The sequence below is a fragment of the Labrenzia sp. THAF35 genome, from assembly GCF_009363595.1.
In the GTDB taxonomy this organism is placed as follows: domain Bacteria; phylum Pseudomonadota; class Alphaproteobacteria; order Rhizobiales; family Stappiaceae; genus Roseibium; species Roseibium algicola.
Map to the genome: position 1 here is coordinate 3989139 of NZ_CP045380.1, position 55032 is coordinate 4044170.

General features: G+C 58.1%; 63 protein-coding genes, 1 pseudogene and 1 riboswitch (2 of these 65 running past the window's edge). Of the genes and pseudogenes, 51 read left to right on the forward strand and 13 right to left on the reverse strand.

Annotation, left to right across the window (positions count from 1 at the left end):
• The 36 genes from rpoC to FIU93_RS18400 all read left to right on the forward strand — a co-directional run.
• A protein-coding gene (gene rpoC / locus FIU93_RS18225) for a DNA-directed RNA polymerase subunit beta' (RefSeq protein WP_055654721.1) crosses the window boundary here: on the forward strand, window positions 1-844 show its 3' end. 3356 nt of this gene lie to the left of the window's left edge; the window shows 844 of its 4200 coding nt (coding positions 3357-4200); the start codon falls outside the window, past its left edge; it ends in the stop codon at window positions 842-844.
• A 78-nt stretch (window positions 845-922) separates the two neighbouring features.
• Window positions 923-1216: a regulator gene (locus FIU93_RS18230; RefSeq protein WP_152506389.1), complete on the forward strand. Its 294-nt coding sequence runs from the start codon at window positions 923-925 to the stop codon at window positions 1214-1216.
• A gap of 676 nt (window positions 1217-1892) precedes the next feature.
• Window positions 1893-2264, forward strand: a complete 372-nt coding sequence (gene rpsL / locus FIU93_RS18235; protein WP_006936459.1) for a 30S ribosomal protein S12 — start codon at window positions 1893-1895, stop codon at window positions 2262-2264.
• 12 nt (window positions 2265-2276) lie between these two features.
• Window positions 2277-2747, forward strand: coding sequence for a 30S ribosomal protein S7 (gene rpsG, locus FIU93_RS18240; protein WP_023001588.1), 471 nt, complete (start codon window positions 2277-2279; stop codon window positions 2745-2747).
• Window positions 2748-2772: 25 nt separating this feature from the next.
• A complete protein-coding gene (gene fusA, locus FIU93_RS18245; RefSeq protein WP_023001589.1) occupies window positions 2773-4848 on the forward strand; it encodes an elongation factor G in 2076 nt (691 codons plus the stop codon).
• 47 nt (window positions 4849-4895) lie between these two features.
• Window positions 4896-6086 carry an elongation factor Tu gene (gene tuf / locus FIU93_RS18250; protein WP_006936456.1) on the forward strand — a complete coding sequence of 397 codons (1191 nt, stop codon included), beginning with the start codon at window positions 4896-4898 and terminating at the stop codon, window positions 6084-6086.
• A gap of 73 nt (window positions 6087-6159) precedes the next feature.
• On the forward strand, window positions 6160-6468 hold the full coding sequence (rpsJ, locus tag FIU93_RS18255; RefSeq protein ID WP_006936455.1) for a 30S ribosomal protein S10: 309 nt from the start codon (window positions 6160-6162) through the stop codon (window positions 6466-6468).
• Window positions 6469-6491: 23 nt separating this feature from the next.
• On the forward strand, window positions 6492-7202 hold the full coding sequence (gene rplC, locus FIU93_RS18260; protein WP_031268311.1) for a 50S ribosomal protein L3: 711 nt from the start codon (window positions 6492-6494) through the stop codon (window positions 7200-7202).
• Entirely contained in the window at window positions 7202-7822 is a 621-nt protein-coding gene (gene rplD / locus FIU93_RS18265; protein ID WP_055654717.1) for a 50S ribosomal protein L4, read from the forward strand. Before rplC ends, rplD begins: the two co-directional genes overlap by 1 nt.
• Window positions 7819-8112, forward strand: a complete 294-nt coding sequence (locus FIU93_RS18270; protein ID WP_006936452.1) for a 50S ribosomal protein L23 — start codon at window positions 7819-7821, stop codon at window positions 8110-8112. Before rplD ends, FIU93_RS18270 begins: the two co-directional genes overlap by 4 nt.
• Window positions 8113-8130: 18 nt before the next feature.
• Complete coding sequence (rplB, locus tag FIU93_RS18275) at window positions 8131-8961, forward strand: 50S ribosomal protein L2 (RefSeq protein WP_055654715.1); 831 nt, start codon at window positions 8131-8133, stop codon at window positions 8959-8961.
• Window positions 8962-8973: 12 nt separating this feature from the next.
• Entirely contained in the window at window positions 8974-9252 is a 279-nt protein-coding gene (gene rpsS, locus FIU93_RS18280) for a 30S ribosomal protein S19 (protein WP_022998243.1), read from the forward strand.
• Window positions 9253-9254: 2 nt separating this feature from the next.
• Window positions 9255-9635, forward strand: coding sequence for a 50S ribosomal protein L22 (gene rplV / locus FIU93_RS18285; protein WP_006936449.1), 381 nt, complete (start codon window positions 9255-9257; stop codon window positions 9633-9635).
• On the forward strand, window positions 9635-10363 hold the full coding sequence (gene rpsC / locus FIU93_RS18290; RefSeq protein ID WP_006936448.1) for a 30S ribosomal protein S3: 729 nt from the start codon (window positions 9635-9637) through the stop codon (window positions 10361-10363). Before rplV ends, rpsC begins: the two co-directional genes overlap by 1 nt.
• 47 nt (window positions 10364-10410) lie before the next feature.
• Window positions 10411-10824 (forward strand): 50S ribosomal protein L16, encoded by a 414-nt coding sequence (gene rplP, locus FIU93_RS18295; protein WP_022998244.1) that lies wholly within the window; start codon window positions 10411-10413, stop codon window positions 10822-10824.
• Window positions 10825-10845: 21 nt separating this feature from the next.
• Window positions 10846-11046, forward strand: a complete 201-nt coding sequence (gene rpmC, locus FIU93_RS18300) for a 50S ribosomal protein L29 (RefSeq protein ID WP_006936445.1) — start codon at window positions 10846-10848, stop codon at window positions 11044-11046.
• A gap of 10 nt (window positions 11047-11056) precedes the next feature.
• Window positions 11057-11287: a 30S ribosomal protein S17 gene (gene rpsQ, locus FIU93_RS18305; protein WP_022998245.1), complete on the forward strand. Its 231-nt coding sequence runs from the start codon at window positions 11057-11059 to the stop codon at window positions 11285-11287.
• A 69-nt stretch (window positions 11288-11356) separates the two neighbouring features.
• The gene (rplN, locus tag FIU93_RS18310) at window positions 11357-11725 is read left to right on the forward strand and encodes a 50S ribosomal protein L14 (RefSeq protein WP_006936443.1); all 369 of its coding nucleotides are present in this window, start codon (window positions 11357-11359) and stop codon (window positions 11723-11725) included.
• Window positions 11725-12042 (forward strand): 50S ribosomal protein L24, encoded by a 318-nt coding sequence (gene rplX / locus FIU93_RS18315; protein WP_006936441.1) that lies wholly within the window; start codon window positions 11725-11727, stop codon window positions 12040-12042. The genes rplN and rplX overlap by 1 nt, the downstream gene beginning before the upstream one ends.
• Window positions 12035-12592: a 50S ribosomal protein L5 gene (gene rplE / locus FIU93_RS18320; protein WP_022998246.1), complete on the forward strand. Its 558-nt coding sequence runs from the start codon at window positions 12035-12037 to the stop codon at window positions 12590-12592. The genes rplX and rplE overlap by 8 nt, the downstream gene beginning before the upstream one ends.
• Window positions 12593-12613: 21 nt before the next feature.
• The gene (gene rpsN / locus FIU93_RS18325) at window positions 12614-12919 is read left to right on the forward strand and encodes a 30S ribosomal protein S14 (protein WP_006936439.1); all 306 of its coding nucleotides are present in this window, start codon (window positions 12614-12616) and stop codon (window positions 12917-12919) included.
• Between the two features lie 12 nt (window positions 12920-12931).
• Window positions 12932-13330: a 30S ribosomal protein S8 gene (gene rpsH / locus FIU93_RS18330; protein ID WP_006936438.1), complete on the forward strand. Its 399-nt coding sequence runs from the start codon at window positions 12932-12934 to the stop codon at window positions 13328-13330.
• A 41-nt stretch (window positions 13331-13371) separates the two neighbouring features.
• A complete protein-coding gene (gene rplF / locus FIU93_RS18335) occupies window positions 13372-13905 on the forward strand; it encodes a 50S ribosomal protein L6 (RefSeq protein WP_022998247.1) in 534 nt (177 codons plus the stop codon).
• 12 nt (window positions 13906-13917) lie between these two features.
• Complete coding sequence (gene rplR, locus FIU93_RS18340) at window positions 13918-14280, forward strand: 50S ribosomal protein L18 (RefSeq protein WP_022998248.1); 363 nt, start codon at window positions 13918-13920, stop codon at window positions 14278-14280.
• A gap of 41 nt (window positions 14281-14321) precedes the next feature.
• On the forward strand, window positions 14322-14888 hold the full coding sequence (gene rpsE / locus FIU93_RS18345; RefSeq protein ID WP_006936434.1) for a 30S ribosomal protein S5: 567 nt from the start codon (window positions 14322-14324) through the stop codon (window positions 14886-14888).
• A 41-nt stretch (window positions 14889-14929) separates the two neighbouring features.
• Window positions 14930-15127 (forward strand): 50S ribosomal protein L30, encoded by a 198-nt coding sequence (gene rpmD / locus FIU93_RS18350; RefSeq protein WP_006936433.1) that lies wholly within the window; start codon window positions 14930-14932, stop codon window positions 15125-15127.
• A 23-nt stretch (window positions 15128-15150) separates the two neighbouring features.
• Complete coding sequence (gene rplO / locus FIU93_RS18355) at window positions 15151-15618, forward strand: 50S ribosomal protein L15 (RefSeq protein ID WP_022998249.1); 468 nt, start codon at window positions 15151-15153, stop codon at window positions 15616-15618.
• A 47-nt stretch (window positions 15619-15665) separates the two neighbouring features.
• Window positions 15666-16997: a preprotein translocase subunit SecY gene (secY, locus tag FIU93_RS18360; protein WP_022998250.1), complete on the forward strand. Its 1332-nt coding sequence runs from the start codon at window positions 15666-15668 to the stop codon at window positions 16995-16997.
• Window positions 16994-17590 (forward strand): adenylate kinase, encoded by a 597-nt coding sequence (locus tag FIU93_RS18365; protein WP_022998251.1) that lies wholly within the window; start codon window positions 16994-16996, stop codon window positions 17588-17590. The genes secY and FIU93_RS18365 overlap by 4 nt, the downstream gene beginning before the upstream one ends.
• 179 nt (window positions 17591-17769) lie before the next feature.
• A complete protein-coding gene (rpsM, locus tag FIU93_RS18370; RefSeq protein ID WP_031268319.1) occupies window positions 17770-18138 on the forward strand; it encodes a 30S ribosomal protein S13 in 369 nt (122 codons plus the stop codon).
• Window positions 18139-18209: 71 nt separating this feature from the next.
• Complete coding sequence (gene rpsK / locus FIU93_RS18375) at window positions 18210-18599, forward strand: 30S ribosomal protein S11 (protein WP_006936427.1); 390 nt, start codon at window positions 18210-18212, stop codon at window positions 18597-18599.
• 90 nt (window positions 18600-18689) lie between these two features.
• Window positions 18690-19712, forward strand: a complete 1023-nt coding sequence (locus FIU93_RS18380) for a DNA-directed RNA polymerase subunit alpha (RefSeq protein WP_006936426.1) — start codon at window positions 18690-18692, stop codon at window positions 19710-19712.
• An 81-nt stretch (window positions 19713-19793) separates the two neighbouring features.
• Window positions 19794-20219, forward strand: coding sequence for a 50S ribosomal protein L17 (gene rplQ / locus FIU93_RS18385; RefSeq protein WP_055654713.1), 426 nt, complete (start codon window positions 19794-19796; stop codon window positions 20217-20219).
• Window positions 20220-20478: 259 nt separating this feature from the next.
• Window positions 20479-22581, forward strand: coding sequence for a methyl-accepting chemotaxis protein (locus FIU93_RS18390; RefSeq protein ID WP_022998252.1), 2103 nt, complete (start codon window positions 20479-20481; stop codon window positions 22579-22581).
• Window positions 22582-22708: 127 nt separating this feature from the next.
• Window positions 22709-24160, forward strand: a complete 1452-nt coding sequence (locus FIU93_RS18395; RefSeq protein WP_152506390.1) for a DegQ family serine endoprotease — start codon at window positions 22709-22711, stop codon at window positions 24158-24160.
• Window positions 24161-24231: 71 nt separating this feature from the next.
• Window positions 24232-25473 carry a replication-associated recombination protein A gene (locus tag FIU93_RS18400; protein ID WP_208984281.1) on the forward strand — a complete coding sequence of 414 codons (1242 nt, stop codon included), beginning with the start codon at window positions 24232-24234 and terminating at the stop codon, window positions 25471-25473.
• A gap of 18 nt (window positions 25474-25491) precedes the next feature.
• Here the strand turns inward: FIU93_RS18400 and FIU93_RS18405 are convergent.
• Window positions 25492-26325 (reverse strand): annotated as a pseudogene (locus FIU93_RS18405) (adenylate/guanylate cyclase domain-containing protein); the annotation flags it as partial.
• A 476-nt stretch (window positions 26326-26801) separates the two neighbouring features.
• On the opposite strand from FIU93_RS18405, the gene FIU93_RS18410 reads away from it, so the two are divergent.
• The 6 genes from FIU93_RS18410 (at window position 26802) to FIU93_RS18435 (ending at window position 33336) form a co-directional block, all read left to right on the forward strand.
• Complete coding sequence (locus FIU93_RS18410; RefSeq protein WP_077292686.1) at window positions 26802-29195, forward strand: patatin-like protein; 2394 nt, start codon at window positions 26802-26804, stop codon at window positions 29193-29195.
• A gap of 102 nt (window positions 29196-29297) precedes the next feature.
• The gene (locus tag FIU93_RS18415; protein WP_055654709.1) at window positions 29298-30083 is read left to right on the forward strand and encodes a sterol desaturase family protein; all 786 of its coding nucleotides are present in this window, start codon (window positions 29298-29300) and stop codon (window positions 30081-30083) included.
• Window positions 30080-30862 (forward strand): sterol desaturase family protein, encoded by a 783-nt coding sequence (locus FIU93_RS18420; protein ID WP_209009645.1) that lies wholly within the window; start codon window positions 30080-30082, stop codon window positions 30860-30862. The genes FIU93_RS18415 and FIU93_RS18420 overlap by 4 nt, the downstream gene beginning before the upstream one ends.
• 56 nt (window positions 30863-30918) lie before the next feature.
• Entirely contained in the window at window positions 30919-31707 is a 789-nt protein-coding gene (locus FIU93_RS18425) for a sterol desaturase family protein (protein ID WP_022998259.1), read from the forward strand.
• 102 nt (window positions 31708-31809) lie between these two features.
• Window positions 31810-32193, forward strand: coding sequence for a fluoride efflux transporter CrcB (crcB, locus tag FIU93_RS18430; RefSeq protein ID WP_152506392.1), 384 nt, complete (start codon window positions 31810-31812; stop codon window positions 32191-32193).
• A gap of 123 nt (window positions 32194-32316) precedes the next feature.
• Window positions 32317-33336: an RluA family pseudouridine synthase gene (locus tag FIU93_RS18435; RefSeq protein ID WP_035909367.1), complete on the forward strand. Its 1020-nt coding sequence runs from the start codon at window positions 32317-32319 to the stop codon at window positions 33334-33336.
• Window positions 33337-33362: 26 nt separating this feature from the next.
• Here FIU93_RS18435 and FIU93_RS18440 read toward each other — a convergent pair whose 3' ends face one another.
• From FIU93_RS18440 to FIU93_RS18445, 3 genes are all read right to left on the reverse strand, one after another.
• Window positions 33363-33869, reverse strand: coding sequence for an ATP-binding protein (locus FIU93_RS18440; protein WP_152506393.1), 507 nt, complete (start codon window positions 33867-33869; stop codon window positions 33363-33365).
• Between the two features lie 47 nt (window positions 33870-33916).
• Window positions 33917-34087, reverse strand: a complete 171-nt coding sequence (locus FIU93_RS31450) for a hypothetical protein (protein ID WP_022998263.1) — start codon at window positions 34085-34087, stop codon at window positions 33917-33919.
• Between the two features lie 162 nt (window positions 34088-34249).
• Window positions 34250-35539 carry a DUF2778 domain-containing protein gene (locus FIU93_RS18445; protein ID WP_152506394.1) on the reverse strand — a complete coding sequence of 430 codons (1290 nt, stop codon included), beginning with the start codon at window positions 35537-35539 and terminating at the stop codon, window positions 34250-34252.
• Between the two features lie 401 nt (window positions 35540-35940).
• On the opposite strand from FIU93_RS18445, the gene FIU93_RS18450 reads away from it, so the two are divergent.
• Window positions 35941-36621, forward strand: a complete 681-nt coding sequence (locus FIU93_RS18450) for an HAD-IA family hydrolase (protein ID WP_152506395.1) — start codon at window positions 35941-35943, stop codon at window positions 36619-36621.
• Complete coding sequence (locus FIU93_RS18455; RefSeq protein WP_022998266.1) at window positions 36621-37394, forward strand: ATP12 family protein; 774 nt, start codon at window positions 36621-36623, stop codon at window positions 37392-37394. Before FIU93_RS18450 ends, FIU93_RS18455 begins: the two co-directional genes overlap by 1 nt.
• Before the next feature lie 36 nt (window positions 37395-37430).
• Here FIU93_RS18455 and mgtE read toward each other — a convergent pair whose 3' ends face one another.
• The 6 genes from mgtE to FIU93_RS18485 form a co-directional block, all read right to left on the reverse strand.
• Window positions 37431-38855, reverse strand: a complete 1425-nt coding sequence (mgtE, locus tag FIU93_RS18460; RefSeq protein ID WP_152506396.1) for a magnesium transporter — start codon at window positions 38853-38855, stop codon at window positions 37431-37433.
• A gap of 77 nt (window positions 38856-38932) precedes the next feature.
• Complete coding sequence (locus FIU93_RS18465) at window positions 38933-39664, reverse strand: proteasome-type protease (protein ID WP_022998268.1); 732 nt, start codon at window positions 39662-39664, stop codon at window positions 38933-38935.
• A gap of 132 nt (window positions 39665-39796) precedes the next feature.
• Window positions 39797-40615: a transglutaminase family protein gene (locus FIU93_RS18470; RefSeq protein ID WP_022998269.1), complete on the reverse strand. Its 819-nt coding sequence runs from the start codon at window positions 40613-40615 to the stop codon at window positions 39797-39799.
• Window positions 40616-40643: 28 nt separating this feature from the next.
• Entirely contained in the window at window positions 40644-41594 is a 951-nt protein-coding gene (locus FIU93_RS18475; RefSeq protein ID WP_022998270.1) for an alpha-E domain-containing protein, read from the reverse strand.
• A 9-nt stretch (window positions 41595-41603) separates the two neighbouring features.
• Window positions 41604-43028 carry a circularly permuted type 2 ATP-grasp protein gene (locus FIU93_RS18480; protein WP_031268326.1) on the reverse strand — a complete coding sequence of 475 codons (1425 nt, stop codon included), beginning with the start codon at window positions 43026-43028 and terminating at the stop codon, window positions 41604-41606.
• A 468-nt stretch (window positions 43029-43496) separates the two neighbouring features.
• Complete coding sequence (locus FIU93_RS18485; protein WP_022998272.1) at window positions 43497-44447, reverse strand: OmpA family protein; 951 nt, start codon at window positions 44445-44447, stop codon at window positions 43497-43499.
• Between the two features lie 308 nt (window positions 44448-44755).
• Here FIU93_RS18485 and FIU93_RS18490 point away from each other — a divergent pair, with 308 nt between their 5' ends.
• The gene (locus FIU93_RS18490; RefSeq protein WP_055654686.1) at window positions 44756-46288 is read left to right on the forward strand and encodes an acyl-CoA carboxylase subunit beta; all 1533 of its coding nucleotides are present in this window, start codon (window positions 44756-44758) and stop codon (window positions 46286-46288) included.
• Window positions 46289-46405: 117 nt separating this feature from the next.
• Here the strand turns inward: FIU93_RS18490 and FIU93_RS18495 are convergent, their stop codons facing one another.
• The 3 genes from FIU93_RS18495 to FIU93_RS18505 all read right to left on the reverse strand — a co-directional run bounded on the left by FIU93_RS18495 (window position 46406) and on the right by FIU93_RS18505 (window position 47947).
• The gene (locus tag FIU93_RS18495; protein WP_022998274.1) at window positions 46406-46717 is read right to left on the reverse strand and encodes a hypothetical protein; all 312 of its coding nucleotides are present in this window, start codon (window positions 46715-46717) and stop codon (window positions 46406-46408) included.
• A gap of 163 nt (window positions 46718-46880) precedes the next feature.
• Window positions 46881-47351 carry a hypothetical protein gene (locus FIU93_RS18500; RefSeq protein ID WP_152506397.1) on the reverse strand — a complete coding sequence of 157 codons (471 nt, stop codon included), beginning with the start codon at window positions 47349-47351 and terminating at the stop codon, window positions 46881-46883.
• Window positions 47352-47470: 119 nt separating this feature from the next.
• Complete coding sequence (locus FIU93_RS18505; protein WP_022998276.1) at window positions 47471-47947, reverse strand: hypothetical protein; 477 nt, start codon at window positions 47945-47947, stop codon at window positions 47471-47473.
• Between the two features lie 224 nt (window positions 47948-48171).
• Here FIU93_RS18505 and FIU93_RS18510 point away from each other — a divergent pair, with 224 nt between their 5' ends.
• The 6 genes from FIU93_RS18510 to FIU93_RS18535 form a co-directional block, all read left to right on the forward strand.
• On the forward strand, window positions 48172-50184 hold the full coding sequence (locus tag FIU93_RS18510; protein WP_152506398.1) for an acetyl/propionyl/methylcrotonyl-CoA carboxylase subunit alpha: 2013 nt from the start codon (window positions 48172-48174) through the stop codon (window positions 50182-50184).
• Window positions 50185-50300: 116 nt separating this feature from the next.
• Complete coding sequence (locus FIU93_RS18515; protein ID WP_152506399.1) at window positions 50301-50954, forward strand: HAD family hydrolase; 654 nt, start codon at window positions 50301-50303, stop codon at window positions 50952-50954.
• Between the two features lie 110 nt (window positions 50955-51064).
• The gene (locus FIU93_RS18520; RefSeq protein ID WP_209010160.1) at window positions 51065-52357 is read left to right on the forward strand and encodes a diguanylate cyclase; all 1293 of its coding nucleotides are present in this window, start codon (window positions 51065-51067) and stop codon (window positions 52355-52357) included.
• 77 nt (window positions 52358-52434) lie between these two features.
• A riboswitch (FMN riboswitch) is annotated at window positions 52435-52608 on the forward strand.
• An 86-nt stretch (window positions 52609-52694) separates the two neighbouring features.
• Window positions 52695-53585 carry a DMT family transporter gene (locus FIU93_RS18525; RefSeq protein WP_152506400.1) on the forward strand — a complete coding sequence of 297 codons (891 nt, stop codon included), beginning with the start codon at window positions 52695-52697 and terminating at the stop codon, window positions 53583-53585.
• 73 nt (window positions 53586-53658) lie between these two features.
• Window positions 53659-53946 carry an acylphosphatase gene (locus FIU93_RS18530; protein WP_022998281.1) on the forward strand — a complete coding sequence of 96 codons (288 nt, stop codon included), beginning with the start codon at window positions 53659-53661 and terminating at the stop codon, window positions 53944-53946.
• Window positions 53947-54090: 144 nt separating this feature from the next.
• Window positions 54091-55032: the 5' portion of an NAD-dependent epimerase/dehydratase family protein gene (locus FIU93_RS18535; RefSeq protein ID WP_055654679.1), read on the forward strand. It continues 279 nt past the right edge of the window; the window shows 942 of its 1221 coding nt (coding positions 1-942); its start codon is at window positions 54091-54093; its stop codon lies off the right edge, out of view.

The window sequence follows — 55032 nt, forward strand, 5'->3', positions numbered from 1 at the left end:
GCTGGAAAGCGCCAAGACCAAGGACATCACCGGTGGTCTGCCGCGTGTTGCGGAACTGTTCGAGGCTCGCCGTCCGAAGGATCATGCGATCATCGCCGAAATCGATGGTACGATCCGCTTCGGTCGCGATTACAAGAACAAGCGTCGCGTCATCATCGAGCCGGCGGAAGAAGGTGTCGAGCCCGTCGAATACCTTATCCCGAAGGGCAAGCACTTCCATCTTCAGGAAGGCGATGCCATTGAAAAGGGTGAGTACATCCTCGACGGCAACCCGGCTCCGCACGACATCCTGGCAGTTAAAGGCGTAGAGGCCCTTGCGGCTTACCTCGTCAACGAGATCCAGGAAGTCTACCGCCTGCAGGGCGTGACCATCAACGACAAGCACATTGAAGTGATTGTCCGCCAGATGCTGCAGAAGGTCGAGATCACCGATCCGGGCGATACGGAGTTCTTCTCCGGCGAACAGATCGACAAGATCGACTTCGAGGAAGCCAACCGCCGGGCGATCGACAATGCACGCGATCCTGCCAAGGGGGTGCCGGTTCTGCTCGGCATCACCAAGGCATCGCTGCAGACGCGCTCGTTCTTCTCCGCCGCCTCCTTCCAGGAGACGACCCGCGTCCTTACCGATGCGGCTGTCAACGGCAAGACCGACCCGCTGGTCGGCCTCAAGGAGAACGTCATCGTCGGTCGCCTGATCCCGGCCGGTACCGGTGGGGTGATGAAGCGGATTCGTCAGATCGCGACGCATCGCGACGACCTGATCCAGGAAGCTCAACGTCAGCAGTCTTCGGACAGTGCAGCGGAAGGCCTTCTGGAAGATATGACCGGTGCAGCCGAGTAATCGGTTTCCCGTCGAACTGTCGAAAGGCCGCCCTCGGGCGGCCTTTCTTGTATAATGAGGCAAAAGAGGCCTGATGATATGAACGACAATGAACTTGAACTGGAACCGGTGGTCTACATCGTCATTGGCAGGGTCTGGGAAAACGAAGACGCTTCGCCGGATGACGCCATCACCATTCACGCGCTGCTGACAGCGCCGGATGACGACGACGCGGTTCGCAAGACACTTGAATCTCTCTCTGCTCAGGGTTTTGCGGAAGCCGAGCTCGACCAGATCGGCGTGATGGATGGCGAACCGGATGATCCGGTTTACGAAGGGGCTTACCAGGATGCGCTTGCCGGAAACGTTGCGATCGTGACTTTCACGGCCTGAGGAGGCTGGAAGAACACTCGCTCGCAAATACCTGCCGTGCATCAGGCGCATATCGGCGGGTGAGGGGCTATGGCCGGCGAATCCGGAATGCGCTTGTGGCGGGTCCGTCTGGAATCGGTCCCATGAATCAAGGGCCTGCGTTGCCCGATGACCTGGCAAACACCACCGATCTGACCTGATTTGAGTCATTCCGGTTAGACTTGATTCAGAATTCCGCCGGAATGCGGAATCTGCCAGCGAAATAAAATTACCGAAAAGGCGCTGAAAACTATCGTTTGGCGCTGTTAAGTAGCGGAAATCGTGTCGGAAATTCAGATGGCGAAACAGTAACCCGCACAAACGCTGTTTTTTCGACAAAGCACTTGACGCAATGGGTGCATATGAGTAGTTTCCGCGCATCCCAAGGGCAGGCGGTAAGTGCGAACCCGTCCAGCGCCACCAAGGCGCAGGACCCAGTCCTCTTAAACGCTGCCGGGTTATATAGGCGAATACGCGTCGATTGCATGACCGCGGGGTAACTCGTGGTCCTCTGGTTTTTCGCAGCGCCGGCCGCTCTTCATTGAGCGCGCGGGCGCGATTTTGCATGTCTTCACGGCTCAAACCGAGGAGGGGTCAAGGTCAGCGGGGGACTGCAGTTGCATACGAATTTTTGGATGGACAAGGTAAAGGGCAAAGAATGCCGACCATCAACCAGTTGATCCGCAAGCCGCGGAAAGATCCGCCGAAGCGGAACAAGGTGCCGGCCATGGAGGCCTGCCCCCAGAAGCGTGGTGTTTGCACCCGCGTTTACACGACGACGCCGAAGAAGCCGAACTCGGCTCTGCGTAAGGTGGCGAAAATCCGCCTGACCAACGGCTTCGAAGTCATTGGCTACATCCCGGGTGAAGGTCACAACCTTCAGGAACACTCGGTGGTTATGATCCGCGGCGGTCGCGTAAAGGACTTGCCGGGTGTGCGCTACCACATCATCCGTGGTGTGCTCGATACCCAGGGCGTCAAGGATCGTAAGCAGCGCCGTTCGAAGTACGGCGCGAAGCGGCCGAAGTAAGGAGCACATCAGATGTCCCGTCGTCACCGCGCTGAAAAACGCGAAATTAACCCGGATCCGAAGTTCGGGGATATCGTCGTAACGAAGTTCATGAACTCCATCATGTACGACGGTAAGAAGTCGACTGCCGAGCGCATCGTTTACGGTGCTTTCGACGTCGTCGAAAACAAGACCCGCGAGAACCCGATCGAAGTGTTCCACGCTGCTCTTGAGAACGTTATGCCGCAAGTGGAAGTTCGCTCCCGCCGTGTTGGTGGTGCGACCTACCAGGTCCCGGTCGAGGTTCGTACCGACCGCCGTCAGGCGCTGGCTATTCGCTGGCTGATCACTGCGGCTCGCAATCGTAACGAAACCACGATGGTTGACCGTCTTTCCGGCGAGCTGCTCGACGCAGCAAACAACCGTGGTACCGCAGTCAAGAAGCGCGAAGACACGCACCGGATGGCAGACGCCAACCGCGCATTCTCGCACTATCGCTGGTAATTTGTGACTTCGAAGGGCTGACGCAATGGCGCGCACGCATAAAATCGAGGACTACCGCAACTTCGGCATCATGGCTCACATCGATGCTGGAAAGACCACTACGACTGAGCGGATCCTCTTCTACACTGGTAAGAGCCACAAGATCGGCGAAGTTCATGACGGCGCAGCCACCATGGACTGGATGGAGCAGGAGCAGGAGCGTGGCATCACGATCACCTCTGCTGCAACCACCGCTTTCTGGAAAGAAAAGCGCCTGAACATCATCGACACCCCGGGCCACGTTGACTTCACCATTGAAGTTGAACGTTCCCTGCGCGTGCTCGACGGTGCCGTCGCCCTTCTGGATGCAAACGCTGGCGTTGAGCCGCAGACTGAAACTGTTTGGCGCCAGGCCGACAAGTATCATGTCCCGCGGATGATCTTCGTCAACAAGATGGACAAGCTGGGCGCCGATTTCGATCGCTGCGTCAAGATGATCAAGGAACGCCTCGGCGCAACTCCGCTGGTCATGCAGCTTCCGGTTGGCGCTGAAAGCGAATTCGCCGGCTGTATCGACCTTCTGGAAATGAAGGCTCTGATCTGGCAGTCCGAAAACCTTGGCGCTGCCTGGGACGTTGTCGACATTCCGGCCGATCTCGTTGATCGCGCTCAGGAAGCTCGCGATGCTCTGATCGAGACTGTTGTCGAAGTCGACGAAGCTGTCATGGAAGCTTATCTGGAAGGCGAAGAGCCCTCCATCGAGACGCTCAAGAAGCTTATCCGCAAGGGTACGATCAGCACCGAATTCGTGCCGGTCTTCTGCGGTTCCGCGTTCAAGAACAAAGGCGTTCAGCCGCTTCTCGACGCAGTTGTCGACTACCTGCCGAGCCCGGTTGAAGTTCCGGACATCAAGGGTATCGACCCGAAGACCGAAAGCGAAATCGTTCGCAAGTCTTCCGATGAAGAACCGCTCGGCCTGCTGGCGTTCAAGATCGCCAACGACCCGTTCGTTGGTTCCCTGACGTTCTGCCGCATCTATTCCGGCGTTCTGAACAAGGGCGTGTCCCTGCTGAACACCGTGAAAGACAAGCGTGAGCGCGTCGGCCGGATGATGCAGATGCACTCCAACTCCCGCGAAGACATCGATGTAGCCTATGCAGGCGATATCGTTGCTATCGCTGGTCTGAAGGACACCACGACTGGCGACACCCTGTGTGATCCGCTGAAGCCGGTGATCCTGGAGCGCATGGAATTCCCGGAGCCGGTCATCGAGATCGCTGTCGAGCCGAAGACCAAGGGCGACCAGGAAAAGATGGGCCTCGCGCTCAACCGCCTGGCTGCTGAAGATCCGTCCTTCCGCGTCAAAACCGACGAAGAATCCGGTCAGACCATCATCGCCGGCATGGGCGAGCTGCACCTGGACATCATCGTCGACCGCATGAAGCGTGAGTTCAAGGTCGAGGCCAACATCGGTGCGCCGCAGGTGGCTTACCGCGAAACCATCACCAAGGTTTCTGAAGTGGATTACACCCACAAGAAGCAGTCTGGTGGTTCCGGTCAGTTCGCTCGCGTCAAGCTTGTCATCGAGCCGGCCGAGCCGAACGAAGGCTATGTCTTCGAAAGCAAGATCGTCGGCGGGTCCATTCCGAAGGAATACATCCCGGGCGTTACCAAAGGTATCGAAAGCGTCATGTCTTCCGGTCCGCTGGCAGGCTTCCCGATGCTCGATATCAAGGCAACCCTGATCGATGGTGCCTACCACGACGTTGACTCCTCGGTTCTCGCCTTCGAAATCGCCGGCCGTGCCGGTTTCCGCGAAGGTATTGCCAAGGCCGGCCCGAAACTGCTCGAGCCGATCATGAAGGTCGAGGTTGTTACACCGGAAGACTACATGGGTGACGTGATTGGTGACCTGAACTCCCGCCGCGGCCAGATCGCCGGCACGGAGAACCGGGGCGTCGTTACTGTCATCACCGCAATGGTCCCGCTGGCCAACATGTTTGGCTACGTGAACAACCTGCGTTCCATGTCTCAGGGCCGCGCACAGTACTCGATGGTGTTCGATCACTACGAGCAGGTGCCGCAGGCTGTCGCCGAAGAGGTTCAGGCGAAATACGCCTGAGCCCATCCTCTTAACGTCAAGAAGAACTAGAGAAACGGAGTAATCCGATGGCGAAAGAAAAATTTGAGCGCAACAAGCCGCACGTTAACATTGGCACGATTGGCCACGTTGACCACGGCAAGACGACGCTGACCGCAGCAATCACCATGACGCTGGCTGAAACCGGCGGTGCGACTGCAAAAGCTTACGACGAAATCGACGGCGCGCCTGAAGAAAAGGCTCGCGGCATCACCATCTCCACGGCCCACGTTGAGTATGAGACGGAAAACCGTCACTACGCACACGTCGACTGCCCTGGTCACGCCGACTACGTGAAGAACATGATCACCGGTGCAGCGCAGATGGACGGCGCGATCCTGGTCTGTTCTGCCGCTGACGGCCCGATGCCGCAGACCCGTGAACACATCCTCCTGGCTCGCCAGGTCGGTGTTCCGGCTCTGGTCGTGTTCATGAACAAGGTTGACCAGGTCGACGACGAAGAGCTTCTCGAGCTCGTCGAAATGGAAATCCGCGAACTGCTGTCTTCCTACGAATTCCCGGGCGACGACATTCCGATCGTCAAGGGTTCTGCACTGGCAGCCGTTGAAAACCGCGATCCGGCCATTGGCCGCGATGCGATCCGTGAGCTGATGGCTCAGGTCGACGCGTACATCCCGACCCCGGAGCGTCCGAAGGACCTTCCGTTCCTGATGCCGATCGAAGACGTCTTCTCGATCTCCGGCCGTGGTACGGTTGTGACCGGTCGTGTTGAGCGCGGCATCGTGAAGGTTGGCGAAGAAGTCGAAATCGTCGGCATCAAGGACACGCAGAAGACCACCGTCACCGGCGTTGAAATGTTCCGCAAGCTGCTGGACAGCGGCGAAGCAGGCGACAACATCGGCGCGCTGATCCGCGGTATCGCTCGTGAAGACGTTGAGCGCGGCCAGGTTCTTTGCAAGCCGGGTACTGTTACCCCGCACACGAAGTTCAAGGCCGAGGCTTACATCCTCACCAAGGAAGAAGGTGGTCGTCACACCCCGTTCTTCACCAACTACCGCCCGCAGTTCTACTTCCGTACGACGGACGTGACCGGTGTGGTGTCCCTGCCGGAAGGCACGGAAATGGTGATGCCGGGCGACAACGTCTCCGTCGAGGTTGAGCTGATCGTGCCGATCGCCATGGAAGAAGGCCTGCGCTTCGCTATCCGCGAAGGTGGCCGTACCGTCGGCGCTGGCGTCGTCGCATCCATCATCGAATAATCGACAGCCGGGCCTGCCGGTGACTTTCAAGTGAAACGCGGGCAGGCCCGCAGTCTTATTGGGAACAACAACAATGAACGGTCAGAATATCCGGATCCGCCTGAAGGCGTTTGACCACCGTATTCTCGACGCCTCCACCAAGGAGATCGTCAATACGGCCAAGCGGACCGGTGCTCAGGTACGGGGTCCCGTGCCGCTGCCGACGCGGATCGAGAAGTACACGGTGCTTCGCGGGCCGCATATCGATAAGAAAAGCCGCGATCAGTTCGAGATGCGTACGCATAAACGCCTTCTCGATATCGTTGATCCGACGCCCCAGACGGTGGACGCGCTCATGAAGCTCGACCTCGCCGCTGGTGTCGACGTCGAGATCAAGCTCTAAGCCGGGTCGAAGGGGACACATCCATGCGTTCTGGAGTGATCGCTCAGAAAGTGGGCATGACCCGCATCTATAACGATGCAGGCGAGCATGTTCCGGTCACCGTTCTGCGGCTGGAAAATTGCCAGGTGGTTGCCCACCGCACTGACGAAAAAAATGGTTACACTGCGCTGCAGCTCGGTGCAGGTACCCGTAAAGTAAAGAATACGCCGAAGGCACTGCGTGGCCACTTTGCTGTTGCAAAGGTTGAGCCGAAGCGGACCGTGGCCGAATTCCGCGTTTCCGCGGAAAACCTGATCGACGTTGGCGCGGAACTGACCGCTGACCACTACGTCGAAGGCCAGTTTGTCGACGTGACCGGCACTTCTATCGGTAAGGGTTTTGCCGGTGCCATGAAGCGTCACAACTTCGGTGGTGGCCGTGCATCGCACGGTAACTCGATCTCGCACCGTTCGCACGGTTCTACCGGTCAGTGTCAGGACCCGGGCCGCGTGTTCAAGGGCAAGAAAATGGCCGGTCACATGGGTGATGCCCGCGTGACCACGCAGAACCTGAAGGTTGTGCGCACTGATGTTGAGCGTGGCCTGATCATGGTCGAGGGCTCTGTTCCGGGCGCCAAGGGCGGCTGGATCCTGGTCCGCGACGCGATCAAAAAGGCGCTGCCGGAAAACGTTCCGGTTCCGGGTGCTTTCAAAGCAACCGAAGCGACTGCGGCCGCCGGGAAGGAGAGTGAGTGATGGAACTCCAGGTCAAGACCCTCGAAGGTGGGGCGGCCGGTTCGATCACGGTGTCTGACGAGATCTTCGGTCTCGAGCCGCGCACCGATTTGATCCACCGTGTGGTGCGTTGGCAGCTGGCCAAGCGCCAGGCAGGTACCCACAAGGCACTGGGCCGTTCGGAAGTTTCCGGCACGACGAAGAAATTCGTCCGTCAGAAAGGTTCCGGCGGTGCACGTCACGGCAACAAGAAGGCCCCGCAGTTCCGCGGTGGTGGTAAGGCATTCGGCCCGATCGTTCGCGATCACAGCCATGACCTGCCGAAGAAGGTTCGCGCCCTCGGCCTGAAGCATGCTCTGTCGGCGAAAGCCAAGACAGACAGCATCGTTATTGTCGAAGACGCGAAGGCAGCCGAAGCAAAGACCAAGGCACTCAAGGCACAGCTGACCAAGCTCGGCCTGACCAGCGCCCTGATCATTGACGGCGCCGAGGTCGATGCAAACTTCGCTCTGGCATCCCGCAACATTCCGCATCTGGATGTGCTGCCGGTTCAGGGCATCAACGTTTACGACATCCTGCGTGCCAACACCCTGGTGTTGACGAAGGCTGCGGTGTCCGCACTTGAGGAGCGCTTTAAATGAGCAAACTTCCTCACTACGACAAAATCGTCGGCCCGGTAATCACCGAAAAGTCGACGATGGCTTCCGAAGAGAACAAGGTTGTCTTCAAAGTTGCTAACGATGCAACGAAGCCGGAAATCAAGGCCGCAGTCGAAGCGCTGTTCGGTGTAAAGGTCACGGCAGTGAACACCTTGGTCCGCAAGGGCAAGGTCAAGCGCTTCCGCGGTCGCATCGGCCGTCAGTCCGACTACAAGAAGGCCGTCGTTACGCTGCAGGAAGGTCACGCAATCGACGTGACCACCGGGCTCTAAGACGGGGACTTAAGAAAAATGGCACTTAAGACATTCAACCCGACGTCCCCAGGCCGCCGTCAGCTGGTTCAAGTTGATCGCTCTGGTCTGTGGAAAGGCAAGCCGGTCAAGACCCTGACCGAAGGCCTGTCCAAGTCCGGTGGCCGCAACAACGCCGGCCGCCTGACGTCTCCGAACCGCGGTGGCGGTCACAAGCGGTCTTACCGTCTTGTCGACTTCAAGCGCCGTAAATGGGACGTTCCGGCAACGGTCGAGCGCCTTGAATACGATCCGAACCGGACCGCATTCATTGCACTCATCCGTTACGAAGACGGTGAACTGAGCTACATCCTGGCGCCGCAGCGCCTGGCTGCTGGCGATACCGTCATCGCCGGTGAATCCGTCGACGTGAAACCGGGCAATGCCGCGCCGCTGGCTCGCATTCCGGTTGGTACGATCGTGCACAATGTCGAGCTGAAGCCGGGCAAAGGCGCCCAGATCGCTCGTTCGGCAGGTGCGTTCGTTCAGATCGTCGGCCGCGACCAGGGCTACACCACGCTGCGCCTGATGTCTGGCGAGCAGCGCCGTGTGCTCGGAACCTGCATGGCTTCCATTGGCGCCGTGTCCAACCCGGACCACGCCAACGTTAACCTGGGTAAAGCAGGCCGTTCCCGCTGGCTTGGCATTCGTCCGCATACTCGCGGTGTTGCCATGAACCCGATCGACCACCCGCACGGTGGTGGTGAAGGCAGGACCTCCGGCGGTCGTCATCCGGTTACTCCTTGGGGTAAACCGACCAAAGGTAAGCGTACGCGGCGCAATAAGCAGACTGATAAGTTTATCGTCCGCAGCCGTCACGCGAAGAAGTAAAGGGCAAGGATCGTGGCACGTTCGATCTGGAAAGGTCCGTTTGTCGACGGGTATCTGCTGAAGAAAGCGGACAAGGTCCGTGAGTCCGGCCGGAACGAGGTCATCAAGACCTGGAGCCGCCGCTCTACCATCCTGCCGCAGTTCGTCGGTTTGACCTTCGGCGTCTATAACGGTCAAAAGCACGTTCCGGTGCTGGTGTCTGAGGAAATGATCGGTCACAAGTTCGGTGAGTTCTCGCCGAGCCGGACCTATTATGGACACGGCGCCGACAAGAAGGCGAAGAGGAAGTAACGATGGGCAAGCCGAAGCGTGAGCGGACGCTCGCTGACAATGAGGCCCGGGCAATGACCCGCATGCTGCGCGTTTCCCCGCGCAAGCTGAACCTCGTTGCGGCTTCGATCCGTGGCAAAAAAGTCGGTTCCGCGATCGCGGACCTGACATTCTCCCGCAAGCGCATTGCGCAGGACGTCAAGAAAACCTTGATGTCGGCCATTGCCAACGCGGAAAACAACCATGACCTGGACATCGACAACCTGGTGGTTGCTGAAGCACATGTCGGCAAGGCATTTGTGATCAAGCGGTTCCAGGCCCGTGCACGCGGTCGTGTTGGCCGGATCGAGAAGCCGTTCTCGAACCTGACCATCGTCGTGCGCGAAGTTGAGGAGACTGCCTGATGGGACATAAGACAAACCCGATCGGCATGCGCCTCGGGATCAACCGCACCTGGGACAGCCGCTGGTACGCGAACAAGAACGAATACGGCGATCTTCTGCACGAAGATTTCCGCATCCGTGAGCTCCTGCTGAAGGAACTGAAGCAGGCTGCCGTGTCCAAGGTTGTTATCGAACGCCCGCACAAGAAGTGCCGCGTGTCCATTCACTCCGGTCGTCCGGGTGTGGTCATCGGTAAAAAGGGTGCCGATATCGAGCGTCTTCGCAAGAAGATCGCCGACATCACCAATTCCGAAGTGCATCTCAACATCGTTGAAGTGCGCAAGCCGGAAATCGACGCGACCCTGGTCGCCCAGTCGATTGCCCAGCAGCTGGAACGCCGCGTTGCTTTCCGTCGCGCCATGAAGCGGGCCGTTCAGTCCGCCATGCGTCTCGGTGCACAGGGCATCCGTATCAACTGCGGTGGCCGTCTCGGCGGTGCGGAAATTGCGCGTATCGAATGGTACCGCGAAGGCCGCGTCCCGCTTCACACGCTGCGTGCAGACATCGACTACGGTGTTGCAAGCGCTCACACGGCTTACGGCGTGTGCGGTGTGAAGGTCTGGATCTTCAAGGGTGAAATTCTGGAACACGATCCGATGGCGTCTGAGCGCCGTGCGACCGCTGCTTCCGAAGGCAACCAGGGTGATCGCGGCGGACGCCGGGATCGGGGCCGCGAGCGCGCAGCTTAATTCAAGCTGCCTGCCGCTCGTAACTTAAGAAAGACGAGAGAAGAACGATGCTGCAACCGAAGCGCACAAAGTTCCGCAAGCAGCACAAGGGCCGCATCCACGGCTTGTCGAAGGGAGGCACTGACCTCAACTTCGGCGCATTCGGTCTGAAGGCGATTGAGCCGGAGCGTGTTACGGCACGTCAGATCGAAGCGGCCCGCCGTGCTATGACCCGCCACATGAAGCGTGCGGGTCGTGTTTGGATCCGCATCTTCCCGGACGTCCCGGTTTCCTCGAAACCTGCTGAAGTCCGCATGGGTAAAGGTAAGGGTTCTCCGGATTACTGGGCTTGCCGTGTCAAGCCAGGCCGGATCATGTTCGAAATCGACGGTGTGCCGGAAGACATTGCGCGTGAAGCCATGCGTCTTGCTGCAGCCAAACTGCCGATCAAGTGCCGCTTCGTTCAGCGTATCGGCGAGTAGGGCAGGCGAGGAGTTAGAGCCATGAAGGCTACCGATGTACGGGCTAAGACCCTCGACGAGCTCCGCAGTGAGCTTGAAGGCCTGAAGAAAGAGCAGTTCAACCTGCGCTTCCAGCGGGCTACGGGTCAGCTTGAAAACACTGCGCGTGTCCGGCAGATCCGCCGTGATATCGCGCGTATCCAGACGATCATGCGCGAAAAGCGCGTGTCGGCGAACGCGTAAGGAGACGGCCATGCCGAAGCGTATCCTGCAGGGCACCGTTGTCAGCGACGCCAATGACAAGACGGTGACGGTGAATGTGGAGCGCCGCTTCACGCACCCGCTGCTGAAGAAGACTGTGCGCCGGACCAAGAAGTACCGCGCACACGACGAAACCAACCAGTACAAGGTTGGCGACATTGTTCAGATCGAAGAATGCGCGCCGATCTCTAAAAACAAACGTTGGACCGTGGTCGCTCAGTGACCGCGCTCCATTCAGTGAGCATCAGGCGCCCGTGACCCGAGCGCCATCAGAAGAACAAGGCAGCCAGTCATGATTCAGATGCAAACAAACCTCGACGTCGCGGATAATTCCGGCGCTCGTCGTGTCATGTGCATCAAAGTGCTCGGCGGCTCCAAGCGTAAATATGCCCAGGTAGGCGACATCATCGTCGTCTCCGTGAAAGAGGCAATTCCGCGGGGCCGCGTTAAGAAGGGCGACGTGATGAAGGCTGTCGTCGTGCGCACGGCAAAGGATATCCGCCGTCCCGATGGCAGCGTGATCCGGTTCGACCGCAATGCGGCCGTGCTGGTCAACAACAACAAGGAGCCGATCGGCACCCGTATCTTCGGACCGGTACCGCGTGAACTCCGTGCAAAGAACCATATGAAAATCATTTCGCTCGCGCCGGAGGTGCTCTGATGGCTGCGAAAATTAAAAAAGGCGACACGGTGGTTGTGCTGACCGGCCGTGACAAGGGTAAGTCCGGCGAAGTCATCCAGATGCTGCCGGCTGACAACAAGGCCCTGGTCCGCGGCATCAACATGGTTCGCCGCCACCAGAAGCAGACCCAGACGCAGGAAGCAGGCATCGTGGCCAAGGAAGCCCCGATTCACCTTTCCAACGTTGCACTGGCCGATCCGAAGGACGGCAAGGCGACCCGCGTCGGCTTCAAAGTGCAGGACGATGGCACCAAGGTCCGTGTGGCCAAGCGTTCGGGAGACCTGATCGATGGCTGAGACCACTAACGTGCCGCGTCTCAAGACGCATTATGACGAAGTTGTGCGCAAGCAGCTTCTGGAGAAGTTCCAGTACAAGAACGTCATGCAGGTTCCGCAGCTGGAAAAGATTGTCCTCAACGTCGGTGTCGGCGAAGCGGTCAGCGATTCCAAGAAGGCGCGTATCGCAGCTGACGACCTGGCACTGATTGCCGGTCAGAAGCCGGTGATCACCAAGGCGAAAAAGTCTATCGCAACCTTCAAGGTTCGCGAAGGCATGCCGCTTGGTGCGAAGGTTACCCTGCGCCGCCAGCAGATGTTCGAATTTCTGGACCGTCTGATCACCATCGCGCTGCCGCGCGTACGTGACTTCCGTGGTCTGAACCCGAAGAGCTTCGACGGTCGCGGCAACTACGCCATGGGCATCAAAGAACACATCGTGTTCCCGGAAATCGAGTACGACAAGGTCGACCAGATCTGGGGCATGGACGTGATCATCTGCACCACGGCGCCGAATGACGATGAAGCACGCGAGCTTCTGCGCGCGTTCAACTTCCCGTTCACGAAGTAACGGGCAAGGAAGGGATCGACGATGGCGAAGAAAAGCGCAATCGAGAAGAACAAGCGCCGCGAGAAGCTTGTAAAGAAATACGCTGAGAAGCGCGCTGCCCTGAAGGCACTGGCTAAAGATGAAAGCCTGTCCCTGGAAGAGCGGTACAACGCACGCCTGAAGCTGGCAAAATTGCCGCGGAATTCCGCGCCGAACCGCGTTCGCAACCGTTGCGAAGTGTCCGGCCGTCCGCGCGGTTTTTACCGCAAGCTGAAGATGTCGCGTATTGCGCTTCGTGAACTGGGCTCCCTGGGTAAGATCCCGGGCCTGGTCAAGTCGAGCTGGTAAGGAGAAACTCCGATGGCAATTTCTGATCCGTTGGGGGATATGCTGACCCGCATTCGCAACGCGCAGATGCGTCGCAAGAACAAGGTCAGTTCACCAAATTCCAAATTGCGCGCACATGTACTTGATGTGCTCGCAAAAGAGGGGTACATCCGTGGCTACACCACGGTTGAATACGAGGGCGGTAAGTCCGAGTTGGAAATCGAACTGAAGTATTTCGACGGTGAACCGGTTATCCGCACGATTGAACGTGTGTCCAAGCCGGGCCGCCGCGTTTACTCGTCGGTGAAAAACATCCCGCATGTCTCTAATGGCCTGGGCGTGTCGATCATTTCGACTCCGCGTGGTGTCATGAGCGACCATCAGGCGCGGGACGAAAACGTAGGTGGTGAGGTTCTTTGCCGCGTCTTCTGATGCGGCATCCTCACTTTTAAAACAACGACAAGGTTGGTCATATGTCTCGTATTGGCAAAAAGCCAGTCCCCGTGCCAAGCGGGGTAACGGCATCGATCGACGGTCAGACTGTTACGATCAAGGGCCCGAAAGGCGAAAAGTCTTTCGTGCTCAACGATCTTGTTCTGGCCGAAATGACGGATGATGGGATCAAAATCGATCCGTGCAACAGCTCCAAGCCGGCTCGCTCCATGTGGGGCATGAGCCGCACCATGGTCGCGAACCTGATCACTGGCGTAACCGAGGGCTTCAAGAAAGACCTCGCCATCACCGGTGTCGGTTATCGCGCTCAGGTCCAGGGCAAGAACCTTCAGCTGGCGCTCGGTTTCTCTCATGACGTTGTCTATCCGATCCCGGATGGTATCGATATCGTGTGCCCGAAACCCACGGAAATCAACATCACCGGTACCGACAAACAGCGCGTCGGTCAGGTTGCTGCTGAAATTCGTGAATTCCGCCCGCCGGAGCCCTACAAGGGCAAAGGCGTTCGTTATGCAGGCGAGTTCATCGTCCGCAAAGAAGGCAAGAAGAAGTAACGGACCCAGATCATGGCGAACAGCAAACAAGCTTTCGAGCGCCGCCGCGATCGCGTGCGCCGTTCGATTCAGAAAGCCGCGAACGGTCGTCCGCGCCTTTCTGTCTTCCGCTCGTCGAAGCAGATCTACGCCCAGATCATCGACGATGCGAAGGGACATACGATTGTCTCTGCTTCAACGATCGAAACAGATCTCAAGAGCAGCCTGAAAACGGGCGCCGACGTCGCTGCAGCCGCAGCCGTTGGCAAGCTTGTCGCCGAGCGTGCTGCTGCCGCTGGCGTAAAGCAGGTCGTGTTCGACCGTGGCGGGTACCAGTATCATGGGCGCGTAAAAGCGCTTGCTGATGCAGCCCGTGAAGGTGGACTTGAATTCTGACCAGCGCCCGTTGGCGCTCTTAAGAACGGAAGACGTATAATATGGCGAGACAAGAAAATCGCGATCGCGACGAGCGAGACAGCGAATTCGTCGACAAGCTCGTTCACATCAACCGCGTTGCGAAAGTGGTCAAGGGTGGCCGTCGTTTCGGCTTCGCAGCACTCGTTGTGGTTGGTGACCAGAAGGGCCGCGTCGGCTTCGGTCATGGCAAGGCGCGTGAAGTGCCGGAAGCCATCCGTAAGGCAACTGAAGCAGCAAAGCGCACGATGATCCGTGTACCGCTTCGCGAAGGCCGGACCCTCCACCATGATGTGGAAGGCCGTCACGGTGCTGGCAAGGTTCTGCTTCGTGCAGCTCCGGCCGGTACCGGTATCATCGCAGGCGGCCCGATGCGTGCCGTTTTCGAAACGCTCGGCGTCCAGGACGTTGTGGCCAAGTCTCTGGGGACTTCCAACCCCTACAACATGGTGCGTGCAACTTTTGCTGCGCTGACCAAGGAAGACAGCCCGCGTTCCGTCGCTGCCCGCCGTGGCCTGAAGGTCTCTGTGCTGCAGTCCCGCCGTCGTGACAACAACGATGAGGCGGCTTCGGCTGCCGCTGAGGCTTGACCTTAGCGGCTCCGGTCCCCAGCTGAGAGAGGGTATGTTCCATGGCGAACACCGAAAAGACTGTCACGGTCGAACAGATCGGCAGCCCGCTGCGCCGTCCTAAGGACCAGCGCGCGACGCTCGTCGGTCTCGGCCTGAACAAGATGCACCGCCGTTCCACACTGAAGGATACTCCTGAAGTGCGCGGCATGATCAATAAGGTCCAGCATCTCGTTCGCGTCGTCGAAGACAACGCGTAAGAACGGGGTGAGGAGAAACGAACATGAAGCTCAATGAACTTCGTGACAACGAAGGTGCCGTAAAAGACCGCATGCGTGTGGCTCGCGGCATCGGGTCCGGCAAGGGCAAGACTGGTGGCCGTGGTGTCAAAGGTCAGAAGTCCCGTTCCGGCGTTGCCATCAAAGGCTTTGAAGGCGGTCAGATGCCGCTTCACCGCCGTCTGCCGAAGCGCGGCTTCACGAACATTTTTGCCAAGGACTACAACACTGTGTCCGTTGGCCGTGTTCAGAAGGCGATTGATGCAGGCAAGCTGAATGCGTCCGAGACGGTTACCGTCGAAGCGCTGAAGGCAGCAGGCGTTGTCAAGCGGGTCCGTGACGGTGTGCGCATCGTTGCCAACGGTGAACTCACCGCTGCAGTGACCTTTGAAGTTGCCGGTGCCTCCAAGGGCGCTGTTGCAGCGATCGAAAAAGCAGGCGGCAAGGTTGCCGTTCTGGGAGCTCAGGCTTAACAGCCTGGGCTTCACCCATTTCTTGGGCAAGCATTCCGGAGTAGGGCATGGCATCGGCCGCCGAGCAACTGGCGTCAAATCTCAATTTCTCAGCTTTCGCCAAGGCTGAAGAACTCAAAAAGCGCATCTGGTTCACACTGGGGGCGCTTTTGGTTTATCGACTGGGCACTTACATTCCCTTGCCCGGCATCAATCCGGACGCCTTTGCGCAGGCCTTCAATCAGGCCCAGTCCGGCATCATCGGCATGTTCAACATGTTTGCCGGCGGTGCTGTCGAGCGCATGGCGATCTTCGCTCTCGGCATTATGCCGTATATTTCCGCCTCCATTATCATGCAGCTCATGACGACCGTCGTACCGACGCTCGAGCAGATGAAGAAGGAAGGCGAGCAGGGCCGCAAGGTCATCAACCAGTACACGCGCTACGGTACTGTTATCCTGGCGGCTTTCCAGGCGTACGGTATCGCAGTCGGTCTGGAAGGAGCCACCAATGTGGTTGCCGATCCGGGCTGGTTCTTCCGCGCGTCAACTGTCTTGACGCTTGTCGGCGGTACCATGTTCCTGATGTGGCTCGGTGAGCAGATCACATCGCGCGGTATCGGTAACGGTATTTCGCTGATCATCTTTGCCGGCATTGTCGCCGGTCTGCCGGTCGCGCTGGTCAATGTGCTTGAACTCGGTCGCCAGGGCTCGATGTCGACGATCCTGATTCTCGGTATCCTGATACTGGCTGTCGTGGTGATCGCACTGATCGTGTTCATGGAACGGGCTCAGCGCAGACTGCTGATTCAGTATCCTAAGCGCCAGATGGGCAATCGCATGTTCGAGGGCAACACCTCTTTCCTGCCGCTCAAGCTCAACACTGCCGGTGTGATTCCGCCGATCTTCGCTTCTTCCCTCCTGCTGGTTCCTGCCACCATCGGCGGCTTCAGTCAGGGTTCGGGCAATGAGTGGCTGACGTATATCACTGCGGCGCTTGGTCACGGCCAGCCGTTGTTCATGGTGTTCTACGCAGCGATGATCGTGTTCTTCTGTTTCTTCTATACCGCGATCGTTTTCAATCCGAGCGACACCGCGGACAACCTGAAGAAACACGGCGGTTTCATTCCCGGAATCCGTCCCGGCGAGCGTACAGCGCAGTACATCGACTACGTTCTGACGCGCATTACGGTGGTCGGTGCAATTTACATCACCGTCGTTTGTCTATTACCCGAATTCCTTATTTCGGCGACAGGCGTTCCGTTCTATTTCGGTGGCACCTCTTTGTTGATTGTCGTAAGCGTGACGATGGATACCGTGTCACAGATCCAGGGGCATTTGCTTGCGCACCAATATGAGGGTCTGGTGAAAAAAGCGAAATTAAGTGGGAGGCGTCGATGAGGCTTATTCTGGTTGGACCGCCAGGAGCGGGGAAGGGGACACAGGCCGCGCACCTCGTTGCGAAATACGCGATCCCGCAGCTCTCCACCGGAGACATGCTGCGGGCCGCAGTGGCCGCCCAGACCCCGGTAGGCGTTAAAGCCAAGGAAGTCATGGACGCAGGTGGTCTCGTGTCGGATGAGATCGTTGTCGGTATCATCCGCGACCGGATCGCCGAAGAAGATGCCAGGAACGGATTCATTCTTGATGGTTTTCCCCGTACGCTCGCCCAGGCCGAAGCGCTTGACGAGATGCTGGAAGCAAACAGCCTCAAGCTGAACGCCGTCATCGAACTGCGTGTCGACCAGTCGAAGCTGGTCGATCGGATCATCAAGCGCGCTGCTGATGCACAGGCTGCTGGTCAGCCCGTGCGCAAGGACGATGATCCGGAAGTCTTCAAGCAACGTCTTGAAGCCTACAACCGCGATACCGCAGTTGTTGTGCCGTATTACGAGAAGACAGGTCTTCTTTCCGTGATTGACGGCATGCAGTCCATTGATGAAGTGACGGCTTCAATAGATTCCGTTCTTCAAGGACTTGACGAAAAGGTTTAGAGCCGTTAAACGACCCGCTCTACCTTACAGTTAAGCCGGTTCCATGTAAGTGGGGCCGGCATTCTCTGTGCCGGGGTTACCCCGGCATTTTCGTACCCGCAAGGGCCGGGCTCCACCGGACGCGGGCATTACAACCTGCGGCAAGACCATGGTCTCGCTGCGTAATCATGGAGACGAACGTGGCACGTATTGCTGGCGTTAACATCCCGACGAACAAGCGCGTTGTCATCGCGCTTCAGTATATTCACGGCATCGGCGCGAAGTTCGCGCAGGAAATCATCGAGAAGAACAACATCGATGCTGCCCGCCGTGTGAACGAGCTTTCCGACGCAGAAGTTCTGTCCATCCGCGAAACCATCGACCGCGATTACCTCGTTGAAGGTGACCTGCGCCGTGAGACCGCGATGAACATCAAGCGTCTGATGGACCTTGGCTGCTACCGCGGCCTGCGTCACCGTCGCGGCCTGCCGGTTCGCGGTCAACGGACGCACACGAACGCACGTACCCGCAAGGGTCCGGCTAAACCGATCGCTGGTAAGAAGAAGTAATTACCCTGCCTCGATTGGTGGTGGAGCTGCCGGCATTACGGCAGTGACGAGATCAAAACAAGGATAAGAGAATGGCTAAAGACACGACGCGCGTGCGTCGCCGCGAACGCAAGAACATCTCTTCTGGCGTCGCGCATGTGAACTCCACGTTCAACAACACCATGATCACGATCACCGACGCACAGGGCAACGCGATCTCCTGGTCGTCCGCCGGTGCACTCGGTTTCAAAGGTTCCCGTAAGTCCACTCCGTATGCTGCCCAGGTTGCTGCGGAAGATGCTGCGAAAAAAGCTGCCGAGCACGGCATGCGCACCCTGGAAGTGGAAGTGCGCGGTCCGGGTTCCGGTCGTGAATCTGCACTGCGTGCCCTGCAGGCCGCCGGTTTCCTGATCACGTCCATCCGTGACGTGACGCCGATTCCGCACAACGGCTGCCGTCCGCGCAAGCGTCGCCGCGTCTAAGGCTTCCCAGCTTTAGGTACTTGTTTCTCCAAATGGCAAAGAATGGCCTGGCGCTGATCCGCCGGGCGGGATAGCCGAAGGGACGAAAACGTGACCATTCAAAAAAACTGGCAAGAACTGATCAAGCCGACCAAACTCGAGATCAAGCCGGGTGAAGACCCGCGCTTCTTGGCAACCGTCGTTGCCGAGCCGCTCGAGCGTGGCTACGGTCTGACCCTTGGCAACGCGCTGCGCCGTATCCTGCTGTCTTCTCTGCAGGGTGCCGCCGTGACTGCCGTTCAGATCGATGGCGTTCTGCATGAGTTCTCGTCGATCCCGGGTGTCCGGGAAGATGTCACCGACATCGTGCTGAATATCAAGGAAATCGCCATCCGCATGGAAGGCGAGGGTCCCAAGCGCATGGTCGTGCGCAAACAGGGCCCGGGTGTTGTCACCGCCGGCGATATTCAGACTGTTGGCGACGTGGAGGTTCTCAATCCGGAACTGGTGCTCTGCACGCTGGATGAAGGCGCTGAAATCCGCATGGAATTCACCGTCAACACCGGCAAGGGCTACCATTCTTCCGATCGGAACCGTCCGGAAGATGCGCCGATTGGCCTGATCCCGGTCGACAGCCTCTACTCTCCGGTCAAGAAGGTCTCCTACAAGGTGGAAAACACCCGTGAAGGCCAGGTTCTTGACTATGACAAGCTGACCCTGACTGTCGAAACCGATGGTTCCGTCAAGCCGGAAGACGCCGTGGCATTCGCTGCACGCATTCTGCAGGATCAGCTCTCCATCTTCGTCAACTTCGAAGAGCCGCAGCGTGAAGTCGCCGAGGACAGCGTCCCGGAACTGGCTTTCAACCCTGCGCTTCTGAAGAAGGTCGACGAGCTGGAACTGTCTGTACGGTCTGCAAACTGCCTGAAGAACGACAATATCGTGTATATTGGCGATCTCATTCAGAAGACCGAAGCGGAAATGCTGCGGACCCCGAATTTCGGCCGCAAGTCGCTGAACGAAATCAAGGAAGTTCTCGCCCAGATGGGTCTCCATCTCGGCATGGAAGTTGCCAACTGGCCGCCTGAGAACATCGATGATCTCGCCAAGCGCTACGAAGACCATCAGTACTAAGGGCGTACGCGTCCTGTGAGGATCAACCGGGCAAGAGTTCAACCAGAAGAACTGACTGCCTGAAAGAAAAAGGAGAGGGCCATGCGCCACGGTAAATCCGGCCGCAAGCTCAACCGGACCTCTAGCCACCGTAAGGCTATGTTCGCGAACATGGCAGCGTCGCTGATCAAGCACGAACAGATCGTAACGACCCTGCCGAAGGCTAAAGAAATGAAGCCGATCATCGACAAGCTCATCACCCTGGGCAAGCGCGGTGACCTGCATGCACGCCGCCAGGCCATTTCGCAGATTCGCGATGCGGCAATGGTTGCCAAGCTGTTCGAAACGCTCGGTGAGCGTTACAAGGACCGCAGCGGCGGTTACTCCCGCGTGCTGAAAGCCGGCTTCCGCTATGGCGACAACGCTCCGATGGCTGTCATCGAGCTGGTCGACCGTGATCCGGAAGCACGCGGTGCTGAAGACCGTGCTCGCGTTGAAGCTGAAGAAGCAGCTGAAAACGCAGCGTAATAATTGCCTCAATGGCAATCGGGAAAGGCGGGCAGATTTGCCCGCTTTTTTTTTGTCTTCGTGACTGTGCGCCCAAACGTATTCGTTTCGAATAATGAGACCGCAATTATCAATGATTTAAGGAAAACTGCCTAGCTTCTAGCCATGCCTCCTGGACTAGTGGGAGAGGCTGGGGAGATTTACTGTGATAGCCAAAACGAATTCCGCTTCTAAGAAGAGGTCGCCTTCTCTTCGACTTTCTTTTGTTATTCCGGCTCTGATGATCGTGATTACAGTCGCCGCATGTGCGGCGGTGGGTGTCATCGGCTACATGACCGGTCGCGACGGATTGCAACAAGCGGCAGAAGCCGAACTTGGCATGGTCATCACAGCGCGTAACGCGCTCCTGCAGTCGCGCCTGCACGCAGCTGAATCCCAGATCGTGAACCTGGCGTCCAGCGTGTCGGATCCGTTGAGCAACCTTGGCAACGCGACCATGAACCTTGCCAAGGAAAAAGACGAAATTCTCGGCCTGTTCCAGGCGCCGCAGAGCCCTGAAGAACGTGCAGCGGTCACAGGCAAGGAACAGAAGACAATGTATGCCTGGCGCCACACCGAGGCGCACCCGGCGTTCTACAATGTCTGGAAGAACGGCGGCTTCGCAGATCTTTATCTGCTCGATAACGCCGGTCTCATTCTTTATTCGGTCACCAAGGGTGACGAATTCCTGTCCAAGCTTGGTGAAGGCAGTGTTGCCGAAGGGACCGGCCTGGAGATGGTCTACAATGCTGCCAAGGAGCTGGGTGAGGGCGAGATCGCTGCCAGTGTCTTTGCACCCTACACCCCTGCCGGCGGCAAGGGCTCTCTGTTCCTGGCATCGCCCGTGTTCATGAATTCGTTTGGTACGATCAGCCTCAGCGGTGTTGCGGTCATGCGGATCGATTCCGATTTCCTGAGTGAAGTTGTCGCGAACCGTGAAGACCTTGGGGAAACCGGTCAGGTTTACGTGATCAACCAGGACGGCCTCGCGCTCAGCGACATGCCGCTTGCAGGTGCACCGACCGCGCTCAGCACCAGCGTTTCCAGCGGACCGGCGATTGAAGCTGCCGCCGGCACCGCTTCAGCCGGTATCGTTCAGGGGGCTGATGGCGTTGATGATCTTGTCGTTGCCCGTCCGCTTGCCTTCCAGGGGCAGAACTGGGCCATCGTTGCGGAGAAGAGCGTTGAAGAAACGCTGTCTGCCGTCATTCGCATGCGCGATCAGATGTTCCTATGGTCGCTTGCAACAATTGCCGTTGCAGCCGTCATTGCCCTGTTCTTCTCCCAGTCGATTACCCGTCCTCTCACCACGCTTGTAGGGGCTCTCAACGCGATTGCCTCCGGTGATCTTGGTGCAGAGATCAAGGCTGCGAACCGCAAGGACGAAATCGGCGACATCGGCCGGGCCGTTCTTCAGATCCGCCAGAACGCGGCTGAAGAAAACGAGCGTCGTGCAGCCGAGGAAGCCGATGATGCAAGGCGTCAGGCCGAACAGCGCCAGGAAATGCTGGCAAGCCTTGCAGGCGACTTCGAAGCGACCGTCGGCACCGTCGTCGACAAGGTGGCTCATACCGCTGCAACCTTGCGCGAATCGGCGAACAAGATGCGCAGCATGACCGACATGGCAGGCGAAACATCTGCCAATGCGGCCACCATGTCGGAAGAAACTCTGGCCGAAGTGGAATCGATCGCAGCAGCTTCCGATCAGCTTTCCAGTTCGATCCAGGAAATCTCGACGCTGATCGAACGCTCTTCCAGCGTTGCTGCCGAAGCAACCAAACGTGCGGAAACGACAAACGATACGGTGCGGTCGCTTGCGGAAGCTGCCAACCGGATCGGCGAAGTCGTCACGTTGATTTCCGATATCGCCGACCAGACCAACCTTCTGGCCCTCAACGCCACCATCGAAGCCGCACGTGCCGGTGAAGCCGGCAAGGGCTTTGCGGTGGTTGCCTCCGAGGTCAAGGACCTTGCGTCCCAGACAGGCAAGGCAACCGGCGAAATCCAGCAGCAGATCGACGCCATCCGCGGGGCGACCGACGATGCGGTTGATGCCATCGGCGACATCCAGAAGACTATCGACGAGATTACAAAGTCGGTGAGCGAAGTTGCTGCAGCTGTTACCGAGCAGAGCTATGCGACGCAGGGCATTGCAGAGAACACTCAACGGGCCGCCGGTGGAACCTCCAAGGTTACCGAGGACATCCGCAACGTTTCTTCTCTGTCGAACGATACCAACATGGCTGCACAGAACTTCTCCGAAGAAGCAGCGGACATGGCATCGAAAGCTGAAGAACTGGATCACGAAGTGCGCAGCTTCCTTGCGCAGGTTCGTTCGGCCTGAAGTAAGCCTGCATGATGAAAAAGGGGCCGCCGGAAATCCGGCGGCCCCTTTTGTATTTGCCTCTTTTCCTCCCTATCTGCCATGTATCGCGATGGATATGAGAAGATTCGAAAAAGAGGCACCCGCCATGCGCCTGGTTCTGACCAGCTTTACGCGTTCCCTTGTCATAGCGGGCCTGGCCGGCCTGATCGGTATGTCTGCTGCGCTTTCGCAGACTGTGCAGCCGTCTCCGGCCGATCTTCGGCTTGTTCCGCAAAGCGATGCGCAGATCAAACTCTCCTTCGCGCCAATCGTGAAAAAGGTCGCGCCGGCGGTGGTCAACGTCTATGCCAGCCGTAAGGTGGTCCAGCGTCGGCAAGTGTCGCCCTTCATGGACGATCCCTTCTTTCGCCGGTTCTTCGGCCAGCCCGGCGGGAACGACAGGCCACGGCAGCGGGTTGAATCGTCCCTTGGATCCGGCGTCATCATTTCGAGTGATGGTACGGTGATCACCAACCATCATGTGATCAAGGACGCGGACGACGTTCGTGTAGCCCTGAACGACCGTCGTGAATTCGATGCCGATATCGTTCTCATGGACGAACGTACCGACCTCGCGGTGCTGAAGATCCGGGGTGATGGACCTTTCGAAAGCATCGACTTTGCGGATTCCGACAGCCTTGAAGTCGGCGACATCGTGCTTGCCATCGGTAACCCGTTCGGTGTCGGCCAGACGGTTACCCAGGGCATTGTCTCGGCCACGGCTCGCACGCAGGTCGGCGTGACGGACTTTCAGTTCTTCATCCAGACCGACGCTGCAATCAACCCGGGCAACTCCGGCGGTGCGCTTGTTGATATGACCGGCAAGCTGGTTGGCATCAACTCGGCCATCTATTCTCGCTCCGGCGGCTCCAACGGTATCGGCTTTGCCATTCCGGCGCATATGGCGCGTTTCGTAGCGAAAGCTGCAGATCATGGCGGCAAGGTGCAGCGGCCATGGCTGGGGGCGACCGTGCAGCTGGTGAATGCCGAAATCGCGGAAGCGCTGTCTCTCGACCGGCCACGCGGTGTGCTTGTAACGGCAGTCTTTGATGGGTCTCCTGCCTTTGAGGCCGGGCTTCGGGTCAGCGATCTGGTGATTGCGGTTGACGGCAAGGAAGTGACCGATCCCAATTCCTTCGGCTATCGTTTTGCAACAAAGATGATTGGCGAACAGACCGATTTTGTTGTCCTGAGGGACGGTGCGGAACAGCATGTGACCGTATCACTGCAGCCGGCTCCCGAAACCATTCCACGGGATACACGTGAACTTGTCGACTATTCGCCTTTCGAAGGCGCGACGGTCATGAACCTTTCGCCTGCCGTTTCCGAGGAACTTGGAATGGAAGGGATTTTCGACGGTGTCGTGATTGCCGAAGTGAAGCGCGGCAGCACTGCGGACCGTGTGGGGCTTCGCCCGGGCGACATCATCCGGGGCATCAACCGGCAAACCGTCGAGACCACCGAAATGCTGGAAGGTATCACCAAGAAGCCACCGCGTGTTTGGCAGCTCGATATCGAGCGGGACGGCAAGGTTTCACAGCTCATCCTGCGCGGTTAGGAGACAGTGTGAGCGATCTGTTCGAAGCTTCCGGACTAAGCCAGTCCGGCCCGCGGCCACTGGCGGACCGGATGCGACCGACCAAACTTGCCGATGTGGTCGGGCAGGATCACCTGCTCGGGCCGGAAGGCACGCTGTCGCGCATGCTGAAGACGCGGACGCTTGGTTCGTTGATCTTCTGGGGGCCACCGGGTACCGGCAAGACAACCATTGCCCGGTTGCTGGCCAATGAAACGGACCTTGCGTTCGAACAGATCTCGGCGATCTTTTCCGGTGTTTCGGACCTGAAGAAGGTGTTCGAAACGGCTCGCGCCCGGCGCATGAGCGGCAGGGCAACGCTGCTCTTCGTAGACGAGATCCATCGGTTCAACCGGGCGCAGCAGGACAGCTTCCTTCCGGTGATGGAGGACGGCACGATCACGCTGGTTGGTGCGACCACGGAAAACCCGTCCTTTGAGCTTAACGCGGCCTTGCTGTCGCGCTCTCACGTCATGACGTTCCATTCCCTTTCCGCGGATGCGATCGAAAAACTGCTGGCGCGGGCAGAGGCGTTGGAAGAGCGTAAGCTGCCGCTTGACGAGGAAGCCCGACGGGTGCTGATCCGCATGGCCGATGGCGACGGCCGCTCTTCTCTGACCCTGGCAGAAGATGTCTGGCGCGCCGCAGGAGAGGACGAGGTCTTCGATGCCGAGCGCCTGCAGGAAATTGTCCAGAGGCGGGCGCCGATCTACGACAAGAGTGCCGACGGCCATTACAATCTGATTTCCGCATTGCACAAGTCCGTGCGCGGTTCGGATCCCGATGCCGCCCTCTATTGGTTCTGCCGGATGCTGGACGGCGGAGAAGACCCGCTTTATCTCGCGCGCCGCCTGATCCGCATGGCTGTCGAGGATATCGGTCTTGCCGATCCCAACGCGCTTGTGCAGGCCAATGCGGCCCGCGATGCCTATCAGATGCTCGGGTCGCCTGAAGGGGAATTGGCGCTTGCGCAGTCGGTGATCTATCTTGCAACGGCGCCGAAATCGAACGGTGCTTACGTGGCCTACAAGGCGGCGATGCGGGATGCCAAATCCAGCGGCTCTCTACTGCCGCCCAAGCATATCCTCAACGCGCCCACCAAGCTGATGAAGCAGGAAGGGTACGGCGACGGCTATCAATACGACCACGATGCTCCCGACGGCTTTTCCGGTCAGGACTATTTTCCAGAGCAGTTAGGCCGCAAGACCTATTACGACCCACCCCAGAGAGGATTTGAGCGGGAACTGAGAAAACGCCTGGAGTTCTGGGACAAGCGGCGCAAGGAACGAGGCTGATCCGAGTAGCCTGAAAGATCAGGCGGTTTCGGTTGATGTCAGACGGTCGAGGGCGCTCTTGAGTGTGGCGATCAGCCTGTCCCGGTCTTCCGGTGCCATCGTGTCGGAAATCTTGTCCAGCTGGCGGGACACCAGGTCGACCTCCAGATCATCCTTGACCGGTACGGGGTCCTTCAGCCCGATTACTTCGTAGGTGGAGACCGGATAGGCAATGCCCTTGACGTTGACTTCACCATTTTCAGCGCATTTGATCTGCTCTTTCACCTGCGAATAGGTTTCGAAGGAGATCAGGATAGAGCCTGGTGTGGCAAGGCTTTCCAGGCGGGAGGCCGTGTTCACGCCACGCCCGATGATGGTGTAGTCCAACCGATCTTCGCTGCCGAAATTGCCCACGGTGCAATAGTCCGTATGGATCCCCATGCGGCATTTCATCGGTTTGGAGATACCGGCTTCCCGCCAGGCACCCTGGAGGGCCTTCATCCGGTCCTGCATGTCGATGGCCATGCGTACGCAGGCAAGCGCGTCCTCGGTCACACCACGTGTTTCCGGGTCACCGAAAAAGATCAGGATGGCGTCGCCGACGTATTTGTCGATGGTAGCGCCGTAGCGCAGCGCGATATTCGACATCTCCGTCAGATACTGGTTGAGGATTGCCGTGAGTTCTTCTGATTCAAGCCGGTCTGCCGTTTCGGTGAAGTCGGCGATATCGGAGAAGAAAACCGTCAGTTTCTTGCGTGTGGACGCAATCTTGACTTCCTGACGGCCTTCGAAAATGGATTGATAGACCTGAGGCGAAAGGTATTTGGCGAGCTGCCGCGAAAGTGCCTCGAGCTTGGTGGATTGATCCGCCAGCTGGTCCTCGACCGCTTCGCCATGCTCGATGGTCGCCTCGTACAGGAGGCGCAGATCTTCCAACTCGGATCGCAGATAGTCGTTCTCTTCCTGCAGGGATTGCAGCGAGGTCGTCTGGTCGGCTTGCCCGGTATCATCGGAGCTTTGGGCAGCTGTATCTACACTCTTGGCCATTTCATTCCGCGTCGAAAAGGTCTGGTCTCATTGTCTGTTTTATAATGCTGAACTTTAAAGAATCACTGTCGGATCCATGAACTATCTTAGCGGAATATACAGGTCAGGCGGGGGAAAATCGTAGCAGGCTTCAGAGCGCCAAGTTCCCGGCAAGCCTCGTCGTCAAACCATGTTTGCATAGAAGTGATCGGGCGGGAGCATAGTTCCGCCATGTCTTGATTGGCGAATGGAAAGGTCCGCCGCATAAAGATAGTAGCCATTCTTTCGTGTTAGGACTTCAACATGTTCCCCACGGTGACCTCATGAAGGAAATCGAACTCAGATTGGCGCTGGTGTTTTATGGCGGCGTTTCGCTTGCCATCTACATGCATGGCGTAAGCCGGGAAATCCTCAATCTTGTTCGGGCGTCGAGCGTTCGTCTTGACCGCAAGTCGAACGGTTCTGCCCAGGAAATACCCGATCAGGAGCTTCCTCCGGTTCAAAGCGCCTACAAGGATCTGCTCGATCTGTTGTCCTCCGTTGCCGACATCCGGGTGGTGGTTGACGCAATTGCCGGTGCGTCTGCAGGTGGCGTCAACGGCATCATGCTTGCGCGGGCCATCACCCACGACCTGCCACTCGACAGCCATAGCGAGATGTGGCTGGAAAATGCCGATGTCACGCGTTTGGCCCGGCCACAGGCCGGTCTGTCCCGATACCTGAAGATTTCCATTTCGCCAGTGCTGGATCAGCTGATTTCCACACGGCTGACAAAGCAGATAGAAAGCGCGGAAACGCGCGAGAAGCTGCGACTGTTCATGCAGGCGCGTTGGTTCACACCGCCGTTTTCCGGTGAACGGTTCATCAGCTGGATGCTGGATGCCTGCCAGAAGATGGAGGACGGTGCCGTGCCCGGCCGCAGTCTGATCCCGCGTGGTCAGACGCTCGACCTGTTCGTGACGATCACCGATTACAACGGCATCAAGCGACGCATTCACCTGGATGATCCGGACTATGTCGAGGAGTGGGATCATCGCCGGATCCTGAGTTTCCATGCCGCGCACAGAATGCCAGGAGATATCGAAAGCCAGTTCGATGCCGACAGCATTCCGGAAATTGTCTTTGCGGCTCGCGCGACGTCCTCGTTTCCAGGGGCGTTCCCTCCTGCAACGGTTGCGGAAATGGAGCGGGTGCTGGTCGATCACGACCTGACGTGGCGCAACCGGGATGCGTTTCTTGCAAGAGGGCTGAACCTGACCTCCGAGACAGCCGGTCAGCATTGTTTTGTCGATGGCAGCGTCGTCATGAACAAGCCCTTTGCGCCGGTGATTGACGTTATTCAGGATCGACCGGCGGTGCGCGAAGTTGCCCGGCGGCTGATCTATGTGGATCCGTCACCGGTGGTTCCGGTCGAAACGGATAGCACCGTTTCGGAGTTGCCCGGGTTCTTCCGCGTGATCCTTGCTTCGCTCGCTCATATCCCGCGCAATGAGCCCATCGGCGATGATCTGAAAGAGCTTGAACAGAACAACCGGCGCAGCCGCTGGCTGTCGCAGCTGATCGATGATGCGGGGCCGATGGTGGAAAAGGCGGTGGCGGGCATTTTGCCAAAGCGGCGCCGGGTGACACCTGACATTCTTTCGTTATGCCGGAAGCAGGCAACCGTGGCCGCATTCGAGCAGGCAGGGTTCGCCTTTCTCAATTATCAGTCCCTGAAACTTCATTCCCTGGCTGAGCGGCTGGCAGGCCTGACGGCGCGGCTCAGCGGGTTGGACAGTGCACGTGGTCAGGAAGAAGCCCTTCTGGGACTGTACTCGCGTCATACCAGCCGCCTGACAGCCGAGAGCAAGGACATCCTGGGACGCACGGACCCGCATGTTGTTGCCTTGTTGCGCGGGCTGGATGTCGACTACCGGATACGCCGGCTTCGCTTTGCGGTGCGCAAGCTCAACGGCTTCTATCACTATCGTCCGGGCTCCGACTTACCGCCGCCCAATTTCGAGGCGCTCGATCAGATGAAGGGATTGCTCTACGAGCAGATCGATCATCTGGGTTGGCGCTGGAATGACCGGTTTTTCGGTGGCCGCAGCCGGGAACTCGCCGAAACGTTCGTTCGGGCAGCGGAGGCGGGTGGTCCGGACGCTGCCGAGCATGTCCAGCCAATGCTGAAATCCCTGACACAGATGATGGGGCTTGCCGATCTGGACAGGCTTCAGGACGAACTCTTTGCCGAGACGGCCCGAAATCTACTCGACAAGAGCCGTCACACATCCCTGATGGGAACCTATATCGGCTTCGGTTTTTTCGATCTGATCACCTTTCCCGTGTTGCAGCGCAACGACTTCTCGGAGGTGACGGAAATCCTGGTCGACCGCATCAGCCCGACCGACGCGGCAAGCCTTTATACGGAAGGTTTCGACCTCAAGGGCAAGTCCCTGAATACGTTCGGTGCCTTCTTCAATCGCGGCTGGCGGGAACATGATTATCTGTGGGGACGTCTCAACGCCGCCGACAGGCTGGTCAGCATCGTGCTGTCTGCGGCAGGTGAGGGCACTTTGCCGCAGATCCAGGTAAACCAGGCACGCGCGCGGATCTTTCTGGCGGTTCTGGAAGAAGAACGTGGCAAACTTTCTGATATTCCAGAGGAAATAGACCGGGTCGACAAGCTGGTCCGGTCGATCTATCCCGATTTCGCTCATGTGACGGAAAGCGTCTGACCGGGTAATATTCATAATTTGGCAAGTCATTCCTTGACGTGAGGTCCGCTCTTTCGCTACGCACAAAAGTGGCCAGGGAATTGCGCGTGGATATTTGAGTTGATGACTTTTATTGCCGAACATTTTGGGACCGGCCCGGAGGTGTTTCTGGGTTTCTTTCTGGTGCTTTACGCTTCCAGCTTGATCGTGCTGTTCACGACCGGCCTGACCATGACGGTGATGAACAGGCGTCACCCTGACCGCAAGATCCAGAAGCGCCAGCCGACCCACGATGCCCTGCGCGATATCAAATCTTCCATGGGGCAGCTGTCGATCACGAGCTGCTGCCTTTCCATCGGCCTTTATGCCCAGCTGCGTGGCTGGACGCTGTTCGACCCTGTCGCGTTGTCCTGGTGGTCTGTGCCGTTGTTCTTCGTCATCTCGTTGGCCCTGCACGATACCTGGTTCTACTGGGGGCACCGGATCCTGCACACCAAGATGTTCTACAGGTTTCACAAGCCGCACCACATGACGGTGACACCGACAGTCTGGTCCAACGATGCAGGCTCCAGTGTGGATACGCTGTTCGCCCATTCCTATTATGCGCTTGTGCTATTCGTTGTGCCTATTCCGCCGCTGGTTTTCCTGGGCCACCGGTTGTTCGACCAGGTGTCGGCCGCCATTGGCCATTGCGGCTATGAGCATTTCGCAAGCCCGAGCGCACGCAAACCCTGGCCACTGCTGTGCACGCTCTACCACGACCAGCATCACCAGTATTTCGTCTACAACTACGCCAACTACTTTTCCTTCTGGGACCGGTTCTGCGGCACCATCCATCCGACCTATGACGAGCGGGTGGAAGGGTTCGAAGCGCTTTATGCCGGCACCGGCAAACAGGAAAAATCATGATGGGGCTACTCGTCGATTACCTCATCGTTCTGGCGCTCACCTATGCGGCCATGGTGGCGGTCTATTTTGCGACCGGGTTCACAATGATCGCGATAAATGCCCGTCATCCTGACCGGCGGATCCAGAAACACCGCGACGGCATGAAACGCCAGGCAGAGGAAATCCGTGCCTCCATGAAGGCGTTGGCGACATCTTCCGTCCTGCTGTCGTCCGGATTTTTCGCACAGACCCAGGGTTGGACGCTGTTCGCTCCGCTGGAACTCAGCTGGTGGTCGTTTCCGCTGATGTTCGCCGTTTGCTTCGTCCTGTTTGATGCCTGGTTCTATTGGGGGCACCGGATTCTTCACTGGCCGTCGCTCTACAAGTTCCATGTGCCTCATCACCGCTCGATTGCACCGACGGTCTGGAGCAACGACAGCTCGACCACGGTCGACACCCTGATCGAGCATTTTTTCTATTTTCTGGTCTGGTTCGTGCTGCCGGTGCCGGCCTTGAGCGTTTTTGCCCTGCGGTTGTTCGACCAGATTTCAGGCATGGTCGGCCATTCGGGCTTTGAATATTTCGCGTCCAAGTCGTCGAGATTCCCTTCGCCGCTGATTTGCACGACGTTCCATGATCTGCATCATTCGCAGTTTCACTACAATTACGGTAACTTCTTCTCGTTCTGGGACCGGATCTGCGGAACGGTGCATCCGAAGTACGATGTGCTGGTGCGGTCCATGGAAGAGACCGGGGAAATTCCGGATTCGGAAGAAACGAAAGTCAAGGCAACCGGGTAAGCCCGCACAGTACTCACATGTGTCAGCCAACCGACCAAATGGATGTATGAAGAGATATGCTCGATCAGGCGCTGACGATATTGCTTGAATTCCTGCCGATTTACGCGGCGTGCTACGCTGTGAACGTGTTCCTGTATTTTGCGACCGGCTGGGTGCTGGTGAAGATACAGGACCGGCACCCGGAGCGGCGTATTCAGCAGAATCGGCGTGGTGAAAAGCGCATGTGGAAGGAAATCCGGGCCAGCGTCTATTCGTTGACCGTGACCGCGGGCTGTCTTGCCGGCGGCATCTTCCTTTCGATGAAGGGCTGGACCCTGGTCGCGCCGCTGGAGCTGACCTGGTGGTCGGCAATCCTGATGTTTGTCGTTTCCATCCTAGCTTTCGACACCTGGTTCTACTGGGGCCACCGGTTCATGCATACGAAGGCGATGTACCGCTTTCATGCCGAGCATCACCGCTCGGTCGCGCCGACTGTCTGGAGTACCTATTCCGACGATCTGGTCGATGCCTTTGTCATGCAGAGTTATTATCTGTGGGCGGTCATCTTCCTGCCGATCCCGATCCCCGTGCTCATCGTTCACCGGCTGTGGGACCATTTCAATGGCACAATCGGCCATTCCGGTTTCGAATTCTGGGCGTCGCCGATGTCGCGTATGCCTTCGCCGATGGTCTGCGTAACTTTTCACGACCAGCACCATTCGCGCTTCCGCTACAATTACGCCAATTTCTTTTCGTTCTGGGACCGTGTCTGCGGCACCATCGACCCGAAGTACGATGAACAGGTCAAGGTGTTTGAACAGATGGGCGAAAAATCGGCTGCAAAGCCGGCGGCTCCCGGCGAATAGGGCTTTCCCTGGCCCGGCAGATTCCGTGATGGTTCACCCATGCATGGATTGAACTCAGCGTATTCAGGGACGGCTGGGACCAGTTAGAAGCGAGGCGACGGTTTGAAACATCTTTTGCTGGTGATGCTGGGCGGTGGTCTGGGTGCGGGCGGACGTCATCTGGTGTCGCTTGCGACGCTCCGTTTGTTTGGGCCGGGTTTTCCTGTCGGAACTCTAACTGTCAATGTCGTCGGCTCAATGGCCATGGGGCTTTTCATCGGTTGGCTGGTTCGCCATGAGACCGGCAACCTGCAGTCATTGCGCTATTTCGTGGCGACCGGCTTCCTCGGCGGCTTCACGACGTTCTCCGCGTTTTCGCTCGACACCTCAGTGCTATGGGAGCGCGGCGACACGCATCTGGCACTCATGTATGTTCTTGCCTCTGTCGCCTTGTCCATTCTTGCCGTGTTTGCCGGACTGATGATCATGCGCCAGGTCGCAACTTAAGAATTCCTTCCCTTTCGGGCCGATTCCGCCTATACGCTGCGGAACGAATTTTCCCCCCGCCTTGATGCAGGGGCGATGGATGCGCGTCACGGCGGCAGGCCGGATGCCGAATTTGAGAAAAACATGTCCGCGATTGAACAGAAACAAGTGTCCGCCGATGAGGCGGGCATGCGCCTCGACCGTTGGTTCAAGTCCCATTATCCGGGCCTTGGATTTGGTCATCTGCAGAAACTGCTGCGTACGGGGCAGGTCCGTGTCGACGGCAAGCGTGCCGAGACCAACACCCGTATCGCCAAGGGGCAGATGATCCGTATTCCACCTCTCGGGGTGGAACTTCCGGCGGACGACAAGAAGAATGCCAAGCCGAAATCCACCAAGCTGATTGCTGACGACCGCAAGGCCATTGAGGACATGCTGCTGTTTGAAGACAGCCAGGTAATGGTGCTCAACAAGCCGGCAGGTCTTGCTGTTCAGGGCGGTTCAGGCCTCAAGCGCCACCTGGATGGCATGCTGGACGCCTATACCGACCGCAAGGGCAACAAGCCGCGTCTGGTGCACCGTCTTGACCGTGAGACCTCCGGCATCATTCTGGTTGCCCGTACGCGTCAGGCCGCGCAGGAACTGACAAAGGCCTTCCGTCACCGGAATACACAGAAGATCTACTGGGCAATCCTGGCGGGTGTTCCGAAGCCGTTTCAGGGCCGCATTTCCACCTTCCTGGCCAGAAATGACGGCGAAGAACGCATGCAGATCGTGCGTCAGGGCGACGATGAGGCACAGCACGCCGTGTCGCTCTATTCCGTCTTCGAAAAGTCCGGCCAGAAGCTTTCCTGGGTGACGATGAAACCGGTGACGGGTCGAACGCACCAGTTGCGCGCACATGCGGCCCATATCGGCCATCCGATCATCGGTGACGACAAGTATTTCAATATCGAGAACTGGGAGCTGCCGGGTGGTATCCAGAACCGCCTGCATCTGCTGGCGCGCCGGATCGTGATCCCGCATCCGTCGGGCCATGGCACGATCGATGTTTCGGCGCCGCTGCCGCCGCACATGCAGCAGACCTGGAATCTGCTCGGATTTGATGCGACGGACTATGATCCGGAAGTGGATGATCCGGACGACGCGCTCAACAAGCGCTGATAGCGCTTCTCTGCTTTGCCAGAAGCCTAGCTGCCGGCGGCGGGATAGACCTTTAGATTGAAGCTCTCGTCTTCCGCCGGTGGCTGAAAGTGGCTTGAGATCCGGTCGAACTCGGCCTCGGACACCGAGAATTCGTGCTTGCCGGCGGCATTGCGCTGGCGAAGGCGTTCCTTGCAGACTTCATCCGGCACATCGAGAAAATGAAGCTGATGCTTGCACTCGACCTTGTCAGCAATGGCGCGCATCCATTGCCGGCTTTCTTTCGTGTTGGCATGAAAGTCCAGTACCACGGAAAGACCGCTTTCCAGCAGGGCAGCCACATGCGGCGCTATCGTTTTTCTCAGGAGTGACGAACAGCGGACAAAATCTGCGAGGCTGGACATCTGGTCAGCGTAGAGACCGGATAGCCAGACGTCTTCCCGCAGGAGAATGTTGCCGGGACGCTCGGCAAAGCGATCCGCCAATGTCGACTTGCCGGAAGCAACCTTGCCGCAAAACAGATGTAGAGTTGGAGCGTCGTCAGATCGTAGCATTTGATGGGGAGCTTACTGTCGGATGTTTGCAAACCTGGTGGACGTAATCAAACGCCCTGAAACAGTGCACCCAGGATCACCGACGCAAAGGTGATGCACACAACGCCCGCCACCAGTTTCCAGGCATCCGAGCGTTTCCTGAGACCAGGCCAGCCAAGCGGTTTGATCACCTGGATCGCGGCAATCATGAACAGCAGCAACAGGATGATCTTGGTCAAGAAAAGCTCCGGGCGGGCAGGGCGCTATGCTGCAACGGCAGTTGCCTGATTGACGCCGTCAGACCAGAACGTGCTGGCGGCCTCAAAACGATGAAACATCCCGCTCTCGACTGAAAACGGGATGTTTAGAAGGCATATCCAATCCGGCAGTTGCCTGCAAGGTCAGGCTCCGGTGCTCCGCTGAAGTTTTGCCATATAGGTCGGCAGCTTTTCCATCGACGGAACGACGATCAAGGTCTTCACGTGGCCGCGTTTGAATGCGTTCAGGAACTTGTTGTAGTCCTTGAAGGCAACACAGCCATGGGACCCAATGGAGCGGCGCAGCAGACGCGTATGGGTCAGCATGCCGTCACGGCCTTTCATGGCAGCACGGTCCTGCGGCAGCATGCGAATGGCCTCCACGCCATGGAAGCGCCGTTCGCGCATTCTCAAGTTGTAGATGTTGGGCGGCGTCGGGCCGAGCATCTTCACGTGCGAAAACTTCGGATTGTCCATCCGGTGTCCAATGCCGGAATGAGCCTCCAGCTTGGTGCCGTCCGGCATGTGAACGGTCGCGGCGCTGATGTCATAGACGGCGATCTTGCTGCCTGCACCGGGAAGTCCGGGCTTGGCGCTGCCGAACAATTTGCCGAGACCGCCGAACACTCCGTTTTCGTCTTCTTCGGGATTTCCTGGCGTTGCATAGGCCAGAACGGGAGACGCTTGTTCAGGCTTTTCCCTGCCTTCAGAACGGTTTTCTGCAACCACAGGCGCGCTGCGGCGCGGCGGTTCGGGTTTCATGTCCGGGGTCGGCGGCAGAATGGCGCCGGGTTTGGCCGGATTACCTGCAGCCATGGCAATGTTCACGGCCGTCTGTTCAGGCTTTGCAGCAACATTCGTCTCTGCTTCAGCCGTGGTGCCGACGCTTTGTAACGCTACGACCTCGACATTCGGCGCAGTGCCATCGGCTGCCGGTTCATCGAGCGCGGCAACACTTGTGGTTTCTGAAGCAGCTCGATGGGCCAGCAGTGTCTGGGCGAGTTTCAGCCTTGCGAGCTTGGCGGCAAGGGCCACCTTCGCAGCCTTTTTAGCCTCAGCTTCGAGTGCCGCCGCTTCCGCCTTGAGGGCAGCTTCTGCTTTCGCAGCTATTACTGCTGCCTGTTCAGCGGCTTTTTCCGCTGCAAGAGCGGCTTCCGCTTCGGCGCTTTGCCGTTTTTTCGTTGTCAGCGCTATCGGGGCCAGACCAAGAGAAGCTGTGGCAGGGGTTGTCTGCGCAAGCGTCAATTTCTCCTGCGGCTCAGTGCCGGCAGCGACAAATTGAGACGGGGCGATCGAGGTTCCAAGATAAGTGGCGGTTCCGGCCAAGCCGGATATCACCAAAGTTGCCCCCGCGAGGATCGTATAAAAAGTCCGGCTGGTCTTCCGGGATTTTGCTTGCCCCTTCAGGCCGACCTTTTGTTTCTTCTGAATCATTCAGACAAAACCACTCTGTTACGCCGGTCTTGTTCGACCGCGCTCCAAATTCGTATCCTTTGGTGACAATCTTGCCCCAAACGTTCATGCCCACCCGCCTGCGGCAGTATCGTCGATCATGGTAACCAAGTTCTTTACGATAAATATGCAAGCGGCCAAGAGACCGGTAATCACTCTAAAGAGGCAATTTTCGGGCGGTTTTTCAAAATTGGCGATATCCAAAGATTGAACGTCAATTTGCCGCAGACTGTGGAAGCCTTTGCCTATTGTTGAATTTACCAATCAATGACGTAGATGTCGGCAAAACTTCCAATCCGGCGCAGTGTCAAATGTGCTCTTGACCCCCGGGGGAAAACCCGGCACATGCGGGCTACTTTCCGTTCGCTTGGCACAGGATGCCCATGTATCTGATCATCTTCGACGTCGACGGCACGCTGGTGGACAGTCAGAAAACCATTTTGCAGGGCCTGCAGGTCGGTTTCGAGGCTGCGGGCCTGCCCATGCCTGACCGGGAAACGGCGCTCTCAATCGTCGGACGGTCGCTGGACGAGGCTTTTCTGGATCTCGTTGGACCTGAACACCAGGACAAGATCCCGGTGATGTCCAACGCGTATAAACAGGCCAAGTGGTCTCGAAGGAGTGAAGGGCTGGATCTCGACCCGCTTTATCCGGGTGCTCGCGAGGCTATCATCCGGCTGAATGCGCGTGACGATGTCCTTCTTGGAATTGCCACCGGCAAAGCGATGCGTGGGGTCAAGCACATGCTGGATACCCATGATCTGCATGGACGCTTCGTGACCGTCCAGACCGCTGATACCTCGCCCTCCAAGCCTCATCCGGACATGGTGCTGCGGGCAATGGCGGAGACCGGAGCGGACAGGACACGAACCATCATGATCGGTGATACCGGTTTTGACATGGCGATGGCCAAGGCCGCCGGCACACATGCCTTGGGTGTTGCCTGGGGTTATCATGATCATGACCGGCTGAGTGCTGATGGTGCAGACAAGATCATCCGGACCTATGCCGAGTTGGATTTGGCACTTGGTGAACTTCTGGATTTCGACAAGGAAACAATGTGATGCGCGACTTTCTTGAAACTTTGCAGGAAGATGCGGCCAAGGATCCGGAGCAGCGGGCGCGCGAACTCTCCAGGCGCGAATTGCCTAAGCGTTTCTACAAGGAAGCAACCCATGTTGCCGTGGACGGCGGTTTCGCGATCCATCTGGACGGAAGGCCCGTCAAGACACCGGGCAAGGCGGCCTTGTTGCTGCCGAGTGAGGCACTTGCAGCAGCGGTTGCCGCCGAATGGCAGGCGCAGCAGAAGGAAATCAATCCGGCCACCATGCCGCTGACCCGGATTTCCAATTCAGCGCTTGATGCAGTCAGCATCCGGTTTGGCGAAGTGGCTGACGATATCACCCGGTTTGCCGGCAATGATGCGCTGTGCTACCGCGCGGACGATCCGCAAAGCCTTATCGACACCCAAAGGCGCTTGTGGGATCCGGTCGTGGACTGGGCAGGCGGGTTGCTCGGCGGCCGTTTCGTGCTGATCGAAGGTGTCATTCACGCTGCCCAGCCGGAAGCGCTGCTTGCCGCCTATCGGGCCCGACTTTCCGACCTGACGCCGATGCGCCTCGCAGCGCTCCATACAATCACCAGCCTGACAGGCTCCGCGCTCCTGGGGCTTGGTCTGCTGGAAGACTACCTCGACGCCGATGCCGCCTGGACGGCCGCTCATGTTGAAGAGGACTTCAACATCGAGCGCTGGGGCGAAGACGCGGAAGCTGCTCTCGTCCGGGCCTACAAGCGCAAGGAATTCGACGCGGCGGTTCTGATCCTGCGAGAAGCGTAACAATTTCCCTGCGATGTGGTGTGGAGCGTATTCGCTTCACCCCAAGTAGAACGTCGTTGCCATCAGAAAGAAAATGAGCACGCCAAGGACGTCGTTGGACGAGGTGATGAAGACACCGATGGCCATGGCCGGGTCGATGCCGATCTTGTCCAGAATGATTGGTATGGTGGCGCCGACCATGGCCGCAAGCGTGGTGACGCACAGCAGTGACAGCGATGTGGCCAGGGCAAGGTGCAGCGGGTCTTCCAGCGGCACGATCAGCGAAGCCACGAGCACGAGACAGCCTAGGATCGTGCCGGCGATAGCGCCATTGAAGAGCGCCGCCACCAGTTCCTTCAGCAGGCGGTAGAAGATATCGCCGGACCACAAGGCTCCGGTCGCAATGCCTTGCACCGCCACAGCGGAGGCCTGCAGGCCTGCGTTTCCGGCCATCGACATGGTGACGGGAATGAAAGCGGCCAGGATGGCGGCTTCCGCCAACTGGTCTTCATAGGAACCGACCACCGTTGCAGCAACGCTGGCCCCCACCAGACCGGCGAGCAGCCAGGGCAGGCGGCCGCGTACTATACGCAGCACCGTGTCATCTGACCTGGCTTCTGAGGAAACGCCGCTCATCAGCAGCATGTCTTCGTTGGCTTCGTCCGAGGCGATGCGTGTCAGCTGCTTGGGCGTGATCCGGCCGATCAGGTGGCCTTCTCCGCTGACGACCGGCACGGTGCGCATGTCGCGTTTTCGGGCGAGCCGCAGCACTTCTTCCTGGTCAGTGTCCGTGGACACGGCAATCACGTCGCGGTTCATGAAGCTGAACAAGGGTGCGTCCGCCGGCGCGAGCAGAAGCTTGCCGACTTCCACCGTTCCGGTCAGCTTGCCGTCGGCATCGGTCACATAAACCGTAAAGACCTTGCGAATGCGGCTGGCTTCCGCGCGCATCTGCGCGACGGCTTCGCCGGCGGTGCAGGTTTCGGGAAGGGCGACGAACTTGCGGGCCATCACGCGGCCCGCCGTGTCGTCGGCATAGGAACCGCGCGTTGCGATGTCTTCCACATCCGGCAAGCGCGCGATCAGCTCGTCTGCAACATCGTCCGGAAACTCGTTGAGAATTTCGATGGCGTCTTCCGGATCGAGACCGGCGAGAATATCCCGAAACTGCTCAAGGGTGGATTCTTCCATCAGGATCGAACGGAATTCCGGTCGAAGCTCGGCAATGACCTTGATCGACGGGTTGGCCGGCAACCACTGGAACAATTTGCGGGCCTGTTTCAGGCGCAGCCGCGTCAACAATTGCATGACGTCGACGGGGTCCCAGCGCTTGAGCAGTTCGACCAGCTGCGTGCGCTGACCCGACTTGATCATCTCGCGCACGGCCCTGAGCGCAGCATCATTGATTTCCAGCGGTTCGTTAGCCGGCTCTCTGGTCCATGCGGTTGGATCAAGCTCGGCGACGTCGCTGGAATTGCTCATGGATACTCACTTTCCGGAAGGGTCCGGTCCGCTTCTACTGATCGATTGTGACGTCCGCCTGACAGTTTCCTGCCGGATCAGACCTCAAATTCCTCAATATCGGCAAAGGCCTGCCGCAGCTTGTCGGACCAGCCCCGGGACAGTTTCTGGAAATACGGGTCGTCCTGCTGGATGCGCACCTGGCGGTCGGTGGAAAAGCTGTCGGTGTTGTAGAGCAACATGTCGATGGGCATGCCGACAGACAGGTTCGACCTCAGCGTGCTGTCAAAGGACAGCAGCACCAGCTTGGCCGCTTCACCGAGGCGCATGTCCGCACGCGTGACCCGGTCCAGGATCGGCTTGCCGTATTTGTGCTCGCCGATCTGCAGATAGGGCGTGTCTTCACAAACCTCGATGAAGTTACCGGCCGCATAGATCTGGAACATGCGCGGTTCCTCACCCTTGATCTGGCCGCCCAGAATGAAGGTGACGAAGAAGTTTTCCGCACTTGTTGCAAGGGCTTCGCCGTCGATCGCCTTGACCTCACGAACCGCACTGCCGACGAGGCGGGCAACCTGGAACATGGTTTTTGCGGTCATCAGCGTCGCCCGGTCGCTTTCCGCGGACGTGATGTGCTCACTCAAAAGCGAGACGACGGCCTGGGTAACTGCAAGGTTGCCGGCCGAGAGCAGGGTGATCACCCGCTCGCCTGGCTCTTCCCATACATGGAGTTTCTTGAAGGTGGCAATGTTGTCGACACCGGCGTTGGTGCGTGTGTCCGCGGCGAACACCAGCCCGCGATCCAGTTTCAAGCCAACGCAATAGGTCATTCCCAAGCCCTCAGACTGCGCCAAGACCCGTTGCTGGAGCCCCCAAAGGGCAAGCATCCATCAGGCAGGGCGCAGGTTGCCCTTTAATATCTTTTGCTGGAGTGAGCCTGTTCGGTCGGTTTGAAAGGACACTTACTGCTGTTGCTGGAACGCGGCCTGGGCCACATCGACCTCAACATGCAGGTTTTCCTCAAGCCCGCCAAAACGGATCCCCCTGATAGGGGCAGCTGAACGGGAATCCAGGCCCACCGTCAAGCGGATATAGCGATCGGTCGGACACATTGCGTTGGATATGTCGAATCCGGTCCAGCCAAGACCGTTTATCATCACTTCGGCCCAGGCATGATGGGCTTCCGAAGCCTGTTCGTCTTCCAGCAGCAGATAGCCGGAAACGTATCTTGCCGGAACGCCGATGGAACGTGCGGCGGCGATGAAAATATGCGCGTGATCCTGACAGACGCCTTCTCCGGCGGCCAGCACGGCAGTGGCCGGAGCGTGCGTCTCGGTGACGCCCACCTTGTAGTCGACCTTGTCGCGGATGGCATGCATCAGAGCATGGAAACCGGCAATCTTGTCATGTCCCTCCGCATTGGCCGCCAATCTGCGGATCGCCTGGTTGGATTGCGTAAGCGGAGTGACCCTTGTGTAGATCCGCGGTGGGATGCCGGCATCCGGTTCGTGGCCGAGAATTCCGTTGGTATCCGTCGTCTCGACAATACCGCTGGCGGTGATCTCGACGTCCTCGATCGGCTCGCTGCGCGACACCATGTGAACCTGGTTGCCGAAGGCGTCCTTGTAGGTCGTCGCCCGTTCAATGCCGGGTGCTTCGATTGACCATTCGACAACTCTCTGGCTCGGGCCATCCTCGGGCGTCAGGCGCAACTGCTGCATGGCGTTGGCGAGTGGCGTCTCGTAACGGTATCGGGTCGTGTGTCTGACAGTCAGTCGCATGCTGCACCGGTTCTGCGGGGTTCCAGGGTCAGGCGAAATTGTAGTCTTCGCAAAGTTGATGGGCGAAAAGATTGTTTTTGTTGATGAAATCCGAGAGGAAATCATGCAGTCCCTGCTGATAGATTTCGTGCATCTGCTTTTCAGCCAGGTCTTTTGCCATGTCCGCTGCCATGTCCAGGCTTGGTTCGCGCGAACCATAGAACTGGGCCAGGTCTTCCGCGGTATCGGCCATCCAGTCGTAGCAATGGGCAAGGGACCGGGGCATTTCCGTTCTGAGGATCAGAAACTCGGCAATGTTGAACGCTTTCAGTCGGGCATTCGGATACGCAAACCGGTAGCTTCTCCGCCCGGACAGGGCACGCAGGATCGCGGACCACTGATAGTGCTCCAGAGAACCGTCATCGATGATGTCGCTGTCCGGCAGCAGGGTCCAGTAGTACGTGTCGAGGATGCGGGCCGTGTTGTCCGACCGTTCCACGAAATTGCCCATCTGGCTGAAGAAATAGCCGTCGTCGCGCAGGATCGTGTTCAGCAGCGCGCCCCGGAACAGGTGCGCCCGCTGATTAACCCAGGCAAGAAAGTCCGGCAGTTTTTCCTGGGTGATGGATTGCGGGTTCACGTCAGTGAACTCGATCCATGTGGTGTTGATGGCTTCCCAGAGTTCAGCCGTGATGCCTGTTCGAACGGCACGAGCGTTGTTCCTGGCAAGTTCCAGGCAGCTGCGGACGCTTGAGGTGTTTTCCTTGGAAAAGATCATGTGGGCCGCCACGTTGCGGCCGTTCAGTTCCTCGTATTTCTGCTTGTACCCGGTCTCGCACCCCGAGCAGGCGAGGGCGAAGGTCCAGTGGGTTCCGTCCTCCTGACCCGAATGGGAGATGATGGCGCCACGACAGGCGACCTCGAGGAGACGGGAAACATTCTGGGCACGCTCATGGTAGCGCGACATCCAAAACAGCGAAGAGGCGGTTCTTCCGAGCATCTGGTTCTCTCAGTCCTCAAGTACCCAGGTGTCTTTTGTGCCGCCACCCTGGCTGGAGTTGACGACGAGCGAGCCTTTCTTGAGGGCAACCCGTGTCAGGCCACCTGGCGTGATGCGGACCTGATCACCGATCAGCACGTAGGGGCGCAGATCGACGTGGCGCGGGGCGACACCCGAAGCGACGTGCGTCGGGCAGGCCGACAGCGCCAGGGTCGGCTGGGCAATATAGTTGGAAGGGTTGGTTTCCAGGACTTTCCGGAATTCCGCGATTTCCCGCTTCGATGCGGTCGGACCGATCAGCATGCCGTAGCCGCCCGAACCGTGGACCTCCTTGACGACAATGTCCTCAAGATTATCCAGAACATAGGCGAGGTCATCCGGCCGTGAGCAGTTCCACGTCGGAACGTTGTTCAGGATCGGTTTCTGGCCCGTGTAGAACTCGATGATGTCCGGGACATAGGCATAGATCGCCTTGTCGTCGGCAATACCCGTTCCCGGCGCATTGCAGATGGTGACGTTGCCGGCGCGATAGGCATCGAAGAGGCCCGGCACTCCGAGCATGCTGCCCGGATTGAAGGTCAGCGGATCGAGGAAGGCATCGTCGATACGCCGGTAGATGACGTCGACCTGCTTCGGTTCGCGCGTTGTGCGCATGTAGACATGTCCGGCATCAACGAACAGATCCCGGCCTTCCACCAGTTCCACGCCCATGGAATCAGCCAGGAAAGCGTGTTCGAAATAGGCGGAGTTATAGATGCCCGGGGTCAGGACAACGATCGTCTGCGAAGATTTCGAGGGATCCGGTGCGACGCTTTCCAGCGTCTGCAGGAGGTTCTCGGGATATTGCTCCACCGCGGCGACCCGGTGACTCTGAAAGAGCTCGGGGAAGAGACGCATCATCGTCTCCCGGTTCTCCATCATGTAGGAGACACCTGAAGGCGTGCGCGTGTTGTCCTCCAGCACGTAGAATTCGTTTTCCGACACGCGGACCAGATCGGTTCCGATGATGTGGGCATAGACCTTGCGGGCAGGGGTGAACCCGGCCATTTCAGGCAGGAATGCCTCGTTCTGCAGCACGAGCTCCGCCGGGATCCTGCCTGCGCGCAGGATTTCCTGGCGATGGTAGATGTCGTGCAGGAAGGCGTTCAGAGCCCGCACACGCTGGTCGATGCCGGCAGACAGGCGCCGCCACTCCGGAGCCGAGATGATGCGCGGGATGGGATCAAACGGGATCAGCCGTTCGGTAGCTTCTTCCGCTCCATAAACCGCGAAGGTGATGCCAAGTCTGCGGAAAATGGTTTCAGCGTCGCGGCCCTTCTTGGTCAGAAAGTTGGCTGGTTTATCTTCCAGCCATTTGGCGAGCCGGGCGTATGGCTGGCGCGGCTTGTTGGCCTCGTCGAGCATTTCATTGAAGAAAGTGCGTTCGTCCGCCATTGCCTCCCCTTTGCCGATGCTTCGTTCTTGGGCAATCATGGCAAAATTCTGAAAGGTGTCAAAGTTCAATGTCGCGGCGACAGTGCCTGCAAATTAGGCAACGAGCTGAAATTCATCGAAAAATCCTGAGGTTCCCTCAGGTTGAATATATTTTTTTCGACCACTGAAAAAGGATTTGAAGGCGGTGTTTTTCGCCGCTTGCGCGTGCAAACTTCGCCAAAATGACGTGCTCAAATGAACGTTACGGCATCCTTGCTGCTTGGCATAGCCGGGAAAGACGAGGGGCCGGATCGGGGGCGTCTGCTTCCCGTCAAAACCTGCCAGGCCGGAGTGGTAACATCTGCTTGTTCAGTCAGACAGAAGCTGTGTTCAATCCAATATGCACAGTCGATGGGCAGGTCGGGCAGCATGATCGAAATCTGATTTGCTGCCCGATGCGTGTGCGGATCGGTGGCCGGAGACAGGGTGCTAGCGCATGAGTGTCCTGCCGACCGAGATCACCGAGACGTCGCCGTATTTGCGCCCGGTCCAAACGTGGAGGCCTGCACCGACGCCAAGCATCGGAATTGTGTAGAGACCTTTCTTGACGAACCCCTTGTTCTTGGTGAGTTCGATCGCGGCATGGCTCAGTTCCTCGTATTTCTCCATCGTATTGACGATCTTGCCGATGCCCTTGATGCCTTTGAGGACGTCCCCCAGCTTTCCGGCAATCGCCAGATCGAGGTCCCAATCAGACCATTCGCCCTTCTTGTTGAACTCGCTGGGCGTCTTGACACCATGCGCCACGATGACGATGCCGCCGACACTGCCCCCCAGGCCGCCGCCGATTTTCCAGCCGTCCGCCATAAGGTCTACGTAGTCGACATAGCCGTTGTCATCGGCGCTGGCTCGGTAAAGGCGTCCATTCCAGTTGTACCGCCCGACAGCCACAAGGTCGCCTGAATGGCTTTCACCGATGCCGACCCATAAGGTGGAAGCCGCCTTTGGTTTGGGCTTCATCTTCTTGGGCGTTTTGATGACCTTTGGATTGGGCGGTGTCGGCAGGGAATGCACGTAAATCATCACGGCACGGAACTGTCCGTCTTCAACGCCGTCTTCCTGACCCATTTCTTCAGCCAGGGATTCGCCAAGTCCGTCGACCAGATCGAACGGAAAACAGGACAGTAGGCATTCTTCCAGGAACGTCTTCACGGCATTCGCCCGCTTCATCGACAGGGCCTTGTTGAAGGCTGCCTTGCCGCTGCGGCTGGAGAGCCCGACGATACTGATGCTGCCGTTGCCCTTCAGCAGCGGAACGACGTTTCTGCGAAGCCAGTTCTTGTGATCTTCCTTGAGGTTTGCCTGGCTGACGTCGAAATATTGCAGGCGCGCGAGCGTGATGACGCCGTCACGATGATCAACAACATAATTTCCTGACATTAATGTACTCCGTTAAGAATGGGTCGTGGACCTGAAATGAGATTTCTCGTGTTTGAAAATCGTGCTTCGAAAAAGGGCACGTATTGAAGTGATCCTGGTCTGTCCCGGCGCGCGGAAACGCAAGGGCAGTTTTGGGATCGGGCAAAGCGTGGCCATAAAGGCTTTTGCCTGACATTCGTCCAGCTTCTGTGGGCGTTTGTCAGGGAAGATTCATGGGGCGTAGTTTCCCCATAAGCCCATGTGCTGACTAGGCTCTGTCGGGGGATCATGCTACGGCGTGATCCAAGCTCAAGTTTTGGGAGGACCGGATGAAAGAAGTTCTGGCCGAATTGGAACAACGCCGCGAAACCGCGCGGCTGGGCGGCGGGCAACGCCGCATCGATGCGCAGCATGCCAAGGGCAAACTGACTGCGCGTGAACGTATTGAAATTCTTCTGGACGAGGGGTCCTTCGAAGAATTCGACATGTTCAAACAGCACCGCTGTACCGATTTCGGCATGGAAGAGCAGCATATCCCCGGCGACGGCGTGATCACCGGCTGGGGAACGGTTAACGGTCGGACCGTTTACGTGTTCTCCAAGGATTTCACAGTCTTCGGCGGGTCTCTTTCCGAAACGCATGCGGAAAAGATCACCAAGCTTCAGGACATGGCCCTGCAGAACCGGGCACCGATCATCGGCCTGTTCGACGCAGGTGGCGCTCGCATTCAGGAAGGCGTCGCGGCCCTTGGCGGTTACGGCGAAGTGTTCCAGCGCAACGTTCTGGCATCCGGTGTCATTCCGCAGATTTCGCTCATCATGGGTCCTTGTGCCGGCGGCGACGTCTATTCCCCGGCCATGACGGACTTCATCTTCATGGTGCGTGACACGTCGTACATGTTCGTTACCGGACCGGACGTGGTGAAGACCGTGACGAACGAGACGGTGACGGCCGAGGAACTGGGCGGCGCATCCATCCACACCACCAAGTCTTCGATTGCGGACGGTGCCTTCGACAACGACGTCGAAGCCCTGCAGGAAATGCGCCGGCTGATCGACTATCTGCCGATGAACAATCGTGCGGACCTGCCGGAGCTGACGAACTATGACGACCCGGAGCGGATCGACACCAGCCTCGACACGCTCATTCCGGACAACCCGAACAAGCCCTACGACATGAAGGAACTTGTTCTGAAGACAGTCGACGAGGGCGACTTCTTCGAAATTCAGGGCAGTTTCGCGGGCAACATCATCACCGGTTTCGGACGGATCGAGGGGCGCACTGTCGGCATCGTTGCCAACCAGCCGATGGTTCTGGCCGGCGTGCTGGATTCCGACGCCAGCCGCAAGGCTGCAAGGTTTGTCCGCTTCTGTGACTGTTTCAGCATTCCGATCGTGACCTTCGTCGATGTTCCAGGCTTCCTGCCCGGCACGTCGCAGGAATATGGCGGCCTGATCAAACACGGCGCCAAGCTGCTGTTTGCCTACGCGGAAGCTACGGTGCCGAAGATCACCGTCATCACCCGCAAGGCCTACGGCGGTGCTTATGACGTGATGAGCTCCAAGCACATCCGCGGCGACATCAACTACGCCTGGCCGTCTGCTGAAATCGCGGTGATGGGCGCAAAAGGGGCGGTCGAAATCCTCTACAGGTCCGAACTCGGCGACAAGGAGAAGATCGCCAAGCGGACGAAGGATTACGAAGACCGTTTCGCCAACCCGTTCGTCGCTGCCGAGCGCGGCTACATAGACGACGTCATTCGTCCGCATTCCACCCGCCGGCGTGTGTCCAAGGCTCTGGCCCTGCTCAGGTCCAAGCAGGCAGATATGCCGTGGAAAAAGCACGACAATATTCCGCTCTAGCAAGAAGAGCCGATTTGCATTCATTCGCTCGGTTCCGGAAGACGATAGCTGGTCCGCAGCAGTGACACACGAGATTGTATCAGGCCGGATTTTCCGGCCTGTTTGCTATCTGTCAGGTCAGTCCCAACGCGAAAGACCGCGCGGGAACAGCGGTTCCTTGCATTCGAACGCGACCGGGCAACGTGGTGTATCCCGCGTCTGGCCGAACTGCGTGAACAGGACCTGGTTACGGTCGCAGTAGCTACGGTTCGAAACAAACATCGAATAAGTGTACTGCCCCGTGGTGAAGACCACGGCACCGTGCTGACGCACCATGTTCTGCGCCTGGGCACAGGTCATCTTGCGAAGGTCTGGACGTGCCTCGGCCGCCGTCGACATGACAAGGCCGGGAAGGGCAAGCGCTGCTGCGCAAAGAAGCATTTTCCGCATGAAAGTCTCCTGACGTGCCGTTGCCACCGGAAAGAACGCTCTGAAGATCTAGTCTAACAGAACGGTCCGGAAAGGTGGTGACAGGAGAAGTGTGCACCAACTTGTGGCGCGCAAATGTGATTGCGAGCACATAAATCGCATCGGTCAGAACTCTAACCGGATTTTACCGCATATTCTGGGCCATCTGGCTGGAGCAGACAGACCCCGCCATGGCTTCTCGCACGCCGTTCAGGGAAAAGCCCGAATAGCGTCTGTCTTCCAGTTGCACGGCGAATTTTACCGAAGAGCGCAACCGGTGCCAGAAATAGGTCATGTTGTCAGAGCAGGCCGGGCAATCGTTGTAAATGTAACCGTCGTTTCCGGCCCTGAACTTGATCAGCTTGTGATCCAGTTCGACCAGGACAGTGGATCCGGGGTCCGGCCTGCGACCCTTGATGCGCACGCCGATAAGGGTGTTCCTGACGGCATGATTGGGCGGGCACCAGATCGTGAACCGTGCTCCTGAAGAGCTTTCGGTCCAGTAGCGCTCGTAGCCATGCGCCGTGTCGGTATGCCACTTGCCGTAATCGGCTGCGATTGCCGGAAAGCTCGTGGCAAGTGTCAGGTAGAAAAAAGAAAAGAGGGCGGTGCGCATCGAGCCGTTTCCGTAATCTGTCACCGACAAAACTACAGGTGTTCTGTTAAAAGCCCTTCAATCAAGAAAGCAATCTAGCGGCCTGGCGTGCCACAAGGTCTTGGCCAGGCCACCATGCGTCAGGACCTGGGATGTTGTTTCTGCCAGTCGGTCGGGCAAACGTTACCGGGAATGATTTTCTGGGCGCCGCGCAGGGAAAATCCAGCATAGCTGTCGTCCTGGAATTTCACCGCAAGGGAATGGGATGACCGCAAACGGTGCCAGACATAGCCGAAGCTGTCGGAACACGCTGCGCAACCCGTTTCCACGTATCCCTGCTCGTTGATAGGCAGCTCCAGGATCTCGCGGTCCATGATCAATTTGATCCTGCTGCGTGGTGGCGGCATTTTTCCGTCGATATCAATATGAAGCAGGGTGCCGTTGATCCGACGTTTCGGATGACACCAGACTACGAAGTTCGCGCCAAGGTTGTTGGTGGTCCAATAACGTGTAAAGCCATTGATTTCGCCGCTCTTCCACTTGCCTGCGGTCTCCGCCAGTGCGGAAGTTGGTAGTAAAGCACTCGCAATGATTGCCGCTGAAAGGATGCGTTTCATTTATTTGTTCCCCATTGCCTTGGTAATTCCTGCAATAAGTTTATTAAAATTCGGATAAATAGACGCTTTTCCGCGGAACTACCTTTGGCTGGTCCTTGTCGCGGCATGCCGTTTTTGAGTGTTTGGGCAACTATCCGCAAAATCACGTCTCGCCCTTTGGATAAGTTGCGTGCCAAAGTGGCGCAGCCTACAAAATGGAAAATCGTCCAGCTGGGTGGAAATTCATGTTCTCCAAAATACTAGTCGCCAACCGTGGTGAGATTGCCTGTCGCGTCATCAAGACGGCCCGCCGCATGGGCATAAAGACAGTTGCGGTCTATTCCGATGCCGATCGTGATGCCCTTCATGTGGAAATGGCAGACGAAGCGGTTCACATCGGTCCCGCGGCGGCGTCGGAATCCTATCTGATCGCCGACAAGATCATTGCGGCCTGCAAGGAGACCGGAGCTGAAGCCGTGCATCCGGGCTATGGCTTCCTGTCCGAACGCGCCAGCTTTCCCGAAGCGCTGGCGAAGGAAGGCATTGTCTGGATCGGCCCGAACCCGCGCGCCATCATGGCGATGGGCGACAAGATCGAATCCAAGAAATTCGCCAATGAGGCGAAGGTCAGCACGGTGCCGGGTTACCTCGGCGTCATAGAAAGCCCGGAGCAGGCCGTCGAAATTGCAGCGGACATTGGCTACCCGGTCATGATCAAGGCGTCCGCGGGTGGTGGCGGCAAGGGCATGCGCATCGCCTGGAATGCGGACGAGGTGCGGGATGGCTACACCCGCTCGAAATCCGAGGCGGCGTCTTCCTTCGGCGACGATCGGGTTTTCATCGAGAAATTCATCGAAAACCCGCGCCATATTGAAATCCAGGTCCTGGGCGACAAGCACGGCAACGCGATTTACCTGGGCGAGCGTGAATGTTCGATCCAGCGGCGCAACCAGAAGGTCATCGAAGAGGCGCCGTCGCCTCTGCTCGATGAGGAAACGCGCCGCAAGATGGGTGAGCAGGCCGTCGCGCTTGCAAAGGCCGTCGACTACGACAGCGCCGGCACGGTCGAGTTCGTCGCCGGGCAGGACAAGAGTTTCTTCTTCCTGGAAATGAACACGCGTCTGCAGGTGGAGCACCCGGTGACCGAATTGATCACTGGCATCGATCTCGTCGAGCAGATGATCCGCGTTGCCGCCGGTGAAAAACTGGACCTTGCCCAGAAAGACGTCAAGCTGAACGGCTGGGCGGTCGAAAGCCGAATTTATGCGGAAGATCCCTACCGCAATTTCCTGCCGTCCATTGGCCGGCTTGTGCGTTACCGGCCCCCGGCGGAAGAAGCCAGCAACGGTGTTACCGTCCGCAACGATACCGGCGTTGTCGAGGGTTCGGAAATTTCGATGTTCTACGACCCGATGATCGCAAAGCTGATCACCCATGCGCCGACACGGGCGGAGGCGATCGATGCGATGAGTTCAGCTCTGGATGCGTTTTACGTCGACGGTATTCAGCACAATGTGCCGTTTCTGACTGCGCTGATGAACCATCCGCGCTGGCGGTCGGGCGAGTTGGCTACCAGTTTCATCGCAGACGAATATCCGGACGGCTTCGAGCCGGCGGTTCCCGATGACGAGGCCTATGCGGTTCTTGCAGCCGTTGCCCTGTCCATGGGGGCGTTGCAACGCGAGCGTCTGGACCACCTGCCCGGGCGGTTGCGGGCCCATTCCGGTGCCATCCGCGAAGATTGGGTGATCAAGCTCGACAAGACCTATGTTCCGATCCGGCTTGCTGCCGGGTATCCGGGGACACCCGTCGAGATCGATGTCGCGATCGGCGATGGCCCCGTTGTCAATGTGGAGGCTGACTGGGCACCAGGTGATCCGCTCTGGTCGGGCAAGGTTGGCGCGAAGGATGTGACAGTGCAGGTCCGGACCCTGCGCGGTGGCTATCGCCTTGACTGGCAGGGCTATTCCGTCGTCGCGAAAGTGATGACACCGCGGATTGCCGAGCTGGATGCCCTGATGCCGGAGAAGCTGCCGCCGGACACGTCGAAGATGCTGCTATGCCCGATGCCTGGTCTGGTGGTGTCCATCGCGGTGGCCGAAGGACAGGAAGTCAAGGCAGGTGAGCAGCTTGCCGTCGTTGAGGCCATGAAGATGGAAAACGTGCTGAGAGCGGAGCGCGACTGCGTCGTGAGCGCCATCAAGGCAACGCCCGGTGACAGCCTTGCCGTTGACGCCGTGATCATGGAGTTTTCCTGATCCGGGGTGATGCGCCTAACGCAGCCTGATTGACAGGCATCGGATACTGCCGATATTCAGCGGCCTGCGACCATCCGGTCCAGGCCGCTTTCTTTTTCAATACGTTGCGGGGCATCATGACGACTTCGACCATTCTGTTCGATCTGGACGGAACCCTGACTGACCCCTTTGAAGGCATCACCCGTTCAATCGGGTATGCGGTTGAAAAGATGGGGGGGCAGGCACCTGATGTGGAAGAACTGCGCTGGTGCATCGGGCCGCCGCTCTGGGACAGCTTCAAGGTTCTTCTGGGATCGGAAGACAAGGCTGTTCTGGATCAGGCCGTAGCCTTTTATCGCGAGCGCTACACGGTAACGGGACTGTTCGAGAATTCGCTGATCGAGGGTATTCCCGAACTGCTGACAACACTCAGGAAAGACGGGTTTCTTCTTCACGTCTGTACCTCAAAACCCCACAGTTACGCAGGTCGGATCGTTGAGCATTTCGGCCTGATGGACTTTTTCGGAAAGGTCTACGGTGCGGAGTTGGACGGTACGCGGTCCGCGAAAGCCGAGCTGATTGCACATATCCTGAGCGAGGAAAACATCCAGGCGTCGGAGACGGTCATGGTTGGTGATCGCAAGCATGACCTTGTCGGAGCAAACGCCAACGCAATGGCAGGCATTGGCGTGTTGTGGGGCTACGGTAGCCGTGAAGAACTGGCCGCCGAAAATCCGGTATTGATAGCAGATAGACCTCAAGACATCGCCGCGTATTTCGCGACCCGCTAATGGCGTCCATTCCGACACTGCGGCAATGAGAGTGGCTTCTTGCTGCCGGCAAACTTTCTTAACTCCGAATTTATCGATTTTCCCGTAGGTTAAGCTCAAAGGAGTGCGCCTTGGCAGAACGGATGCATGCAACGGATACCCAAAATACGTCGGTACCGTCTGAAAAGGCGGTTGACGTCGGGTATTACTCGCCTGCCAAAAGATCGCCGCCGTCGCTTCCAGCCGGTTACGTCCTGCACCAGGTCACTGTCCAGCCGCTATCCTCTTGCCCGTTTCAGGTCTGTCTTCTGGATGTCGGGGCGACGGGGGAGTTGCCGACCTGCGATTTTCACAGAATACGGGATACGACCCTCATCATCGCTTGTTCGTCGGGAGAACTGGCAGCAAAAACTCAGCTGACATTGCTGGACGGCGGGGTGGATGATGTTGTCGACGCCGACGACGCGGACCTTCTGCTGCTTGCCCTTAAACGCGCGGAACTCGTGATCTCGCGGCAGGGTGGGCTGTTCCGCAAATGCCGCGATCTCGCCATTGAGAGGGATAACCTTCAGTCTGCAATCGACAATCTGCCTTCACCCATCTTCTTCAAGAACCGGGCCGGCATCTACAGCGGCTGCAACAAGGCTTTTGAAGCGTTTATCGGATTGCCGGCCAGCAAGGTGAACGGTGCCAGTGTTTATGACGTAGCACCAGCTGAATTGGCAAAGGTCTATGAAGCGGCCGACGAAGAGCTGATGCAGCAGGGGGGTGTTCAGATCTATGAGGCGGACGTTTGCTATGCTGATGGTGAGCGCCGAACGGTGACCTTCCATAAGGCTGTTACCCGTGACCGGGTCTCCGGCGAGGTAAACGGCCTTGCTGGATCCATGCTCGACATCACTGAACGCAAACGTCTGGAAGAACAGCTCAAGTGGGCAGCAGAGCGCGATGCCCTGACAGAGGCCTACAACCGTCGCAGGTTTTTCGAGCTGGCGGCTGCAGCAAAGGAACGGGCACAAAAGACGTCAGCCAGCCTGTCCATCCTTGTGCTTGACGTTGACCATTTCAAACTGATCAACGATCGATACGGCCATGCCTGCGGCGATGCAGCGCTCAATCATCTTGTCGGCCTGCTGAAACGTGAACTTCAAGAGCCGCATATCTTTGCAAGGGCAGGCGGTGAGGAGTTCTATTGCCTGCTGGAAGGGTGCGACCTCAATGAGGCGTTCGAAATCGCCGAGCGCATTCGAATGGCCGTCGAAACGGTGCCCCACTTGCACGATCAGCAGCTCATCTCGATGCGGGTCAGCATAGGGGCTGCCACCGTTCGTGAGGGCGAGAAAATCAGCCAGACCATCGCCAGGGCTGATGAAGCGCTATACAGCGCCAAGCAGGCTGGCAGAAATCGGGTTTGCGTGGCCTGATGTGCCGTTGAGGTGCCTTTCGGCATGCTTCCACTATTGCATCCTGTCTATTTCAGGGATACTGAAAGCTCTTGGAGAGCAGTTCTCGGGGCGGGGTGAAATTCCCCACCGGCGGTATCGGGGAAACCCGGAGCCCGCGAGCGCTTCGGATAAGATGTTCGAAGGTCAGCAGATCCGGTGAGATGCCGGAGCCGACGGTTGAGGTGGCGTCAAACGAAGCCGCCCGAAAGTCCGGATGAGAGAGAACTTGACCGCCGCCATTTGATGATGGCCGGTGGGCGTGTGTCTTTTGAGACTGTTCTGAACGATGACGGAACGGATCGCAGATAGGACGCCCATGTCAAACAATTCGAAGAAGCCCATATTTGCCGCGCTTGCCATGATCGGGGCAGGGGCTTCGTTTGCCATCGTGAACGGCGCCCTGCAGGCCTCGACCATGCAACTGGGCGTGCCGTCAACGTCCGCGGCCTTCTGGCAATATGCACTGGGCCTTCTCGTTGGCCTGCCATTCGTCCTGCGGCGCGGCTTTTCCGCCTTGAAGACACATCAGATCGGATGGCATCTGGCGCGGGGTGTTCTTGCGGTGATCGGGATCCAGTTGTGGGTCGCCGGTCTTGCGCAGGTCGAGATCTGGCAGGCAATTGCCTTGGTGATGACTTCGCCGTTTTTCGTGATCATCGGCGCCAAGCTGTTCTTCAGGGAACGGGTTGGCCTGATCCGGTGGCTCGCGACGTTGGCAGGCTTCTCCGGTGGCATGGTGATTCTGGAGCCCTGGACGGAAGGCTTCAGCCTGGCAGCACTTTTGCCGGTCGGGGCAGCTGCATTCTGGGCAGGAACTTCGCTCGTCACCAAAAAGCTGACTGCAACTGAAGATGCCGATTCCATCACCATCTACCTGCTGCTGCTCCTGACACCGGTCAATGCACTGCTTGCGCTGGGAGAGGGCGGTATCGTGCCAACCGGTCCGGCGCTGTGGCTGCTCGTGGGGGCCGGCGCCCTGACGGTGCTGGCAAACTACCTGCTGACCCTTGCCTACCAGAAGGCCGATGCGGCTTTCGTGCAGCCTTTCGACCACCTGAAGCTTCCGCTTAATATCGCGGTCGGCTTCTTCGCTTTCGGTTTTGCCCCGAGCGGTGCATTCTGGCCGGGTGCGCTGGTGATTGTCGGTGCGTCGCTGCTGGTCATGCTGGACGAGCAAAAGCGCGATACGCAAGTGTCCACAGCCTGAAGCACACGCAGACGTTTGCGAACAGGCAGGTTTGCACTAAGCTTTTGCAGCATCGCGAACTTCGGAGACCTGAATGACCGCCGATCCATTGACCGTTCACGTGCTGATTGAGGGCAGGGTCCAGGGTGTTGGGTACCGCGCCTGGTGTGCGGGTGAAGCTGAAGACAGGGCACTGGCCGGCTGGGTGCGCAATCTCAGCTCCGGTGGGGTCGAAGCCGTGTTTTCAGGCCCGTCCGATACCGTTGTCGACATGCTGGATGTGCTCTGGCATGGGCCGTCTCTTGCAAGGGTAAACCTGGTCAAGGACCTTGAGCCGGTAGAGCCCTGCTCGGGTGCCTTCGAGGTGCGCGATACGGCTTAACCGGCTGTGGCCAATCGTCTTTTCTATATCAATCGCGACATTCGAAGTTGAGTTGTCACGGAAATATCGCAATGATCTGATCTTTCAGATGAAGCAATCGGTGCCGCGCGGTCGGTGCCGAAACGTGAAACCGGGAGATTTTCAGTGAAGATTGCGATACTTGGCGGTGATGGTTTTGTCGGCTGGCCCACATCCTTGCATTTGTCGGATCAGGGCCATGAAGTTCATATCATCGACAATCTGAGCCGTCGCTGGATCGATGCCGAACTAGGCGTGCAATCGCTGACGCCCATGGATTCGATCCAGGAACGCACCCGGATCTGGAAGCAGGAAACCGGCAATACAATCCGGTTCCACCTGATCGATATTGCCCGCGACTACGAAGTGTTCAAGGCCTGGCTTGCTGAGAACCGGCCGGACGCCATCATCCATTTCGCCGAACAGCGCGCTGCGCCCTATTCGATGAAATCGGATCAGCACAAGAACTACACGGTCAACAATAACGTCAATGCCACGCACCATCTGCTCAACGCGATGGTGGAGCTGGATCTCGATGCGCACCTTGTCCACCTCGGCACCATGGGCGTCTACGGCTATTCCAGTGTCGGCGCGGCAATTCCGGAAGGCTATCTGTCGGTTGACGTCGAGACCCTGAACGGCTCCAAAGCGGCTCAGGAAATCCTTTATCCGGCCAACCCCGGCTCGATCTATCACATGACCAAGTGCCTGGATCAGCTGTTGTTCCAGTTCTACGCAAAGAACGACGGGCTAAAGGTCACCGACCTGCACCAGGGGATCGTCTGGGGTACGCATACCGAACAGACCCTTCGCCACAAACAGCTGATCAACCGGTTCGACTATGACGGTGACTATGGCACGGTTCTGAACCGGTTCCTGATCCAGGCAGCCATCGGCTATCCGCTGACGGTTCATGGCACCGGTGGCCAGACACGGGCTTTCATCCATATCCAGGATTCGGTTCGCTGCATTGAACTGGCATTGAAGAACCCGCCGAAAAAGGGCGACCGCGTCAAGGTGTTCAACCAGATGACCGAGACCCACCGGGTGCGGGATCTGGCAGAGCTG

Bases quoted from the DNA above. Each gene is read 5' to 3' on its own strand.
- rpsL (WP_006936459.1), top strand. From the start codon at position 1,893: ATGCCGACCATCAACCAGTTGATCCGCAAGCCGCGGAAAGATCCGCCG.
- rplP (WP_022998244.1), top strand. From the start codon at position 10,411: ATGCTGCAACCGAAGCGCACAAAGTTCCGCAAGCAGCACAAGGGCCGC.
- rpsJ (WP_006936455.1), top strand. From the start codon at position 6,160: ATGAACGGTCAGAATATCCGGATCCGCCTGAAGGCGTTTGACCACCGT.
- rpsG (WP_023001588.1), top strand. From the start codon at position 2,277: ATGTCCCGTCGTCACCGCGCTGAAAAACGCGAAATTAACCCGGATCCG.
- rpsN (WP_006936439.1), top strand. From the start codon at position 12,614: ATGGCGAAGAAAAGCGCAATCGAGAAGAACAAGCGCCGCGAGAAGCTT.
- rpmC (WP_006936445.1), top strand. From the start codon at position 10,846: ATGAAGGCTACCGATGTACGGGCTAAGACCCTCGACGAGCTCCGCAGT.
- FIU93_RS18475 (WP_022998270.1), bottom strand. From the start codon at position 41,594: ATGCTCGGAAGAACCGCCTCTTCGCTGTTTTGGATGTCGCGCTACCAT.
- rplX (WP_006936441.1), top strand. From the start codon at position 11,725: ATGGCTGCGAAAATTAAAAAAGGCGACACGGTGGTTGTGCTGACCGGC.
- FIU93_RS18470 (WP_022998269.1), bottom strand. From the start codon at position 40,615: ATGCGACTGACTGTCAGACACACGACCCGATACCGTTACGAGACGCCA.
- rplE (WP_022998246.1), top strand. From the start codon at position 12,035: ATGGCTGAGACCACTAACGTGCCGCGTCTCAAGACGCATTATGACGAA.
- rplQ (WP_055654713.1), top strand. From the start codon at position 19,794: ATGCGCCACGGTAAATCCGGCCGCAAGCTCAACCGGACCTCTAGCCAC.
- rplC (WP_031268311.1), top strand. From the start codon at position 6,492: ATGCGTTCTGGAGTGATCGCTCAGAAAGTGGGCATGACCCGCATCTAT.
- FIU93_RS18435 (WP_035909367.1), top strand. From the start codon at position 32,317: ATGTCCGCGATTGAACAGAAACAAGTGTCCGCCGATGAGGCGGGCATG.
- rplV (WP_006936449.1), top strand. From the start codon at position 9,255: ATGGGCAAGCCGAAGCGTGAGCGGACGCTCGCTGACAATGAGGCCCGG.
- FIU93_RS18395 (WP_152506390.1), top strand. From the start codon at position 22,709: ATGCGCCTGGTTCTGACCAGCTTTACGCGTTCCCTTGTCATAGCGGGC.
- rpsC (WP_006936448.1), top strand. From the start codon at position 9,635: ATGGGACATAAGACAAACCCGATCGGCATGCGCCTCGGGATCAACCGC.
- rpmD (WP_006936433.1), top strand. From the start codon at position 14,930: ATGGCGAACACCGAAAAGACTGTCACGGTCGAACAGATCGGCAGCCCG.
- FIU93_RS18410 (WP_077292686.1), top strand. From the start codon at position 26,802: ATGAAGGAAATCGAACTCAGATTGGCGCTGGTGTTTTATGGCGGCGTT.
- FIU93_RS18390 (WP_022998252.1), top strand. From the start codon at position 20,479: ATGATCGTGATTACAGTCGCCGCATGTGCGGCGGTGGGTGTCATCGGC.
- rpsK (WP_006936427.1), top strand. From the start codon at position 18,210: ATGGCTAAAGACACGACGCGCGTGCGTCGCCGCGAACGCAAGAACATC.
- FIU93_RS18530 (WP_022998281.1), top strand. From the start codon at position 53,659: ATGACCGCCGATCCATTGACCGTTCACGTGCTGATTGAGGGCAGGGTC.
- FIU93_RS18480 (WP_031268326.1), bottom strand. From the start codon at position 43,028: ATGGCGGACGAACGCACTTTCTTCAATGAAATGCTCGACGAGGCCAAC.
- FIU93_RS18415 (WP_055654709.1), top strand. From the start codon at position 29,298: ATGACTTTTATTGCCGAACATTTTGGGACCGGCCCGGAGGTGTTTCTG.
- secY (WP_022998250.1), top strand. From the start codon at position 15,666: ATGGCATCGGCCGCCGAGCAACTGGCGTCAAATCTCAATTTCTCAGCT.
- FIU93_RS18445 (WP_152506394.1), bottom strand. From the start codon at position 35,539: ATGATTCAGAAGAAACAAAAGGTCGGCCTGAAGGGGCAAGCAAAATCC.
- FIU93_RS18420 (WP_209009645.1), top strand. From the start codon at position 30,080: ATGATGGGGCTACTCGTCGATTACCTCATCGTTCTGGCGCTCACCTAT.
- FIU93_RS18365 (WP_022998251.1), top strand. From the start codon at position 16,994: ATGAGGCTTATTCTGGTTGGACCGCCAGGAGCGGGGAAGGGGACACAG.
- rplO (WP_022998249.1), top strand. From the start codon at position 15,151: ATGAAGCTCAATGAACTTCGTGACAACGAAGGTGCCGTAAAAGACCGC.
- FIU93_RS18495 (WP_022998274.1), bottom strand. From the start codon at position 46,717: ATGCGGAAAATGCTTCTTTGCGCAGCAGCGCTTGCCCTTCCCGGCCTT.
- fusA (WP_023001589.1), top strand. From the start codon at position 2,773: ATGGCGCGCACGCATAAAATCGAGGACTACCGCAACTTCGGCATCATG.
- FIU93_RS18450 (WP_152506395.1), top strand. From the start codon at position 35,941: ATGTATCTGATCATCTTCGACGTCGACGGCACGCTGGTGGACAGTCAG.
- rpsE (WP_006936434.1), top strand. From the start codon at position 14,322: ATGGCGAGACAAGAAAATCGCGATCGCGACGAGCGAGACAGCGAATTC.
- FIU93_RS18485 (WP_022998272.1), bottom strand. From the start codon at position 44,447: ATGTCAGGAAATTATGTTGTTGATCATCGTGACGGCGTCATCACGCTC.
- FIU93_RS18510 (WP_152506398.1), top strand. From the start codon at position 48,172: ATGTTCTCCAAAATACTAGTCGCCAACCGTGGTGAGATTGCCTGTCGC.
- rplF (WP_022998247.1), top strand. From the start codon at position 13,372: ATGTCTCGTATTGGCAAAAAGCCAGTCCCCGTGCCAAGCGGGGTAACG.
- FIU93_RS18270 (WP_006936452.1), top strand. From the start codon at position 7,819: ATGAGCAAACTTCCTCACTACGACAAAATCGTCGGCCCGGTAATCACC.
- rplB (WP_055654715.1), top strand. From the start codon at position 8,131: ATGGCACTTAAGACATTCAACCCGACGTCCCCAGGCCGCCGTCAGCTG.
- FIU93_RS18465 (WP_022998268.1), bottom strand. From the start codon at position 39,664: ATGACCTATTGCGTTGGCTTGAAACTGGATCGCGGGCTGGTGTTCGCC.
- FIU93_RS18455 (WP_022998266.1), top strand. From the start codon at position 36,621: ATGCGCGACTTTCTTGAAACTTTGCAGGAAGATGCGGCCAAGGATCCG.
- FIU93_RS18400 (WP_208984281.1), top strand. From the start codon at position 24,232: ATGCGACCGACCAAACTTGCCGATGTGGTCGGGCAGGATCACCTGCTC.
- tuf (WP_006936456.1), top strand. From the start codon at position 4,896: ATGGCGAAAGAAAAATTTGAGCGCAACAAGCCGCACGTTAACATTGGC.
- rplN (WP_006936443.1), top strand. From the start codon at position 11,357: ATGATTCAGATGCAAACAAACCTCGACGTCGCGGATAATTCCGGCGCT.
- mgtE (WP_152506396.1), bottom strand. From the start codon at position 38,855: ATGAGCAATTCCAGCGACGTCGCCGAGCTTGATCCAACCGCATGGACC.
- FIU93_RS18490 (WP_055654686.1), top strand. From the start codon at position 44,756: ATGAAAGAAGTTCTGGCCGAATTGGAACAACGCCGCGAAACCGCGCGG.
- rpsH (WP_006936438.1), top strand. From the start codon at position 12,932: ATGGCAATTTCTGATCCGTTGGGGGATATGCTGACCCGCATTCGCAAC.
- FIU93_RS18440 (WP_152506393.1), bottom strand. From the start codon at position 33,869: ATGCTACGATCTGACGACGCTCCAACTCTACATCTGTTTTGCGGCAAG.
- FIU93_RS18515 (WP_152506399.1), top strand. From the start codon at position 50,301: ATGACGACTTCGACCATTCTGTTCGATCTGGACGGAACCCTGACTGAC.
- FIU93_RS18505 (WP_022998276.1), bottom strand. From the start codon at position 47,947: ATGAAACGCATCCTTTCAGCGGCAATCATTGCGAGTGCTTTACTACCA.
- rplD (WP_055654717.1), top strand. From the start codon at position 7,202: ATGGAACTCCAGGTCAAGACCCTCGAAGGTGGGGCGGCCGGTTCGATC.
- FIU93_RS18230 (WP_152506389.1), top strand. From the start codon at position 923: ATGAACGACAATGAACTTGAACTGGAACCGGTGGTCTACATCGTCATT.
- rpsQ (WP_022998245.1), top strand. From the start codon at position 11,057: ATGCCGAAGCGTATCCTGCAGGGCACCGTTGTCAGCGACGCCAATGAC.
- FIU93_RS18525 (WP_152506400.1), top strand. From the start codon at position 52,695: ATGTCAAACAATTCGAAGAAGCCCATATTTGCCGCGCTTGCCATGATC.
- FIU93_RS18425 (WP_022998259.1), top strand. From the start codon at position 30,919: ATGCTCGATCAGGCGCTGACGATATTGCTTGAATTCCTGCCGATTTAC.
- rplR (WP_022998248.1), top strand. From the start codon at position 13,918: ATGGCGAACAGCAAACAAGCTTTCGAGCGCCGCCGCGATCGCGTGCGC.
- FIU93_RS18500 (WP_152506397.1), bottom strand. From the start codon at position 47,351: ATGCGCACCGCCCTCTTTTCTTTTTTCTACCTGACACTTGCCACGAGC.